Annotated in this window: 54 protein-coding genes and 1 pseudogene (1 of these 55 running past the window's edge); 26 read left to right on the forward strand and 29 right to left on the reverse strand. The window is 54.4% G+C overall.

Going from position 1 to position 57671, the window contains the following annotated elements; all coding sequences use genetic code 11:
- The first annotated feature begins 49 nt into the window (after positions 1–49).
- The 4 genes from I2G69_RS14530 (at position 50) to I2G69_RS07675 (ending at position 2939) form a co-directional block, all read left to right on the forward strand.
- On the forward strand, positions 50–163 hold the full coding sequence (locus tag I2G69_RS14530; protein ID WP_442858889.1) for an LPXTG cell wall anchor domain-containing protein: 114 nt from the start codon (positions 50–52) through the stop codon (positions 161–163).
- A gap of 183 nt (positions 164–346) precedes the next feature.
- On the forward strand, positions 347–1189 hold the full coding sequence (locus I2G69_RS07665; RefSeq protein ID WP_087234675.1) for a class C sortase: 843 nt from the start codon (positions 347–349) through the stop codon (positions 1187–1189).
- A gap of 27 nt (positions 1190–1216) precedes the next feature.
- Positions 1217–2302: a Cna B-type domain-containing protein gene (locus tag I2G69_RS07670; protein WP_195560543.1), complete on the forward strand. Its 1086-nt coding sequence runs from the start codon at positions 1217–1219 to the stop codon at positions 2300–2302.
- Complete coding sequence (locus I2G69_RS07675; RefSeq protein ID WP_087234673.1) at positions 2295–2939, forward strand: sortase; 645 nt, start codon at positions 2295–2297, stop codon at positions 2937–2939. The genes I2G69_RS07670 and I2G69_RS07675 overlap by 8 nt, the downstream gene beginning before the upstream one ends.
- 315 nt (positions 2940–3254) lie before the next feature.
- Here the strand turns inward: I2G69_RS07675 and I2G69_RS07680 are convergent, their stop codons facing one another.
- Positions 3255–4817 (reverse strand): ClC family H(+)/Cl(-) exchange transporter, encoded by a 1563-nt coding sequence (locus tag I2G69_RS07680; RefSeq protein ID WP_237967004.1) that lies wholly within the window; start codon positions 4815–4817, stop codon positions 3255–3257.
- A gap of 902 nt (positions 4818–5719) precedes the next feature.
- Entirely contained in the window at positions 5720–5998 is a 279-nt protein-coding gene (locus tag I2G69_RS07685; protein WP_195560544.1) for a winged helix-turn-helix transcriptional regulator, read from the reverse strand.
- A gap of 116 nt (positions 5999–6114) precedes the next feature.
- Between I2G69_RS07685 and I2G69_RS14535 the strand changes: the two genes are divergently transcribed.
- Complete coding sequence (locus tag I2G69_RS14535; RefSeq protein WP_442858890.1) at positions 6115–8235, forward strand: glycine betaine ABC transporter substrate-binding protein; 2121 nt, start codon at positions 6115–6117, stop codon at positions 8233–8235.
- Between the two features lie 6 nt (positions 8236–8241).
- The gene (locus tag I2G69_RS07695) at positions 8242–9525 is read left to right on the forward strand and encodes a recombinase family protein (protein ID WP_195560546.1); all 1284 of its coding nucleotides are present in this window, start codon (positions 8242–8244) and stop codon (positions 9523–9525) included.
- A gap of 95 nt (positions 9526–9620) precedes the next feature.
- Here the strand turns inward: I2G69_RS07695 and I2G69_RS07700 are convergent, their stop codons facing one another.
- The 9 genes and pseudogenes from I2G69_RS07700 to I2G69_RS07745 all read right to left on the reverse strand — a co-directional run bounded on the left by I2G69_RS07700 (position 9621) and on the right by I2G69_RS07745 (position 18514).
- Entirely contained in the window at positions 9621–10586 is a 966-nt protein-coding gene (locus I2G69_RS07700; RefSeq protein ID WP_195560547.1) for a hypothetical protein, read from the reverse strand.
- 111 nt (positions 10587–10697) lie between these two features.
- Positions 10698–11540 carry a KilA-N domain-containing protein gene (locus I2G69_RS07705; protein ID WP_195560548.1) on the reverse strand — a complete coding sequence of 281 codons (843 nt, stop codon included), beginning with the start codon at positions 11538–11540 and terminating at the stop codon, positions 10698–10700.
- Positions 11521–12006: a low molecular weight protein-tyrosine-phosphatase gene (locus tag I2G69_RS07710; protein WP_195560549.1), complete on the reverse strand. Its 486-nt coding sequence runs from the start codon at positions 12004–12006 to the stop codon at positions 11521–11523. The genes I2G69_RS07705 and I2G69_RS07710 overlap by 20 nt, the downstream gene beginning before the upstream one ends.
- A gap of 88 nt (positions 12007–12094) precedes the next feature.
- Positions 12095–12487: pseudogene (locus I2G69_RS14540) on the reverse strand (DUF1016 N-terminal domain-containing protein); the annotation flags it as partial.
- Positions 12488–12576: 89 nt separating this feature from the next.
- Positions 12577–13323 (reverse strand): metallophosphoesterase family protein, encoded by a 747-nt coding sequence (locus I2G69_RS07720; protein ID WP_195560550.1) that lies wholly within the window; start codon positions 13321–13323, stop codon positions 12577–12579.
- 23 nt (positions 13324–13346) lie between these two features.
- Positions 13347–14972: a recombinase family protein gene (locus I2G69_RS07725; protein ID WP_195560551.1), complete on the reverse strand. Its 1626-nt coding sequence runs from the start codon at positions 14970–14972 to the stop codon at positions 13347–13349.
- A gap of 6 nt (positions 14973–14978) precedes the next feature.
- Positions 14979–15722 carry a recombinase family protein gene (locus I2G69_RS07730; RefSeq protein WP_195560552.1) on the reverse strand — a complete coding sequence of 248 codons (744 nt, stop codon included), beginning with the start codon at positions 15720–15722 and terminating at the stop codon, positions 14979–14981.
- Positions 15722–17326 (reverse strand): recombinase family protein, encoded by a 1605-nt coding sequence (locus I2G69_RS07735; RefSeq protein ID WP_195560553.1) that lies wholly within the window; start codon positions 17324–17326, stop codon positions 15722–15724. Before I2G69_RS07735 ends, I2G69_RS07730 begins: the two co-directional genes overlap by 1 nt.
- A 900-nt stretch (positions 17327–18226) precedes the next feature.
- Positions 18227–18514: a helix-turn-helix domain-containing protein gene (locus I2G69_RS07745; RefSeq protein ID WP_087272585.1), complete on the reverse strand. Its 288-nt coding sequence runs from the start codon at positions 18512–18514 to the stop codon at positions 18227–18229.
- Positions 18515–19136: 622 nt separating this feature from the next.
- On the opposite strand from I2G69_RS07745, the gene I2G69_RS07750 reads away from it, so the two are divergent.
- Entirely contained in the window at positions 19137–19367 is a 231-nt protein-coding gene (locus I2G69_RS07750) for a helix-turn-helix domain-containing protein (RefSeq protein ID WP_087238088.1), read from the forward strand.
- 227 nt (positions 19368–19594) lie between these two features.
- Here the strand turns inward: I2G69_RS07750 and I2G69_RS07755 are convergent, their stop codons facing one another.
- The 10 genes from I2G69_RS07755 to I2G69_RS07800 all read right to left on the reverse strand — a co-directional run bounded on the left by I2G69_RS07755 (position 19595) and on the right by I2G69_RS07800 (position 29035).
- Positions 19595–20266: a peroxiredoxin gene (locus tag I2G69_RS07755; RefSeq protein ID WP_087232809.1), complete on the reverse strand. Its 672-nt coding sequence runs from the start codon at positions 20264–20266 to the stop codon at positions 19595–19597.
- 91 nt (positions 20267–20357) lie between these two features.
- Complete coding sequence (locus I2G69_RS07760) at positions 20358–21377, reverse strand: siderophore ABC transporter substrate-binding protein (RefSeq protein ID WP_195560624.1); 1020 nt, start codon at positions 21375–21377, stop codon at positions 20358–20360.
- 46 nt (positions 21378–21423) lie between these two features.
- Complete coding sequence (locus tag I2G69_RS07765; RefSeq protein WP_007713074.1) at positions 21424–22176, reverse strand: iron ABC transporter ATP-binding protein; 753 nt, start codon at positions 22174–22176, stop codon at positions 21424–21426.
- A 2-nt stretch (positions 22177–22178) separates the two neighbouring features.
- Positions 22179–23156, reverse strand: a complete 978-nt coding sequence (locus I2G69_RS07770; protein ID WP_195560554.1) for an iron chelate uptake ABC transporter family permease subunit — start codon at positions 23154–23156, stop codon at positions 22179–22181.
- The gene (locus tag I2G69_RS07775) at positions 23153–24145 is read right to left on the reverse strand and encodes an ABC transporter permease (RefSeq protein ID WP_442858887.1); all 993 of its coding nucleotides are present in this window, start codon (positions 24143–24145) and stop codon (positions 23153–23155) included. Before I2G69_RS07775 ends, I2G69_RS07770 begins: the two co-directional genes overlap by 4 nt.
- Positions 24146–24376: 231 nt before the next feature.
- Positions 24377–26491 carry a heavy metal translocating P-type ATPase gene (locus I2G69_RS07780; protein WP_195560555.1) on the reverse strand — a complete coding sequence of 705 codons (2115 nt, stop codon included), beginning with the start codon at positions 26489–26491 and terminating at the stop codon, positions 24377–24379.
- Between the two features lie 52 nt (positions 26492–26543).
- Positions 26544–26816: a DUF6110 family protein gene (locus I2G69_RS07785; RefSeq protein WP_006575244.1), complete on the reverse strand. Its 273-nt coding sequence runs from the start codon at positions 26814–26816 to the stop codon at positions 26544–26546.
- Positions 26817–26984: 168 nt separating this feature from the next.
- Positions 26985–27905 (reverse strand): helix-turn-helix domain-containing protein, encoded by a 921-nt coding sequence (locus tag I2G69_RS07790; protein WP_195560556.1) that lies wholly within the window; start codon positions 27903–27905, stop codon positions 26985–26987.
- Between the two features lie 110 nt (positions 27906–28015).
- Positions 28016–28438 carry a flavodoxin gene (locus tag I2G69_RS07795; RefSeq protein WP_006575242.1) on the reverse strand — a complete coding sequence of 141 codons (423 nt, stop codon included), beginning with the start codon at positions 28436–28438 and terminating at the stop codon, positions 28016–28018.
- Between the two features lie 45 nt (positions 28439–28483).
- Positions 28484–29035, reverse strand: coding sequence for a DUF3793 family protein (locus I2G69_RS07800; RefSeq protein WP_195560557.1), 552 nt, complete (start codon positions 29033–29035; stop codon positions 28484–28486).
- Between the two features lie 262 nt (positions 29036–29297).
- Here I2G69_RS07800 and I2G69_RS07805 point away from each other — a divergent pair, with 262 nt between their 5' ends.
- Complete coding sequence (locus I2G69_RS07805; RefSeq protein WP_164475022.1) at positions 29298–29693, forward strand: metal-dependent transcriptional regulator; 396 nt, start codon at positions 29298–29300, stop codon at positions 29691–29693.
- Between the two features lie 197 nt (positions 29694–29890).
- Here I2G69_RS07805 and I2G69_RS14250 read toward each other — a convergent pair whose 3' ends face one another.
- The 6 genes from I2G69_RS14250 to I2G69_RS07835 all read right to left on the reverse strand — a co-directional run bounded on the left by I2G69_RS14250 (position 29891) and on the right by I2G69_RS07835 (position 35372).
- A complete protein-coding gene (locus tag I2G69_RS14250) occupies positions 29891–30034 on the reverse strand; it encodes a hypothetical protein (protein ID WP_243254917.1) in 144 nt (47 codons plus the stop codon).
- Between the two features lie 37 nt (positions 30035–30071).
- Positions 30072–30317 (reverse strand): heavy-metal-associated domain-containing protein, encoded by a 246-nt coding sequence (locus I2G69_RS07815; RefSeq protein WP_087388229.1) that lies wholly within the window; start codon positions 30315–30317, stop codon positions 30072–30074.
- A 6-nt stretch (positions 30318–30323) separates the two neighbouring features.
- Complete coding sequence (locus tag I2G69_RS07820; protein WP_195560559.1) at positions 30324–31010, reverse strand: class I SAM-dependent methyltransferase; 687 nt, start codon at positions 31008–31010, stop codon at positions 30324–30326.
- Positions 31011–31194: 184 nt separating this feature from the next.
- Entirely contained in the window at positions 31195–32934 is a 1740-nt protein-coding gene (locus I2G69_RS07825; protein ID WP_087270337.1) for an ABC transporter ATP-binding protein, read from the reverse strand.
- The gene (locus I2G69_RS07830) at positions 32931–34682 is read right to left on the reverse strand and encodes an ABC transporter ATP-binding protein (protein ID WP_195560560.1); all 1752 of its coding nucleotides are present in this window, start codon (positions 34680–34682) and stop codon (positions 32931–32933) included. Before I2G69_RS07830 ends, I2G69_RS07825 begins: the two co-directional genes overlap by 4 nt.
- A gap of 69 nt (positions 34683–34751) precedes the next feature.
- Positions 34752–35372 (reverse strand): TetR/AcrR family transcriptional regulator, encoded by a 621-nt coding sequence (locus I2G69_RS07835; RefSeq protein ID WP_071432086.1) that lies wholly within the window; start codon positions 35370–35372, stop codon positions 34752–34754.
- Between the two features lie 166 nt (positions 35373–35538).
- Here I2G69_RS07835 and I2G69_RS07840 point away from each other — a divergent pair, with 166 nt between their 5' ends.
- The 14 genes from I2G69_RS07840 (at position 35539) to I2G69_RS07905 (ending at position 51431) form a co-directional block, all read left to right on the forward strand.
- A complete protein-coding gene (locus tag I2G69_RS07840; protein ID WP_006572684.1) occupies positions 35539–36168 on the forward strand; it encodes a TetR/AcrR family transcriptional regulator in 630 nt (209 codons plus the stop codon).
- 74 nt (positions 36169–36242) lie between these two features.
- A complete protein-coding gene (locus I2G69_RS07845; protein WP_195560561.1) occupies positions 36243–37988 on the forward strand; it encodes an ABC transporter ATP-binding protein in 1746 nt (581 codons plus the stop codon).
- Complete coding sequence (locus tag I2G69_RS07850; protein WP_195560562.1) at positions 37985–39715, forward strand: ABC transporter ATP-binding protein; 1731 nt, start codon at positions 37985–37987, stop codon at positions 39713–39715. Before I2G69_RS07845 ends, I2G69_RS07850 begins: the two co-directional genes overlap by 4 nt.
- Before the next feature lie 192 nt (positions 39716–39907).
- Positions 39908–40753, forward strand: coding sequence for a class I SAM-dependent methyltransferase (locus tag I2G69_RS07855; RefSeq protein ID WP_195560563.1), 846 nt, complete (start codon positions 39908–39910; stop codon positions 40751–40753).
- 61 nt (positions 40754–40814) lie between these two features.
- Entirely contained in the window at positions 40815–41330 is a 516-nt protein-coding gene (locus tag I2G69_RS07860; protein ID WP_040646834.1) for a hypothetical protein, read from the forward strand.
- Between the two features lie 288 nt (positions 41331–41618).
- Positions 41619–42311: a class I SAM-dependent methyltransferase gene (locus tag I2G69_RS07865; RefSeq protein ID WP_195560564.1), complete on the forward strand. Its 693-nt coding sequence runs from the start codon at positions 41619–41621 to the stop codon at positions 42309–42311.
- A 41-nt stretch (positions 42312–42352) separates the two neighbouring features.
- Entirely contained in the window at positions 42353–43168 is an 816-nt protein-coding gene (locus I2G69_RS07870) for a class I SAM-dependent methyltransferase (protein WP_195560565.1), read from the forward strand.
- A gap of 24 nt (positions 43169–43192) precedes the next feature.
- Positions 43193–44017, forward strand: a complete 825-nt coding sequence (locus I2G69_RS07875) for a class I SAM-dependent methyltransferase (protein ID WP_195560566.1) — start codon at positions 43193–43195, stop codon at positions 44015–44017.
- Positions 44018–44154: 137 nt separating this feature from the next.
- On the forward strand, positions 44155–44754 hold the full coding sequence (locus I2G69_RS07880; protein WP_006572695.1) for an MptD family putative ECF transporter S component: 600 nt from the start codon (positions 44155–44157) through the stop codon (positions 44752–44754).
- A gap of 1 nt (position 44755) precedes the next feature.
- Entirely contained in the window at positions 44756–45451 is a 696-nt protein-coding gene (locus I2G69_RS07885; protein ID WP_195560567.1) for an energy-coupling factor transporter transmembrane component T, read from the forward strand.
- On the forward strand, positions 45445–46827 hold the full coding sequence (locus I2G69_RS07890) for an ABC transporter ATP-binding protein (protein WP_195560568.1): 1383 nt from the start codon (positions 45445–45447) through the stop codon (positions 46825–46827). The genes I2G69_RS07885 and I2G69_RS07890 overlap by 7 nt, the downstream gene beginning before the upstream one ends.
- Before the next feature lie 18 nt (positions 46828–46845).
- A complete protein-coding gene (locus I2G69_RS07895; RefSeq protein WP_195560569.1) occupies positions 46846–47826 on the forward strand; it encodes a helix-turn-helix domain-containing protein in 981 nt (326 codons plus the stop codon).
- A gap of 60 nt (positions 47827–47886) precedes the next feature.
- Positions 47887–49683, forward strand: a complete 1797-nt coding sequence (locus I2G69_RS07900; RefSeq protein WP_195560570.1) for an ABC transporter ATP-binding protein — start codon at positions 47887–47889, stop codon at positions 49681–49683.
- 2 nt (positions 49684–49685) lie between these two features.
- A complete protein-coding gene (locus I2G69_RS07905; protein WP_195560571.1) occupies positions 49686–51431 on the forward strand; it encodes an ABC transporter ATP-binding protein in 1746 nt (581 codons plus the stop codon).
- A gap of 74 nt (positions 51432–51505) precedes the next feature.
- Here the strand turns inward: I2G69_RS07905 and I2G69_RS07910 are convergent, their stop codons facing one another.
- Positions 51506–52471 carry an AraC family transcriptional regulator gene (locus I2G69_RS07910; protein WP_195560572.1) on the reverse strand — a complete coding sequence of 322 codons (966 nt, stop codon included), beginning with the start codon at positions 52469–52471 and terminating at the stop codon, positions 51506–51508.
- A gap of 189 nt (positions 52472–52660) precedes the next feature.
- On the opposite strand from I2G69_RS07910, the gene I2G69_RS07915 reads away from it, so the two are divergent.
- Genes I2G69_RS07915 through I2G69_RS07925 form a run of 3 tightly spaced genes read left to right on the forward strand, consistent with a single transcriptional unit; the run spans position 52661 to position 55511 of the window.
- Positions 52661–53272: an MptD family putative ECF transporter S component gene (locus I2G69_RS07915; RefSeq protein ID WP_195560573.1), complete on the forward strand. Its 612-nt coding sequence runs from the start codon at positions 52661–52663 to the stop codon at positions 53270–53272.
- Positions 53269–53994, forward strand: coding sequence for an energy-coupling factor transporter transmembrane component T (locus tag I2G69_RS07920; RefSeq protein WP_195560574.1), 726 nt, complete (start codon positions 53269–53271; stop codon positions 53992–53994). The genes I2G69_RS07915 and I2G69_RS07920 overlap by 4 nt, the downstream gene beginning before the upstream one ends.
- Positions 53991–55511: an ABC transporter ATP-binding protein gene (locus I2G69_RS07925; RefSeq protein WP_195560626.1), complete on the forward strand. Its 1521-nt coding sequence runs from the start codon at positions 53991–53993 to the stop codon at positions 55509–55511. Before I2G69_RS07920 ends, I2G69_RS07925 begins: the two co-directional genes overlap by 4 nt.
- A gap of 53 nt (positions 55512–55564) precedes the next feature.
- On the opposite strand, the gene I2G69_RS07930 is transcribed toward I2G69_RS07925, so the two are convergent.
- On the reverse strand, positions 55565–56569 hold the full coding sequence (locus tag I2G69_RS07930) for an AraC family transcriptional regulator (RefSeq protein WP_006572705.1): 1005 nt from the start codon (positions 56567–56569) through the stop codon (positions 55565–55567).
- A gap of 169 nt (positions 56570–56738) precedes the next feature.
- Here I2G69_RS07930 and I2G69_RS07935 point away from each other — a divergent pair, with 169 nt between their 5' ends.
- A protein-coding gene (locus I2G69_RS07935) for an ABC transporter ATP-binding protein (RefSeq protein WP_195560575.1) crosses the window boundary here: on the forward strand, positions 56739–57671 show its 5' portion. 831 nt of this gene lie beyond the right edge of the window; the window shows 933 of its 1764 coding nt (coding positions 1–933); its start codon is at positions 56739–56741; the stop codon falls past the right edge of the window.

The following is a 57671-nucleotide window of genomic DNA, read 5'->3' on the forward strand; positions in this document are numbered from 1 at the left end:
AGCGGGTATCGAACCCAATGTTGTCAACGTCAAGTTTGCGAACAGCAAGATCCCGCACACCGGCGGCATGGGCACCACCCTCTTCACCATTGGCGGCGTTGTGCTCCTCGCGGCGGCGGGCACTCTGTTTGTCGTCTCCCGCAGAAAGCAGCAGCACAGCTAATCGGGATGGCGCTGAAAGTGCAAATTAGATCAAATTAAAACGGTTATATACCGCGGGGAGGGAGGTAGCTCCCTCCCCTGCGGTATCGTTGTTTTGCCGCGGCGGCAGGAGCTTTTCCACAGAATTTGGTCTGCGGGAAAGCTCGTACCTCCGGGAAGGGTGAAAAGGATTTTGCGTAAGAACATGAAAAAAAAACGAAAAATTAGCACGCTTCTAGCGGTTTTGTTGCTGATTGTAGGGCTGGGGGTTTTGCTGTATCCAAGCCTGAGCGACCTTTATTACCGCTGGGAAGCAGAGCAGGAGATTGCTCAATATAATCAAGTTGCAGAAGCAACACAAGAGGATTATTCCGACCTTTGGGCTGCGGCGGAAGAATATAACCGCAAATTGGCACAGGGCAATGCCTTTTCTGTTGCCGCGACAGCGGAGGAAGAGGCTAAAATTGAGCAATTCCTCAATCCGCTGGGCAATGGGATGATGGGGTATATTGATATTCCCAAAATCAATGTCCACCTTCCGATTTACCAGGGGATTGAAGAACAGGCGCTTCAAGCAGGCGTGGGATTCTGGCCGGGCACCAGCCTTCCAACAGGAGGCCCCAGCACACATTGCGTGCTTACAGCCCATAATGGCCTGGTCCGCGCAAAAATGTTTACGGATTTGGACCAGCTAGTAGAAGGCGATACGTTTTCCCTGTCCATTTTGGATCGGGTATTGACCTATGAGGTGGATCAGATCCTTGTTACAGAACCGGATGAGGTGGACGCACTGCAAATTGTAGAGGGACAGGACTACGTTACCCTTTACACATGTACCCCATATGGCGTGAATACCCACCGGCTTTTGGTAAGGGGACACCGCATTGAGACACCGGAAAACGTAAATTTGGGCAATGGAGCCGTGGATATCATACGGACGCAATCCGGTATGACGGTTTTGATTACCCTAGCAGTGGTTGGGCTTCTCATTCTGCTTTTCCGCATTTGGCGCATCTTCCGCGCCCGCAAGAAAAAGCAGCAAACATAAGAGATTTTACGAGGCGGTGATCGTTCCATGAATATACAACGGTTTTGGAAAAAGTTTGCAGTTGCCTTTATGGCCCTGGTATTGCTGTTGCCTTGCCTGGCAATACCAGCATTTGCATACAATCCAATCGATACCAGCCGCGAAACGTCCCTGACCGTGCATTTTGGCGAAGGGAGCACGGATTTTTCCGGCGTGGAATTCCGGATTTACCGGGTGGCCGATGTATCTGAATCGGGTGAATTTACCCTGGCTGGCGATTTTGTGGATTATCCCATTTCCCTGGAGAATTTGGATAATGCGGGGTGGCGTGCTCTGGCCCAGACCTTGGCAGGCTATGTTGCCCGCGACCATCTGGGCCCTTATAAAACGGCAAAGACCGATGAAAATGGGCGGGCATTCTTTGACCATCTGCCTACGGGCTTGTACCTTGTGATGGGGGATTCCTATGAGAAGGGCCGCACAACCTATACGCCTGACCCATTTGCCCTTTGCCTACCGAACCCGGATGGGGAAACAGGGGAATGGATTTATGATGTGGAAGCCTCCTGTAAATATGACAGCGAGTATGATCCTCCTCACGGAGGGGGCGGCGATGATGACCCATCAAGTGGCGGTGGAGGTGGTACTCCTGTGACCGTCACCCGCAGGGTGCAGAAGATTTGGGACGACAGCGGCCATACAGAAAACCGCCCGCAAGAAGTAGTTGTTCAACTCTTGAAGGATGGCGTGGTTTCCAGCACGGTGACGCTAAGCGCAAGCAACAATTGGTCCTATACTTGGTCGGGGTTGGATGCAAATTCCAATTGGCAAATAGTGGAACGCGATGTAGCAAACGGATATACCGTTTTGGTAGAACGGGAAGGCGACCTCTTCCGTGTAACCAACACCTACCAAGAGGATGTACCAGTCACCCCGCCTTCCACAGGGGAGTCCGAGGCCCCGCCCTCGGCGGAAAGCATCGAGCCAGCGCCTGAACCTGAGCCTGAGCCCGAAGAGAAGCTGCCCCAGACGGGCATGCTTTGGTGGCCTGTTCCGGTGTTAGCCTGCGGTGGAATATCGCTGTTTTTTGCCGGATGGGCCCGGCGCCGGAGACAGGAGGATTCGGATGTATAGAAAACATGATAACAATCGGAAACGTCGTTCCGGTACCGTGTTCATGTTAGGAGGGCTGCTGCTATTCGCAGCAGCCCTTTTTTTGACAGGATATAATCTGTGGGATGAACAACGGGCCGGGGACGCGGTGGCCGCTATCTTGGAACAAATGTCAGCGCTCCAGGGACGTGCGCAGGAAGGGCTGGGGGCCACGGGGGGCCAGGATCAAGAGGTACCGGATTATGTGCGAAACCCGGATATGGAGATGCCAACCGTGCAGATTGATGGAGAGGCATATATCGGGGTTTTAGAATTTCCAAGCCTCAGCGTGTCCCTCCCAGTCATAAGCGATTGGAGTGCGGCAAAATTGAGGACAGCACCCTGCCGCTATACAGGGTCTGCTTATCGGGACAACCTCGTCATAGCGGGGCATAATTATCGGACGCATTTTGGAAAGCTGCAAAACCTTTCCCTTGGGGATACCGTGCTATTTTTTGATGCGGATGGAAATCGATTTGCATACGAAGTAGCAGGGGTTGAGGAATTGGACTCCACCGCCATCGAGGAGATGGTCACCGGGGATTGGGATCTGACGCTTTTCACCTGCACGCTCAGCGGGCAGACCCGGTTCACCGTGCGTTGCATAAGATCTGAATAGCTGCTTCCCGCATTTAAGGGGAGAGAAGGCCATAGAAAAAGTCTGTTGCACCGCACCGAAAGGCGTCAAAGGAAATGGTATGGGAAGATACACTGTACAGCTCAGCCAGGCGCTTCTGTAAGGTTTGCCAGCAGATCGCCCACACTTATAGCAAACGCTGGGAAAGAAAATGATACCATCCATGCGGGAATCAAAAAGGGGAGGCCGGCGTGCAGATGGGATCGGCCGCAGATACGGGTTTCCCCAGCTTCCACAAGGATATTGTAAAAATGGCTCCGGAAAGCATTCGCTTTCCGGAGCCATTTTCAACTACATTTATTGGGGGGCAGACATGCTTTTACATTGTTTCTCCAATGCCGTATGGACGGGCTGGCTTTCGGATTCGTTACACAGCAATACAAGAATATCGCCAGCTTCCAAAATGGTATCCCCATGGGGGACGAGCTCCTGGTCGTGCCGTTTGACCGAAACCACCAGTGCCCCGCTGGGCCAAGGAATTTCCTGGATGGTTTTGCCGCACACTGGCGCCCCAAAACAGACGGGCGACTCGATCAAAAGCTTTTCGCCACTGGGTGGAGGAGTGGCGCCCTGCTTTTTCATGAGCCTTTCCAGGAGCATGTCATAGACAGGCTTCGCGTGCAACAGATCTGCAACGGCGTAGGCGGTCAGGGAGACCAGTGAGAGGGTCAACAGATGGGAGAAATTCCCGGTCATTTCACTGATCAAAATGATGCCAGTAATGGGGGCCCGGACGATTGCCGCAAACAGGCCGGCCATACCAAGAATGACAAAATTTTGCAAAGGATTTTCAATGCCACAGAGACCTAATACTTCGCTAAACGTACTGCCAGAGATCGCCCCCAATACCAGCAGCGGGAGGAAAATGCCACCAGGGACACCCGATCCAAAGCTGATCATGGAAAAGAGGAATTTCAGGCAAAATAGCAACAGCAGGGACTGGATTGCCATATCTTGCGAGACAAGCTCAATGAGGTTGTGGCCGCCGCCTAATACCAGCGGATATACAAGCAGACATGCGCCCGCCAAAAGGAATGGAATGGCGGTCCGGATGAACTGCGAACCAATTTTGCTGTATAGGTCCTGAGATTTCGCCACGCAGAAATTATATAGGGTCCCCACCAGCCCCAAAAGGATGCCGAGAATCAAGACCATCCAATAATTTTGCAACGGCATCATCTGTGCAGCAGAAAAGTCAAAGACCGGTTTTAAGCCGAAAACATAGCGGGAAATAAAATCGGCTGTAATAGAAGCCGACATTGCAGACAAAAGGACATCCGTTGAGAAATTCTTATGTAGCTCTTCCAAGGAAAAGAGCACGCCCGCAAAGGGGGCGTTAAAGGCGGCGGCAAGCCCCGCGCTTGCACCGCATGTCATCAGCATTTTTTCTTCAGTCTTGTCGCGATGGGATAACCGGGACACGCCTTTTCCCGCCATAGCGCCCATCTGGATGGAGGGCCCTTCGCGGCCCAGGGAGAGCCCTGCGCCGATGGTCAGGATCCCTCCGATAAATTTTGCCAGCAACACCCGCCACCAAGTCTGCGAGAGCCCGCCTTGCATTTCCCCTTCCACCTGCGGGATGCCAGAGCCACTGATGAACGGTTCTACGCGGAGAAGCAGCGTTACCAAGGCGGCAATGCCTAAGAGAGCAAGCATCCAGAGGGAAACAGCCCAGGGATGGGCGGAAAGAAATATCCCAATGGATTGCCGGAAGGCATCCGCCTGTTCCAATGAAACCCGAAAGAGCACCGCGACCATGCCCGCGGCGAATCCAACGGCGATTCCCTGCAATACCAAAGAATAACGGAAGCTGCGGAATCGTTTGATCAGCTTGGCCGTGGTAGTTTGATCCTGTTGCAAAGAGTTGCACCCCGTTTCTCATTCTCATCTTTCCCTTTGAGGGACAAGTATGCTTTTTTATATTATAGCACGGAAGGCAAAAGCTGTCGATTGAACGTGGCCACGGCAGGAAACGGCAATTGCCGTTGGTGCGGATGTTTATATCGGTTTTAATGCTTTATAAAAGGATCTCTAAGGGAAAGGAATATAACACAAAAGATGAAATGCCGCTATGCTCCTGGAAAATAGGGGAATGGGATACCCTGATATCCGCGGCCGAGCCATTGAGGCCACAAAGAGGGAACTGCTTTTTTACGGGGCATGGAAATCGTACCGTTCCCTTTTGGGGGTGAGCGGAAATTTTCCGGAAACCTTGTCCGGTTTCAGAACGCGCGATATCGGGGAGAAGCCGGCATAGCGGCGTTGTAGCCCCTTCACCCCAAGGGTTCAAACGGAAGATGGGGAAATCAAAGTGAAATAGAACGAACCGGGGTAAGCGTCCAAAGTACCAGGAACCGTTGCTCCATAACATCAAGTCCATCTTGTCCAAGTAGCGGAAGGGCTTGCTGCCTGCGAAGGACAGGCGGCAAGCCCTTCCGCTTTGCCTTGATACAGCGGCTATTGTAATGACCCGGATCACCCACCAGCTCGTATGGAAAATTCCATCCGGCCAATCCTTTCAGATAGAGCAGATCCCTTTTGAAGGACCCGGAGAAGCTTGTTATCCCTGTATGGTCCAGGCAGTTGCCTTTGCGGCCCATGCTCTGCTGGATGCCGTTTCTTTTGCACATACGCCGGCACAGTTTATGTTGCTATTGCCGGCCCTGGCTTGGAGTGGGAACCAGCCCTGTCCCATCTGGGATCGTTTTAACAGACTTATCCAGCATAACCGTTCCAACAAAAGGGGCATGTTGTGCTTCCGGTTATGAACCATTTTGCGCTTTGTAATCGATTCCCCATTGTTCCATGGCCTTAATGATAGGGCGCATCGATTCGCATAATTCGCTCAAAGAATATTCCACCCTTGGAGGGACTTCCGGATAGACCGTCCGTGTGATGATGCCGTCTTCTTCCATTGAGCGCAGGCTGTCCGTCAGAACTTTTTGGCTGATCCCCTCTAAATTTTTGCGCAGCTCGTTAAAACGCCACGGGCGCGCAAGAAGGTTGCGCAAAATCAAAAGTTTCCATTTACTTCCCACCATTTGTACGGTAATCCAGTATGCAAGAGGCGTACAAAGGGAAATGGAACAAGGCCGTATCCATCGCTTGACTTTTGAGAAAGCCCCAATATAAGGAGGGGATGAACGTGTTAAAAGATATGTTGTCTATTTTTACGGATAGAGCAGATTTTTTCTGGGAGTTATTGCTAGAGCATTTGGAAATAGCATTGGTTTCTATTTTGATTGCCATACTGTTCGGAGGGCTTGTAGGGATTCTGATCAGTGAATTCCCAAAAGCCGCAAGGCCGGCGCTAGGCGTGATCAATTTTTTGTATACGATACCGTCCATTTCTATGCTCGGTTTTTTGATCCCCTTTTCAGGTGTGGGCAATGCAACGGCCATTATAGCGCTGGCTATGTATGCATTGCTGCCGATGGTACGCAATACGCACACGGGTATTACGAATGTAGACCCCTCTATTTTGGAAGCGGCGAAAGGTATGGGAAGCACAAAAGCGCAGATTTTGTTTAAGATCAAACTCCCGCTTGCTATGCCAGTGATTATGTCGGGGGTTCGCAATATGGTGACGATGACAATTGCCCTTGCAGGTATTGCCTCTTTTATTGGTGCAGGGGGGGTTGGGGTCGCGATTTACCGGGGCATTACGACCAATAATGCGGCAATGACAATGGCCGGCAGCTTGCTGATTGCTTTGCTTGCCCTTGCAATGGATTTTATCCTTGGTTTCATTGAGAAACGTATCCGGAGACACAGCGCAAAAGCAAAGAGAACCAACAAAATGATGGCTGCCGTTGCGGCTGTCCTCTGTTTGGGCATTGTAGGGGGCGCCATAATCCATATACCGCAGAAAGACACCATACATATAGCCACAAAACCGATGACGGAACAATATATCCTCGGTGAAATGCTGGACATCCTGATCGAACAGGACACAGATTTGAATGTTGAGCTGATGCAGGGGGTCGGCGGCGGGACATCGAATATCCAGCCCGCAATGGAGAGCGGGGAATTCGACCTGTATCCTGAGTACACAGGCACGGGTTGGAATGCGGTCCTCAAACACGACGGTTTATATACCGAAGATTTATTCGGTGAATTGAAAAATGAATATAGCGAACAATTCCATATGGATTGGATTGGGATGTACGGCTTTGACAATACGTATGGTTTGGTTGTCCGCCGTGAAATTGCAGAAAAATATAACCTTAAAACCTATTCCGATCTCAAATCTGTAGCAGGCGATCTCACATTTGGTGCAGAATATGATTTCTTCGAACGCGAGGACGGCTATGACGCCCTTTGTGAAACCTATGGGCTGGATTTTGACAAAACAATGGATTTAGACATTGGGCTCAAATATCAGGCGATCCGCCAGGGAAAGATCGATGTGATGGTGATTTTTACAACAGACGGGCAACTGTCGGCTTCAGATGTGGTTGTTTTAGAAGATGACAAGCATTTGCAACAGCGCAGAGAATGCAACATCCGAGCTGGCTCCAACCAGAGTATTCTTCGATACAGCGGACTTCTCCGGTGCCAGGATTGCGGCCGTAGTTTCGTGGGAAAACGCGTACGTCTGAAAAGCGGAGAACGGGTAGAATATCGCTGCGACACTTACCATCGCTACGGAAAAGAATACTGCACCTCCCACACGGTGGAAGAAGCTGCTCTCGACGAACTAATCTGCAAGGAGCTGCTGGCAACGAAGCGGATGTATCAGGCAAACTGGGACGCCATGGACAAACTGATCGAACGGTGGCGTCCCAAAGCAGCCAGCGCTGTGGCGCAGATCAAAAAGCTGAAAGAACGAATCGATGTTTTGGAGGAAGAACTGGAGGTGATCCTGATGGAACGAATTCGGGACAAGTCGAATGCGGAGCGATACGAACGGATGATCCACAAGCGGGAAAAAGAAATCGCGTCGGCAAAAAAGCAGATCGAGGATCTGCAAAACATGGAGGCTGCCCTGCGGGATCGACAGACAAGGCTGAAACGAGATATCAGCCTAATCGATGATATCCTGAAAGAAGGGCGGATGTCCGAGGCGCATTTGCGGATGCTAGTGGATAAGATCTATGTTCGCGAGGAGAATGGAAAGCTGTCGCTGGAAATTTGTTTAAAAGCCCCCTTCCGGGATCATGTGGATATTTACGAGAACGGACAACAGGTCGACTCTCTCGTCTCTCTTAATTATGACTTTGATCGGCTAGCGAATATTCTCATGGAGGACGAGATAGAAGACGAGATGGAGGCGTAAGGAAACATGATGCGGGCCTGGATCTATGCAAGATTGTCCAACGACGATGACCAGGAAATGAATTCGCTCCTGAACCAGCAGGAGATTTGCCGGACATTTGCCAAACAGAACAGCTATCTGGTAATTGGGGAATCCTTCGATGATAACGTCAGCGGCATGACCTTCAGCCGCCGTGGCCTGGATAAGCTCACGGCAGCTGTAAACGATGATAAAATTGACGCCGTTCTTGTCAAGGATCTGTCCCGCCTTGGTCGTCATAGGACCCAGACCGCGTTATTGATTGACTTTCTGCGGGAACATGGGGTTCGGGTGGTATCCATAACAGAAGGGCTGGATACCTCCTCGGAAGAAGACGATCTGGTCATCGGTGTCCGTAGCCTGATGAACGATTATTATGCCAGAGATATTGGCAATAAGATCCGGGCTGGGTACCGTCAGAAACAGCGGGAAGGTATCGTGATTACTCCTCCCTTTGGCTATCAAAAAGATCGAAATACCAATACAATCGAACTTCACCCGGAAGCATCGGAAACCGTGCGGGCCGTCTATTCCCTATACTTACAAGGTTATGGGCAAAAAGAAATCGCCCGCAAGCTCAATGCGCTGGGGCGAAAGACACCGGCGCAGCTCCGGGCGGAACAATGCGGCAGAGAAGTTTGTGCGTCAAGTAAAACCAGGGATGGGCGCTATGTATGGACATATGCCAGCGTAAAAAATATCCTGGTCGAGGAGGCTTATACCGGGGTGCTGATCAATCACCGATCGGAAACCAACGGCGGCAAGGCGAAGCGATTGGATCAGACGGAGTGGTACCGGCACGAAAACTTCTTTCCTGTCATTATCGAGCATGGCATCTGGGAGAAGGTTCAGCAAAAACTGAAAGCGCAGGCCCGCCCGTCCAATGGCAACAAAGCGAAACACCGCTATGTCGGACTGATTCTCTGCAAAGAGTGCGGAAGCCCCTTTGTGCCGATGATCCGGTACTGGAACGGCAAGCGGCGCGTGGAGTATGTGTGCAAGGGATACCATCGGAATGGGAAAAGCTATTGCAGTTCCCACCGCATCCATGAGGAAGCACTGGATGCAGCAGTGCAGGAGTTTGTCCAGACCATGCGAGACAGGATGGCCGAGGCGCAAAAGGAACTGAAACGGAAGCAAAAAATGTGGGCGTTGAGGAAACCGGTCCTCGACGCCCACATTTTTGCGTTACAGGAGAGAATTCAGGAGTTGGAGCAGGATGTGGAGGGGATTGTGATGGAAAAATTGAAGGATAGCATTTGTGCCCCATAACTATTTGCTGTAAAAGGGTTTTCCTGAAAATAGAATGTTTTTATTTAACTAAATCTCAGAAGGAGCTCATCCATATTAAAAACCTTTGTTTTTTATTAAACCTCTATTTTAAATATCTCTTTGGAGATGAGAAAATTTTGGAAATTTTTTGACCACTTTGGTTTCAAAAACCCTGCTTTAGTGGAATATTTCGCAATTTGCATTTTCGCTTTTGTAGGATTATTGCTGAGAATCTGCGTCTCTCGATTATCCGGGGCATTACTTAGAAATTCATCTTCAGCTGCTGACGTCTGAATCAAGTTTATATCTGTAATAATTAAAATACGACGAACAAATTGCGAAAAACCGATAACTCCTCGTAAGCTTAGCTTCAAGGGTTGTCCTAACACAGGAGGTACAATGATGGGGACCTCTTTTGTATCCAAGTCGGATAATGTCGCAATGGGCAAGTAATGGTTATATGCACCTACAACATTTTGGGATGCGATAATATTGCGATGCATATAGCAGTTACGTGCTTCTTTGTAATACCGGTAGAGCAGCATATAGTTTTCCAGTTTGGAAAAATCCAACTGAACAGCATCTTTATAAACATCAAAGTATGCAGCTTTTAACACATCAGAGCGTTTTCCTCTAATTGCATAATACGATGTAAAATTCGCTTCCAGTCCCTCATACTGCAAACGTTTGATAAAACTGCCTTCTTTGTATCCTTTATCTCCAAATCGTTCAAAGTACAATCTTTGTGCCCAACCTTCATGAATTGCAAAGAGGTTATTCAGAAGCAACCATGCGAGCTGTTCCTCTTGATTTTCCCAAGCTGTATTTATAAATGACTCTCTATATCCAACTCCGTGAACAAGGTGTTCAGGATCGACTACGGCTTGGAAAGCTATATCGTCTGCATTTTCAACAGAAGCATTTATTTCGGAAAGCTTTCGCCTAGTATATAGCATACTTGCGCGCAGAGGATGTACAAAATCAAACGCAGCAGTAATATTATCCAATGCGTCTCTGGTCGCTTGAAAAAAGACACTTTCCACATCCATTTCTCCCTTCATGTTGTAAAAAGCGCCCATAACAAAATACATTACAGACGCTTGAGTGGAACATCGCAACACTATAGATGCCACGGCCTTCACCCATTCGCAAGCGTCCAGTATATTATTTTTTTACTCCATGGGAGATGGTTCTCCGCTATGAGCCTCCAGAGCTTCGATGCGGTGATCCTGCGTCAAGATTTCCATCTGACTGATGGCGATGGCGTTGAGCTTTGCCAGCCGCTCGGCCTGAGACATTCCTTCGCTGATGAACACCGCATTCAGGTTCTCCAGATTGGAAAGGCAGACCAGTTGAGAGACATTGGCGTAGTCACGGATATTCCCTTTCAGTTCGGGATGGCTGTCCCGCCACTGCTTTGCGGTCATACCGAACAGGGCCATGTTCAACACATCGGCTTCACTGGCATACACCATGGAAACCTGCTTTGCGGAAAGCTCCGGCGGGATCAGGTTCTCCTTGATGGCATCTGTATGGATGCGGTAATTGATCTTGACCAGGTTTCGCTTGATGTCCCAGCCAAGCTGTTTCATTTCCTCGGTCTTGAGCCGCTCAAACTCCTTGACCAGATACAATTTGAATTCGACAGAGATCCAAGAGGCAAACTCAAAGGCAATCTCCTTGTGGGCGTAAGTACCGCCATAGCGACCAGCCTTAGAGATGATGCCGATAGCCCCGGTCGATTCCACCCATTTCTGAGGGGTCATCACAAAGCTGTTCAAGCCGGCCTGACTCCTAAACGCATCGAATTCGACACGGTTAAAAGACGGGTTGTATAGAGATTCCCAAACACCCAGGAACTCAATCGTGTTCCGATTCCGCAGCCAGTTTTGGATAATGTAGCGAGGATTGTCGCTATCCTTCAGCTTGGCGATGTCAGTCAAGCTGATAAAGTCATCTCGCTCGGGATTCCATTGTACACTAATTTCCGCTCCCTTAACAACCAGTTTGTCCACTCGTCTGCACCTCCTTGCTGATTATTTTTTGGAGCAACCCCCGGCAGCCTTCCTCCACATCCCGCCAGGTCGTGTCGAAATCGTCGGTGTACCACGGATCGGCCACCTCTCCGGGACGGTGGGTAAAGTCCATCAGCAGGTGCATCTTGTCGGCAAAATCGCCGCCGCAGATTCGGTACATACTCCGCAGATTGGCTCGATCCATGCCAATCAGAAGGTCGTACTTCTCGTAATCGCTGTTCAGAAGCTGCCGGGCTCGTTTGCCGGAACAGTCGATACCATGCTCGGACAGCTTGCGGCGAGCCGGCGGATAGACCGGATTTCCGATCTCCTCGGTGCTGGTAGCCGCTGACTCGATTTGAATGTTCTGCTCCAGACCGGCTTTCTTCACCAGATCCTTCATGATAAACTCGGCCATCGGGCTTCTGCAAATATTGCCGTAGCAGAGAAAAAGTATCCTGATCATGCTCCGTACACTCCAACTCATTACTATCACGCTCAGTATAGCACTGAATCTCAGATTCGTCGAGTTGGATTTCCAGATGGGCGTCAGAATCGATTTTTCTCTGGAGTTCTGCCTTTGACCAGCCGAAACGGTCAGCGGCACGAAGATACCAGCGCCGCTCATCCGGCTCCATGTCTGCTTCCAAAATGACTACATTCTGCGTCCAACTGATTTCCATGGCCAGGGTCAGCAACTCGGGGGTGTCCTCATACATCCGATAGAACTCCCGCATCCGGCGAAGGTTGCGCGGGGAGAAGCCGGAAGCATCAGGGAAACGGCTGTGTAGATATTCGGCTGCGGCCACTGCCGCGCCTTTCTCCGACCGGGAACAGACGATGCGGCCCAGTTCGCAGCAGAGTTGCATCTGGGGCATCTCGGCGCTCAGCGCAGCCTCCAGAGCCGCAAACATGGTGGAATAATCGATGTTTTTGCGGATGTTCATAGCTTCTCCTTTCCGGCAGAACCTGCCTTATTTTGAAACAGGCCAAAGAGAAGCACAGGAGGCGCCTCCTGCGTTTCTCTTTGGCCTGTTCACACCACTTGTACCATCTGCTCCCAGAGCAGGACGAAGCGGTCGTCGATGATTTTGTTGTCGTGGTAATGTCCGAACAGCCAGTAGTGGAACTTAGCCCGTTCTTTGACTTCCTCCAGGAAGCCGGTCAGGTGGTCGTGAACGTATCCACCGTTTCCCAATATGTCCACGATGCTGTTTGGGGCGCAGTGTGTGATCACATAATCCACCTCATAGTGAATGCGTTCCAGATTGTGCCGAGCTTCCTCATACTCGGATTTATCGGGAAGCTCTTGTTTCCACCAGGAGCGGTGGTTGACCCGGAATCGGGCGCCCATTCTGCGAAGGACCCAGTATTGTTCTTCGAAATCGGGTGCTTTGGGGTTCAGAATACCGTCCTCGATATCATGGCTCCTGGCACCGCCCATGGCGAAGAAGGAGTACCCTTGCAGGTCAAAGACCTGCCCGCGCATCAGATGGATCACATGAGGCCGGATTCGCTGGATCTTTCCGCCGTTCCATTCCTCTGTCGGGTATTTTCTCAGCAGGTCGAAGTTTTCATGGTTGCCGCTGATAAACAGTGTGGTAAAGGGCCGATCCTCCAGCCAGTCCAGATTGCGCTCCTCCTTCTTGCCCCCGTCCCATACGCCGCCAAAATCTCCGCAGATGATCATATAGTCTTCCTTGGTCATTCCGGCCTGCTCGGGGAAGTGTTCGGGTGCGAACCGCTGGAAGTTGCCATGGGTATCGCCGGTTGCGTAGATCATTTCGGTTCACCTTCTTTTGCTTATTATATCATATCCTGCTCCACCTGAACGCCGCCGCGGAGGAAGACCGTGATTTTCTCCGCTGAGTTGACCTTGACCGTATCCACCAGCTGCCGGATGAGAGCTTCATCCCATTCGCTGATGTGGGTGGACGCCTGAGCCATCGCGGCAGCCGCATCTTCAATGCGCCGTACAGCCTGAGCGTTGCTCTGACGCTGTTCTTCGATCAGGGCCCGCTTTTCTTTCAGTACGGCAGCCTCATTCATGACAGCTCTCAGCTGGGCGGTGCAGGCGGTGGCATCCTCAGCTCGGGCGGATTCTGCCACCAGCTCACGGGTCTGGTCGTTCAGCTCGCCCAGCCGCCTTTCAATATCGGCAAGACTCATGCTCTCGCCGGGAACCGGAGCCAGCTCCATTTCCATGGCGGAGGTGATTTGCCGGATCAGCGTACCCTTTTGACTCATGACGGAGTTGATTGCGGCGAGGATTGCCTTCTGGAGCGGTTCCTCGTCCAGCGTTGGTGAATTGTGGCAGTACTTGGTGCCGTAGTCCAACCGGCTGACACAGCGCCACACGATGCGCTTCCTGCCTTGCTTGGACCAGGTGCAGCGGCGGTACAGGGTGCCGCATTCGCCGCAGACAAGGCGCTCCGACAAGGCGTATTTGCTGGCATAGGATGTCATCCCCGTGGGGGCATTCTTTTTGGAAGGGCTTTTCCCGGCACTGCGCCGCGCCATCTCTGCCTGTACCGCATCGAAGGTTTTGCGTTCCACGATGCCCTCATGATGATTCTGGACCAGATACATGGGGAGCTGCCCCGTGTTGCGGATGACCTTGCGGCTGATGCAGTCGCTGATGTAGGTCTTCTGGAGAAGGACATCTCCGCAATACTTCTCATTGGTCAGGATGCTTCGGATCGCCGTGATCGTCCATTGGGAGCCGCCGGTCACATTGGGGATCTGCCCCATTTCCAGCCTGTCTTTGATCATCCGAAGGCTGGCTCCGCTCAAATACTGGTCATAGATCGAGCGAACCACTTCTGCTTGCTCCTGGATGATTTTCGGTTTGCCATCCTCGCCTTTTTCATAGGCGTACAGCCGGTTATACTGTATGATTGTCTTTCCCTCGCGCATGGCCTGCCGCTTGCCCCAGCGGACATTGGCGCTGATGCTCTCGCTTTCTGCCTGAGCGAAGGCTCCAAGCATGGTGATGAGGATCTCGCTGTCGGCTTCCAGCGTGTTGATGTTCTCCTTTTCGAAGATGACCGCAATGCCCAATTCCCGCAGGGCACGGATGTAATTCAGGCAGTCCACCGTATTTCTGGCGAAGCGGGAGATGGATTTGGTCAGGACGATGTCGATCTTCTTCTGCTTGCACAGCCGGATCATCTTCAGGAATTCGGGCCGCTTCCGAGCCGATGTCCCTGTGATGCCCTCATCTGCGAAGATCCCGGCCATGGTCCACTCCCGGTTGGTCATGATTTTGTCGGTGTAGTAGTTCTGCTGGGCCTCATAGCTGGTGAGCTGCTCCTCGTCATCGGTGGATACCCGGCAGTAGGCAGCCACGCGAAGCTGGCGCTGGACCGCCTGCCGGCTTGCGACCTCCGGCTTTGCGGGTATGGTGATGACTTTGGGCGGGCTTTCTCTCATGCTGTTTCACTCCTTCCCAATTACTTGACCGTTTTTCAGCTTGATATTCAGACTTCCATCGTTATGACAATGGATGGCGGACACGGAACTTTGAAGCAGTTCTGCGTCCAACGCAGTCATGGGCTGACGCCCGGAAAACACTCTGCGCAGACGAACCGTTTCGTATTCGCGGGAGTCGACGGCACTATACTGAGCCGCAGCGATGGACAGGATCAACGCCTTTGCGGCATCCTCGTCGATTGGCTGACATCCCATCACCCTGTCCAGCTCACGCTGCAGGTTCAGTTCAGTGGATTGATCAGGCGGCGCTGTTGCCGGAAGCCGGAGCTGTTCCGGCGATACGATCAGGCTGTTGAGCAGATCCAGCACCTGCCGCTCCATGCGCGCTGTCGATGGCCGCCCGCTGAAGCGGCGGAGGAGCTTCTGCGTATCCGTTTTGGGAGCTGCCGTCTGTTTTGCGCTTCGCTTTTCCAATGCTTTCTCCAGGGCTTCTCGATCAATGACCGGCGGATAGCCGCGCTCTCCCGTATAACGGCTGTCTTCCAGAATTCGGGCAACCATGTTTTTGTTCCATAGCTTTCCCTCGTCATAGGGAATTGACTGTTCCCGAAGCTCCTCTACCAAGGTGTTGTAGGTAGCACCCGCAAGGTATTGTTGGAAGATGTACTCTACCAGCTTTGATTCCTGCGGATGGAGGGCAATTTCGCCCATAACCACCCTGTAGCCAAACGGCTGCTTCCGATTGCCCATCAGCGCACCGTCCTTTCTATGGTTTCGGACAGCTCCAGCCCGTTTTTCAGGCGGAAGCGGATTCGCTCATTGCTTTCCACGATGATTGTTTCAACGAGCTCACCGAACAGCTCTGCGTCAAAGCTGTCAAGGAAGTCCGAGCCATCATCCAAGATTTCCATCAGCTCTCTTGTTTGGGAGATGGTGTTGTCGCCATCGACGGCCAGAAGACGCTCCTTTTTCAGCTTTACAGCGCGGAGCTGCTCGGTCAACTCATTGCTCTGGGCTATAAAAATGTCAGGATCAATGAGGCCCTGTTGTTTCAGTGTGGCCAACATTTGATTCTGACTGGTAAGATCGGATATTTGTTTGTTAAGTTCAATGACATCCAGGCTCCAGAGCATCCGGCGGTTGCGGATGGCCTGGAGGGATAAAAGCATTTGCGAGAGAATATCCTCATTGTTTTGCTTTAGTTTGAAATAAAATCTCACGAATGTCTCTCGAATTTCGGAATCCAGCACCTGTGTTACAGGGCAACTTTGTGTATTCTGGCTATGCTTTCTACAGCTCCAGAACATTTTTTCGTGGCTGACTTTTTTCCGAAATGAAGTTCCGCATTGCCCACAAAATATTTTTTGATCAAATGGCGAATCATGGCTCTTGGAGATTTCCCGTTTGGCGCGACGATGGAGAAGCACTTGTACTGAATCGAATTCCTCCTTGGAAATAATAGCTGGATGCGTGGATTCCGCATAATACATTTCTTTTTCTCCATGGTTGCGTACCATTATTGGTGGAAATGCATCCGTCATATATGTTTTTTGCCACAGGGAATCTCCGATATATCGCTCGTTGGTTAGAATGTATCGAATAGAAGTTTTGTGCCATTTGATAGCTGAATTTCCTTTGCGTTTAGGGATACCTGCGAGATTAAGTGAATCTGCAATTGTAGCCATATTCTGTCCTGCGAGGTACGCTTGGAAGATATTGCGAACAATTTGGGCTTCTGCCTCATCAATCTCTATTTGCCGATTACAAACTTTATAACCGTAAGGAATTGACGATGGGAGGAATGTCCCGCTCTGCATTCTCCGCTGATAGCTCCACCGCATATTGCCGGAAATGGATTCGCTCTCGGCTTGGGCGAAGGATGCGAAGAGCGCAGTCATCATTTCGCCAGACATGGTTGCGGTGTCAATGTTCTCTTTTTCGAAGTAGACGCCGACGCCGAGCGATTTCAGCTCTCTGATGGTTTCCAGGCATTCCTTGGTATTGCGGGCAAAGCGGGAGATGGATTTCACCAGCACCCTGTCAATCAGCCCTCTGCGGCAATCTGCCAAGAGCCGCTGGAAATCCTCGCGTTTTTCAGCCGATGTCCCAGTAATACCCTCGTCCGCATATATGTCTACCATTCTCCAGTTTTCCTTGCTGGAGATCAGGTCACTGTAGTGACGGTTCTGGGCGGCGAAGGAGTTGAGCTGGTCATCAGAGGCGGAGCTGACACGGGCGTATGCCGCAACCCGCAATTTGGCGTTTTGGGGCTTTTCGGTTGCCTCGATGGTAATGACCCGGTATTGCTTTTCCCGAAGCGCCATGCTGCCGTCAATCATCAGCTTTTCCGCCATGTCAGTTCACCTCCTTTTTTGCAACACAAACAATACCACAACACCTTTGAAATAGCTATTGAAAAGAATGCGATTTCAGAAAGAAAGGATAATGTCCGCACCGGTCTGTGCGGCAATTCTGGCCAAAATTTTGCGGGCCTCTCTTTCTGTAGTTTTCTTCTGCTCTATCAGCGTGCGGAGCAGTTGGGCAATGCCACACAAATCGATATTTGTCATCTCGGTTCCTCGCTTTCGTGGATTTGTTTTGATAACAGAAATATGGGACCCAATCAGGGAGTTTGAGGAGAAAAGGAAGAGGAGTGTAGAGGGGGAAAGATGAAGAACTCAGAGGAACGGAGGTTGAGGAGAAGAAGAGGATGTACTGTGATCAGATCCCATATTTCTGCTATCAAAAGAAAAACAGAGGGCCGCTCCCAAAGGTCAGGTGAGCGAGTGTAGGCTCCGAGTCTGGAGCGGCCCTTTGTTTCTTGATGCTGCTTAGTCGCCTGTATTCGACACTACTTCCCCAGGCAGGGCGGCAACTTGAACTGTGCTGGCGCACATCATGGGACTCTCACCCCTCCGAGGATCTCTCCGAGCTGCGTAAACAGAAGTATCATTGTAGGCTGATGGGGTCATGGCGGGGACAGCTTGCCAAGGCTGTCTTGGCCTGAGTGGGTATCGCTCTGCACCTTATTTGGCCGTCCTTTGATGCGGATCTGCTCCGCACAGGTGGTCTTCGCGCACTCGGCCTGACGCTCTCCCGATCAGCTAAGGTATTCAAGTTGCCGGATATGACCGCCTGGGGCGGTGTTTTTCAAGGTTCGCTGAGATGTTTTGATCTCACGAAGATTGTAACTCTGCGCGTATTCTTCCAACAGAAACAGAATGGAAAGTTTACCAACCCAAAATGGAAAGTTTTTAGAGGGATGCCTCCAATTCGGACAGCAGAGCGATGGCCATCCGCAGTCCGCGCTTCTGTTCCTCTGCAAAATCTCCTTTTCCCACCAGGAGATAATCCAGAGAAACATCAAAGAATGCTGCAAACTCTACGGCCAGCTCGACTGGGCCAGTCTGCTTTCCAGTTTCGATTTTTGCGATGTATGGAGTGCTGACATTCATCTTCTCTGCCAACTGCTCCTGTGTGAGCCCACGCTTTTTTCGCAAGCTCCTGATCCTTGAACCATAGTCCTCTCTATTAAAGTACATGGTGATTTACTCCGTCTTCTGAAATTTGGATGCGAACCAAATTTCGGAGCGGTGGGTCGCGGCAATGGAGCGACCGGACATACCGAACGCTGAGCAGAGGCCGCCATTTTTCGACAAACAAAAAATGCACCCACCGTGCGGTGAGTGCATACGAAGAGAAATATTTGCCGAGCTTTAGCGGTATATAGTGAGTAAGGACAAATGGTGTCGAATAAAAAAGAACCGCAACCCCTTGGAGGATTGCGGTATGTAATGTTGTTCTTTTTTCCCTGACCCCCGGCGGGTGTTCATTGCTCCCTATACGATTTCCTGCCATATTCTCCCCTTGCGGGGATAACAGACAAAAAGTGCGTTTCCCCTCACCGTTTCGATGGGGGTATTATAATAGGGAATTTTTAGGGGTTTCTTAGAAATCGCTTAGGTTTTAGGCAGTTTTGCTGAAATTTGAAGATTATCCGCTTTTTGTATTGTTATATATTCATACTGGCTAAAAAGCACAAGCCAAAACTATGCATTATATATGTGCAATTAGTCTGACAAGACTTTCTATATCTTATTATTCTATTCTACCAAGGGTACACTAAACTTGTCAACATATTTCTTGTGGTCGGAGGGTTGGCAAGTGGAATATGGAACGATTCGGATTAAGCTGGACGAGCTGTTGAAGGCATCTGGTCTTAGCAAGAACATGCTGAGCCATCGAGCTGAGATGCAGCGGACGCAGATCAATAATTATTGTAAAAACCAAATTACTCGTTTAGATATAGATGTCCTCGCAAGGCTTTGTACGGTGTTGAATTGTGGGATCGGTGATCTATTAGAATTTATACCACCAGAAAAGATAGAAAAATGAGGCTCGCAGGAGGCATAGCAATACTTTTCCAGTATATTGGACGGTCGGCATTTCAAATGGGAACGGCAAATTAATTATAAACGCAGTTGCAAATTCTGAAGCTCATTTTCTATTGGTTATCACCGAGAGTCTTTGCAAAATCACCGAAATACAACAAAAAAGAACCGGTCGAGATCTCGTGCATGAAATCTCGACCGGTTTTCTGTTATTGGGGAATTAACTTAGTATTACTTCGCCTCTTTGCGGAAGCACATGAACCAGTCCAGGCAATACTGATTCTCGCTCTGGTTGTCCATCCGCTCCTTGGCTACGCCGCAGCTGCCAGCGGTGGGTACGATGACATCATCGCCGGGTCGCCAGTCGGCCGGGGTGGCGCAGGCGTCGGCGTCCGCTTTCTGGAGCGCCAGGATGATACGCTTGATCTCGTCAAAGTTGCGGCCCGTGGACAGCGGATAGTACAGGATGGTTCGCACCACGCCGTTGGGGTCGATGACAAACACGGCCCGCACCGCCTGGGTGTTGGACTGTCCCGGCTGAATCATGCCGTACTTGTTGGCCACCTCCATGCGGATATCCTCGATGAGGGGGAAGGTCACGTTGATGTGTTTCTTGCCGTTCCACTCCAGCTCCTGGATCTTCCGCAGCCAGGCGATGTGGGAGTAGATGGAGTCCACTGAAAGGCCCACCAGCTCAGTATTGAGAGCCTTGAACTCGTCGATCATGGAGCCGAAGGTCATAAACTCCGTGGTGCAGACCGGGGTGAAATCCGCAGGATGGGAGAAGAGGATCACCCATTTGCCGGCGTAATCCTCCGGGAATTTGATAGGGCCCTGGGTGGTGACAGCCTCGAAGGACGGGGCCTTGTCGCCAATAAGAGGCATTCTGTTTTCCTGATCCATGGTAAGCGCTCCTTTCGTTAGCAGTCAAGTTCGATGAATATGATATATGGGTTCTTTGGAGAAAGGCCGTAATACTCTATCTGAAACAGAGTTAACCCAGCAGCTCGCTCTCCAAATCCTGCAGCATGATGTCCAGTGCGGAGATACCACCCTCGGCGGTGTACCACACGGCGGGGTGAGCCAGATAGACGATGTTGCCGTTCTTGTAGGCGTCGGTTCCCATCACCAACTCGTTTTCCATGATCTCCTGGGCCAGCTTTGCCCCGTCGGTGCCGATGGCGGCGTCGCGGTCCAGAACGAAGATATAGTCGGGTGCCTTCTCCACGATGAACTCAAAGGATGCTTCGTTGCCATGGGTGGAGGTGTCGATGTTAGCGTCCACGCCAATATTTTCGAAACCGATTTCGCGTCCAATCATAGAGCAGCGGCCGTCATTGCCCAGCACATTGTAGCTGCCGCTGGTGACCAGTCCCACGATGGCGGTCTTACCGGCGGCAAATTCGGACAGGGCGGTAATGCGGGCATCGAAGTCAGCCATCAGCTCGTCTACCTTGTCCTCCAGACCAAACATGGAGGCGATGGTAGTGGCATTCTGCCGCACGCTCTCCACGACCCCAAGCTCGGTATCCGTGGCCAGATAGACTACAGGAGCGATTTCGCTGAGGGCGTCATAACTGGAAGCCAGACGGCCGCCGATAAAGATGACATCCGGCTCACAGGCCATGACTGCTTCCAAATCGGCCTCCTTGATGGTGCCCAGGTTGGCAATATCGTCATTGATGTAGTCCTGGAGATACTCCAGACTGGTGGAGGCAGTACCCACTACCCGGTCGCCCACGCCCAGGGCATCCAGAATGTCCAACGAGGCCATATCCAGAATGGCGATACGCTGGGGATCGTAAGGCACCTCCAGCTCCGCCGCCTCCTTGTTGGCATTGAGGCTGGTAATAGTCACGGACTCAGGGGCTCCACCATTTTGGGTTTCTCCGCCGGACTGACTGCTGCTGGGCGAGGAGGTATTCTCGGAAGAATCGCCGCCGTTCTGAGCGGAGCAGGCCATGAGGCTCAGGGCCATCACACCGGCCAGGGCAAGAGAAAGCATCTTTTTCATGTTCATTTTTGGTTACTCCTTTTCTAAAAAGTACTGAAAATAAGGGTCAATAGTAGATGGACAGGGGTTTGCCCGCAATGGTCAGGATCTCGAAGTCCACCTGATAGATCTGCGACAGGTTCTCTTTCGTCATCACCTCCTCCACAGTGCCAAACTTGGCGATTTTTCCGTCCTTGAAGGCACAGATATAGTCGGAATAGAATGCCGCATAGTTAATCTCATGCAGCACCAAAATCACCGTCTTCCCCAGCTCGTCGCAGAGACGGCGGACGATTTTCATCATGTTGGTGGCGTGATAGATATCCAGGTTGTTGGTGGGCTCATCCAGCAGCACATACTCGGTGTCCTGGGCGATGACCATGGCGATCAGCGCCCGCTGCCGCTGGCCGCCGGAGAGTTCGTCGATGAAGCGATCCTGGAACTCCTCCAGTTCCATGTAGTGAATAGCCCGGTCGATGATCTTCTGATCCTCTGGGGTGACCCGGTTGCCTGAATAGGGGAAGCGCCCGAAGGTCACCAGCTCCCGCACAGTCAGCTTCATCTGGATGTTATTGGACTGGGTCAGGATGGCAAGGCGCTTGGAGAGCTCCTTGCTTTTCCATTTGCCAATGTCCTTGCCCTCAAAGTCTACCAGTCCGCTGTCGTGGGCAATCAGCCGGGAGATCATGCCCATGACGGTGGATTTGCCCGCGCCGTTGGGGCCGATCAGAGAAATCACCTTACCCTTGGGGATGGCGAAACTCACGCCATCCACTACGGTTTTTCCATCATACTGTTTTGTCAGTTCTTGTACGCGCATGGTCACACCTTCTTTCTTGTCAGGAGGAGATAGAGGAAGTAAAGGCCGCCGCCCACAGTGATGAATACGCTCACCGGCACGGAGTAGGAATACACATGCTCCACAATGAGCTGTCCGCCCACCAGCACGATCATGCCGAACAGGGCCGAGCCCAGCACCAGCTGGGTGTGCCGGAAGGTTTTCAGCAGCTGACGGGACAGGTTTGCGATGATGAGCCCCAAAAAGGAGATGGGTCCTACCATGGCGGTGGCCACGGCGATGCAGAGAGTCACGCCCAGCAGCAGGCGGCGGATGCAGCGGTCGTAGTCCACGCCGAGGTTGATGGCCTGCTCCTTGCCCAATGTCAGCACATCCAGCAGGGCCAGTTCCCTGCGCAGAGCGAAGATGACGCCTGCCAGAAGAATCAGGGAAAAGACGATAATCTCGGAATTGATATTACTGAAGCTTGCCACCAGGGTATTCAGCAGACTGTCGTACTCATTGGGGTCCATGACCCGTGTAAGAGTAGTCTGAATGCTGCTGAAAAACGAAGTTAGTACTGTGCCCACCAGCAACACATACAGCACATTATGCTTTGTCTTTTTGAAAATCCAGCTGTAGATTACTGTGGCGGCGATACCCATGAGCACAACATCCACTGCAAAGGACAGATTGGCGTTGGAGGCCACCACGCTGGCAGATCCAAGAAAGAACACCACCGCCGTGTGGATGAGGGTATAGAGGGAATTCATCCCCAGCAGGCAGGGGGTCACGATGGTGTTGTTGATGATGGACTGAAATACCAGAGAGGCACCGCCAATGGAAAAGGCGGTAATGAGCATGACAATGAGCTTGGGAGTTCGGATCTTCATGGCGTAGGCCAGCAGCTTGGGATTAGAGAAATTCACTTCAACCAGCATATATCCCGCTGCGCAGAGCAGAACGAGGACCACTAAAATCAGAAGTTTGCGCTGGTTGGCGCGTGCTGCAGAGATGTTCACTGGTCCGCACCTCCCTTCAGGTTGGGCATGGTGGAGCAGCAGCCTGTCCCGGCACCGCCCAGACGGATGGCCTTGCGGCCATGCTTGAGCCGGTAAAACAGCAGGGCGATGAAAATGAGGCTTCCCAGGATGCCCACGATCAGCTCGATGGGCAACTCGTAGGGGGCAATCACCACCCGGCCGATCATGTCGCATACCAGCACAAAAATGGCGCCGAACAGAGCGGTATCCACCAGCGTGCCCCGGATCTTGTCTCCCTTGTACATGGCCACCACATTGGGCACGATCAGGCCGATGTAGGAGATGGAGCCGACCACCACCACGATGGAGGCAGTGATCATGGCGGCAATGGTGAGGCCGGAGAAGAGCACCAGATTGTACGGGACCCCCAGGTTCTTGGAAAAATCCTTGCCCAGCCCAACGATGTTGAAGTGGTTGGCAAAGAGAAAGGCCAGCACCACCAGCGGGACCGTCAGCCAGACGATCTCATACCGGCCTTTCAGCACCAGCGAGAAGTGGCCCACCAGCCAGGAGGACAGAGCTTGGGTCATCTCATATTTGTAAGCCAGATAGTTGGTAATGCCGCCGATGACATTGCCGAACATAATGCCCACCAGAGGGACCATCACCACATCCTTGAACTGGATGCGCTGAATGAACCAGACGAAGATCCAGGTGCCCAGAATCGCCGTGGCAAAGGCGAAGATAGCCCTGCTCCATAGGGTGGAGGCCGGCATAAACAGCAGAGCCAGCAGGATGCCGAACTGGGCCGAGGAGATGGTGGCGCCGGTGGTTGGGGACACAAATTTGTTGCTGCACAGCTGCTGCATGATGAGTCCCGCCACACTCATACCAATGCCGGTGCATAGGATGGCCAGCAGGCGCGGCAGCCGGGAGATCAGGAAAATCTCCAGCTGCTCAAAATTGCCTGCGAGTAGCTCACCGGGTGTCAGGTCAATCACGCCCACAAACAGTGAACAGCAAGACAATATAAGCAGCAGAGCAGAAAGAACGATGGTAGATCGATACGGTCTGATAAAATCCTCTCCCTTCTTTTTGGCGGTTAGCGATAGCTAACCGCATCCCATAAGCAATGCGCAGCGGCGATTGGACTTGCCATGCATCACGCACTGCGCATCGTAAGTGTATTATAGTACATGGAGTTAGTCATGTGCAACCGCGCAAAAAGCACAAGCTACCAAGCGGAAAGGATTCTTTTTTTATCCATTATGCGAATTGTTGCCCCGAGCGGACTGCGTCTGAGCAGTCAGCCGGCCCATGCTCCGCAGGCTGACGCCCAGGGTGGAGAGATTGTGCAGCGTGGCAGAGGTGGCGGGCGGCAGAACACCGGCCACACCAAGGGCAATCAGGGTGCCGTTGAAGCCGATAACGAAGCGGTAGTTGGAGTGGATGCGCGCCATCAGCGCCATGGCGATCCGGCGCAGCTCTACCAGTTCCCAGAGACTGTCGGCAGCGATGGTGATGTCCGCGATTTCCCGGGCGATGGCGGCCCCGTCGCTGATGGCGATGCCCGCATCCGCCTCGGACAGGGCCGGCGAGTCGTTGATGCCGTCGCCTACCATCAACACGGTGTGTCCCTCCCGGCGGAGCCGTGCCACATACTCCGCCTTGTCCGCCGGAAGGACTCCGGCGCGGAAGTCATCCACTCCCACCTGGGCGGCAATGGCTGCGGCGGTGCGGTAACTGTCTCCGGTGAGCATAACGGTGCTGGTAATCCCCAAAGTGCGGAGGGCAGAGAGGACTTCCTCCGCCTCCTCCCGCAGCGGGTCGGCGATGCAGATCACAGCGGCAAGCTGTCCCCCCACCGCCAGGTACAGGTGAGAATACTCCGGCGGCAGGGCGTCAAAGCGATCCTGTTCGCCCTCCGGAATGACGCAGCCCTCATCCTCAAAGACGAAGTGGGCGCTGCCGATGAGGACCCGCTCCCCATCTACGGTGCTGGCGATGCCGTGGGCCACCAAATATTCCACCTTGGAGTGGTACTCATCGTGACGCAGGCCCCGGCGCTTCGCCTCCTCCACCACGGCGTTGGCCATGGAATGTGGGAAGTGTTCCTCCAGGCAGGCGGCCAGCCGCAGCATTTCGGCTTCCTCCTTGGTGCCGAAAGATACCACCTGAGCCACCCGGGGGCAGGCGTGGGTCAGGGTGCCGGTCTTGTCAAAGACGATGGTATCGGCAGCCGCCACAGCCTCCAGGAATTTGCCGCCCTTGACGGTGATGTGGGCGCGTCCCGCCTCCCGCATGGCGGAGAGGACGGCCAGAGGCATGGCCAGCTTCAGCGCACAGGAGAAGTCCACCATCAGCACCGACAGGGCTCGTGTCACATTCCGGGTGAGGGCAAAACTCAGCAGGCTCCCGGCAAAGGTATAGGGCACCAGCTTGTCCGCCAGATTGGCGGCCTTGCTCTCAGCCTCCGACTTCATCTGCTCCGACTGCTCGATCATGTGGACGATCTGGTCATAGCGGCTCTGGCCGGAGGCTTGCTTCACTTCCAGCACACATTCGCCCTCCTCTACCACAGTGCCGGCATAGACCGCGCCGCCGGGGCGCTTGGGTACCGGGATGGACTCTCCGGTGAGGGACGCCTGATTGACGGTGACCTCCCCCTCCAGAACCAGACCATCCACGGGGATGATACCGCCGGCACGAACCACCACGGCGTCCCCCGGCTGGATCTGGGACACGGGGACCAGTACCTCGCCCTGGGCCGTGCGCAGCCAGACCCGATCCACATTTAAGGACATACACCGGGCCAGATCCGCCACGGATTTCTTTCGGGTCCACTCCTCCAGCAGCTCACCCACCTCCAGCAGAAACATGACCATTCCGGCGGTTCCGAAGTCCCTTCTGCAGGCAGAAATGGAAATAGACAGGGCATCCAGCAGTTCCACCTTGATACGGCGGCGCAGCAGGCAGCGCAGTCCTCTCCGCACAAAGGGGATCATGTGCCAGAGAATGCGGGCAATCCGCAATGGAGACGGGAGAAACAGGGTGCAGGCGGCCTTGCACACCACCTTTGCCACCAGCTTTTCCTCAAATTCCCGGTTCAGCGCCCGGCTGCTGTGGGCGGGCAGCGCGGTGGTCCGCTCCGCCTCCTGCCAGGAAAAATGCCGAATTTCGTTCAGCATGGCTTGGCGAGTCCCATCGTAGTACAGGATGACGCAGCAGGTTCGCTCATGGACGGTGACCTGCCGGCACCATGATTTTCCCTGAATCCATGCCTCCAGCAGATCCGCCTGAGCGAGTGTCATCTGTTTTTGCCGCAGCCGGAACCGGATGCGCCCCCGGCTTTCGTGCAATATGGTTGCGTTCATAGGTTCCTCCTTCACGAAAAGAGGGAGCCGCTGGCGGCTCCCTCTGGGTCAATCAGGCTTCTTCGCTCTCCAGATTGGCAGCGGCGGCTTCCTCCGCTTCCTTCGCAGCCCGGTCCTCATTCAGCTCCTTGGCGGAGGCCAGAATGTCCGCGGCGTTTTCCTGCACCGTGGTCACAGTCCCCATGACCGAATCCTTCATCCGCAGGCCGGCGGCCGTGACATGGACATAGGCTTTCTTGGCGTCCTTGCTGGACAGCAGCTTGATGCCAAAAGAACCAAACAACGCACCACCCGCAAAGCAGGCAAGTTTCGTATAAACGCTCATTGTGATCCTTCCTTTCCCTTATTTCCGTTTGTAGCCGGTGACCATGACCATAATCATGCAGATCACAGCGCCCCACGCCCAAAAACGATGCTGTTTCATCGCTGTCACTCCTTTGAATGCTTTGGAATGTCTGATTATTGTAGCAGAAAAGGTGGGTGTTTGTCGCTGTCAAAACGGACGCAGAGTTGCGGTTTCCGACATTTTTCTGTACTGGCCGGGAGTCATGCCATACTCCCGCTTGAACGCTGCGTTGAACTGGCTCATACCCTCATACCCCACAGCCTGCGCAATTTGCTGAATGGGCATCCGGGTGGTGCAGATCAGCTCCTGTGCCCGACGGAGGCGCTGTTGAACCAAAAAGCTGTGAATCGGCATGCCATAGGCGCGGCGGAAACCTTCTTTCAAGAAGGTCGGGGAAAGGGAAAACTGTTTGCAGAGGAACGCAATGGTGAGCTTATCAGACAGATGCGTCTGGATGTATACCTTGACTTCCAACAGACTGTGGGATACTGGGCAGCCTGAGCTGGAGAAAGATTCGTCCGATTCAGATACCTCGGTGCAGAGCAGATACAGCAGTTCCACCGACTTGAAAACAGAGTAGCGTTCCTGCTCCAGCTCGGACAGATAGCGAACCGTTTCAAAAAATGACTGCGTCCAAGGTGTGCCGCACAGGGCCATGCAGCCGTTCCTCGCCGTCATCTTCTCCTTGACGATCCTGGTGTCCAACCTCATCCCCAGGGTGGAGCAGACCGTCACAAGGCTTTCTTTTGCGGCTTTGGCGTCTACGGCGATCAAAACGCCGCCCAGGTTTCCGCTACACTGACACGAGCGGAGAGCGGAGCTGTCGGAGAGGAGGAAGATCCCCGGCGCCTCCACCATGCAGGAAGTACCCTGTAACGCTCGGACAGTAAGGCGGCCAGTCATGCAGAACAGCGCCTCAAACTGGAGCGGTGCGCCGCACACCGGAATGGGCCGCAAGGGTTCCTGCTCCGGCTCCGGCAGGGAAAATCGGCAGATCTCCACCCCCGGCATACCGTGGCTCCAACGGCCTGTGCCGGAGTCCTGGCTCAATAAATATTCTTTCAGCATGATTTCTCACGACCTGTTTCTCTGGGTTCGGAATTGGTTTTACCTATGCTGACCGGGGAACCAGAGAGAAGGCAGGAGACAAGCGCCTCCTGCCTTCTGCGGTGCTTTTGTCAGGCCAGCGATGCGCCCAGCTCGCGGCAGGCCGCCAGAGCGTCATCGTCCGGAGCTTCGTTGCAGATTACGCTTTCGCAGGCCAGATTGGCGCCGTCGTCGTTGCAGCGGGACTCCCAGCTGCGCATCCATTCGCCGTCGCCCCAGCCGTAGGAGCCAAACAGAGCGATGTTCTTCCCGCTCAGCCTGCCCTCACAGGCGGTGAACATGGGCTCGAACTCGCTCTCCTCCAGCTGCTCCGACCCCATGGAGGGGCAGCCAAAGGCGATGGCGGAATACTCGCCGACCTGCTCCGGCGAGAACTCTGCGGCGGTAATCACAGACACCTCGGCGCCCTTGCCCTTGGCGCCTTCGGCCACCGCCATGGCCATGGCCTCGGTGTTTCCCGTGCCGCTCCAATACACAACTGCAACTTTACTCATAAGACTTTAGCGACCTTTCTTTCTGGATTTGTTATGGTAGAAACATCAACCAGCCACGGTGAACTGCTCGATGGATTTCCCTTGCTGCCACTGCCGGGAGTAGATTTTGCTGCACATCTCGTATTTTTCAAAGATGCTTCTGGCGGCCTGTTCGTCGCCGTAGACCTTCCAACAGCCCACGCACTTGTGATTGCACGCCCGATTGCAGATAAAGCCCAGCACATCCTCCGGCGGATAGCTCAAAAACAGACCGATTTCATGGGGGAATTCCCCCTCGCTCCGGAGCCGGTGGATCAGGTGAACCACACAGCCATTGGGGTTTTCCGGCACATAGCCGTATTTCAGAAGCAAGGCTCTGGCGCGGTGATCGGTCAGATCGCTCTCCAGCGCATTGGGCCGGTAGGCGTAAATCAAAGCGCGGCCTTTGCAAACCCGGAGCGGCAGAACGCGGATGCCCTTGGGCACCAGTTTCTTGTTCAGCCGGCACAAGTCTCGCGTCAGATCCTTCCGGCTGGGGCAGGCGCAGGAAAAGAGGTTTCCCGTCTTGATCCCGGCCAGGGTGGGAGAACAATGGCGAATCAGCAGATCCTCTGACATAGGCGTTTCCCTCACAAAATCATGTCCATGCGAAGACTGTACGGCAAAATGAAAAAACGGACAGTAAATGTGGTTAGCAATAGCCAACCAAAGTGCCAAATATATAGCTGCCGCCTCTTGGTTAGCGATAGCTAACTAACGCAATTATATACAGGGCAAATTCGCTTGTCAAGAGGACGGATGGATTTTGTTGACAGAAAAAATGGCGCTTGTCGGACGCCTGTGTTATAATAAGCAAAACGCCCGTTTTTTGGAGGTTCCTATGGCGATTCACGAGTCTGGCCAGATGTATCTGGAAACCATCTATATTCTTTCACAGAACAGCACCTTCGTTCGAGCTATCGATGTGGGAGCGCAGTTGGGCTTTACCAAGCCCAGCGTCAGCAGAGCCATGTCCATTCTGAAAAAGGACGGATATGTGAATGTGGATGCTGACGGTGCGATCACCCTGACGGAGACCGGGCTTGCCATTGCTAAGACGATGTACACCCGCCACACGGTGTTGAGCCAGATGCTGATGGAATTAGGCGTGGACGAAGAGACTGCGACCGAAGATGCCTGCCGGATCGAGCATGTGATCAGCGAAAAATCCTTCGCGGCGGTGCAGGCGCACTTGGAGCAGGTAACGAAAATGCGGGAAGATGCGCACGGGCAATGAGCCTATGCAAATTTGGCGGACTTTGCTATCGAGCGGCAACGCGATAAGTGAATACCTGCCATTTGGCACGGAATATCAAATGCGGTGGAGCCTGGATATGGCCTCCAACGCATTTTATGTGATCTGCGCTTTTGAATCAGGAGCGACCTGCTGTGTAAGTTCACCGCCAAGCGTACCTGCTCCATAGCTCCAAACGCTTACGGCAGCTCATCCTTATGTGTCTGCTGGCTTTTCAAAACCTTTCGGGCGGCTTTTTTGATGTTATGGCACACGCCAAGAATAGCGATGCAAAATAGCAGAGCCGCTAATCCATATCCAAACGACTGCGTTGCCGTGTTCATGTTCATGCCTCTTTTCTGGCCGCTGCTGCCAATGAACTCAACCGAACAATCCTCTTTTTTTGTACGGCTCCTTTTGGATTGTGCCGACCTCATACCCCGTGCTGCGAATGGCGTTCATAACAGCCTCTGTGTCCAGCTCTGTTTCAGAGAGGATCACGGTCTGGTTTTTGCTTCGGGAAGAAATCACCTTTTTGACCGGGCAGGCTTTGCGAACAGCGTCATTGACATGAGCCTCGCACATCCCGCACATCATTCCATTGACTTCCACTGTGTACTTCCACATGTTCTCTCACTCCTTCTTGACTTTTGGATCATCGAGCTGCGCGGACTGGAAGGTGGTCTGCCGTGCCGCGCTCCGTTCATCGGGGATCTTCCTGGCCATCAGACAGCACAGCGGCGCCAACGAACTTCCGAGAAGTGGATGGCGAACGATGGAATAGCCGCGCTCGGACAGGTATGCCATCAGCTCCCCGGCAGTCCAGACATGATACACCCGAAAGCCTGAAAGCCCCATGAACCAGAGCCGGAGTCTGGCGCTTCGGCTTTTGCCCCAGACAAAGGTGGGGGCGAACAGCCATCCCCCCGGCTTCAAAACCCGCCAGGCTTCCGCCAGAGCTTTTTCCGGGTGAGGCATGACATGGAGGGCGTTGGAGATCACGACCGCATCAAAGCTCTCCGGGCCGTAGGGCAGCTTGGTGGCGTCCTGGACGGAGAAATGGAGCCGAGACGAATATACCTGCTTTTTGGCCTGACGGATCATTTCAGATGAAAAGTCGGTTGCCTCCCAACTCCGGACACATGGTGACAGCGGGATGGACAGCTGACCTGTTCCGCAGGCCAACTCCAGCACATCCATATCCCGTTTCAGAAAAGGGCGCATTGCTTTGCAGATCTGCTGATAGGTCGCTTGAGAGCGGCGCATGAAGCCGGCGTAATGCCGTGAAAACCGCTCCCAAAACTGCTTGTTGTCATCCATACAGTATGGTCACCTCAATGATGATTAGTTCATGCTAACTACATCATACTCTTTGTCGCATGAAATTGCAAGATGCCACTATATTGGATTTGTATGCCCCCCGGGATCAATCAAGGGAAGAAGCTGGAACGAAGAATGACCGGGACACGCATCCCGGTCATTCTTTTCTTTTGCGCCTCTGCCTTTACCGGCACCAACTGGTGGGATTGGAGCGGGCGGTGATGAAGCGGCGATAAATGCCCTCCTCCTCCATAAGTGTGTCGTGGGCGCCGGCCTGAACGATGCGCCCCTGGTCGATAACCAGGATCTCATCGGCGTGACGAATGGTATTGAGCCGGTGGGCAATGACCAGCAGGGTCTTGCCCCGGCACAGTTGGGTGATGGCCTCCTGGATGTAGCTCTCATTGTCGGCGTCCACGCTGGCAGTGGCCTCATCCAGAATGACGATGGGAGCATCCTTCAGAATGCAGCGAGCAATGGAGATCCGCTGCCGCTCTCCGCCGGATAGGCTGGCTCCACCTTCGCCGATGACCGTGTCAAAGCCGTCGGGCAGCTCCATGATGAAGTCATAGCATCGGGCTTTTCTGGCCGCCTCATAGACCTCCTCCCGTGTGGCGTCCGTCCGCCCCATGGCGATGTTGTTATAGACGGTATCCTGGAATAAGTAGACCCGCTGGAACACCATAGAGATCTGATCCATCAGATCAGAAAGAGGAATATCGCGGATATCCCTGCCCCGCACTAAGATTTGGCCCTGTTTGACATCCCAAAACCGGGAGAGCAGGTTGGCTACCGTACTTTTACCGCCGCCAGAAGGCCCCACCAGGGCCAGCATCCGGTTTTTCTCCAGCGTGAAGGAGACATCATGCAGTACCTCTTTCTCCCCGTAGGCGAAGGTGACATTTCGGAACTCCACCTCCGGGGCACCGCCGGCTTTGGGTAAGGTCTCCCGGCCCCGGTCAGGCAGCTCCGGCTGGGCCAGTACCGCCTCGATCCGGTCCATGCAGGCGTTCATCACCGTCAGGCGGGTGGCTTGGCTGTAGAGTGCCTTAATGGGGCCGAAGAGGTCAAAGACGAAGAGCAAGACACCCAGCAGGAAGGTGATGGAGAGCTGCCCACGGCCATAGAGCCAGAGTGACAGGGGGATTATCAGCACCGAGCCCAGACCGCACACCAGATAGAGGGCCCGCATCCAGGGAGCCTGGCTCTCCTCGAACTCGATGCTGACCTTGCGGCTCCGGGCGAAATTTTCGGTGAGTTGCTCGGAACGCTCTCCCAGCAGGTTGAAGGTCTTGGCAATACCAATGCCCTCCACATAGTCCAGCACTGCCCGTGTGAGAGCCTCGCTCTGCTCCTGTCGGACATCAGAGTGAGCCAGGGTGCTCCCCAGGGAAGCGCGGCCCAGCTGCCAAATGATCCCTACCACCACCAAGGCGGCCAGTCCCAGCCAGGGATTCAGGAAGGCCAGCCACAGCACAAGAATGGCTTGGGCAAAGGTATAGCTCATCATGTTGGCAATGTCGTGCATACAGTTCTCCTCAATGAACACCATGTCGGTGGACAGAACGGAACTGATTTTGCCGATGTTGCCCTCTGTGAAATAGCCCATGGGCAGGCGGCGCAGATGCCGTCCCAGCTCCATGCGCAGATCGGCGAATACCATATAGCCCGCCGCGGCCTGGAGCCGGTCGGCGATGTTCTGGCACAGGCACTCCAGCAGCACGCAGCCCACCGTGCCCACCGCCAGCCACAGGCACAGCCGTGCCGTCATGGTTCCCTGGAGAAAAGCGCTCAGGGCCAGGAAGGACAGACCGATGGGGGCCTTGGACAGCATGGCCTTCAGGAACGCAAAGACAAAGGCCAGCTTGATCCGCCCCTGATAGGGGCCGGATACGGACAGGATTCGTTTCATCAGCGCGATCATGCCTCGTCGCCTCCTTTCTCCGCAGAGACACGCCAGGCAGCGGCTCCCTCGGCAGCCCGCCACAGTTTTTCATAGGTGGGGCAAGTCTTTCGCAATGTATCGTGGCGGCCAATCCCTGCCACATTGCCCTGATCCAGCACCACGATCTGATCGGCACCTGCAATGGACTGAAGCCGGTGGGCGATGACGATGACCGTCTTGCCCCGGATCACCTCGGCAATGGCGGCGTTCATTTTCTCCTCATTCTCCGGGTCCAAAAAAGCGGTGGCCTCATCCAGCACCACGATGGGAGCGTCCTTCAAAATCGCCCGAGCCAGGGCGATCCGCTGCCGCTCCCCGCCGGAAAGCCCTTTGCCGCCATCGCCGGCCATGGTATAGATTCCTTTTTCCAGCCGTTTCAGAAACTCTCCGCATTGAGCCCGTTCCGCCGCCGCCAGCACCTCCTCGTCGGTGGCGCCGGGTCTTCCCAGCCGGATGTTCTCCAACAGGCTGGTGTTGAACAGGAACTGCTCCTGCGCGACGAAGGAGATCTGCTCATTCAGAGAGGCGAGGGACATCTCTCGCAGGTCTTGCCCCCCCAGCGTGATGCGTCCGTCCGTCACATCGTAAAAGTGGACCAGCAGCTTGGCAAGGGTCGACTTCCCGCTGCCGGATTCTCCCACCAAAGCAGTGAGGCTCCCCTGTGGGACAGAGAAGGAGATGCCGTGGAGGACTTCGTCCTTTTCATAAGAAAACCGCACATTCTCAAAGCGGATCTGCAAATCGTTTCCGTTGAAATCCGTTTTTCCTTCTTTCAGGGGCGGAATATTGAACAGAGATTCCATTTGGTCAATCTTGTAGCTCAGCTGGGGCAGCACCGACATAAAGTTCATGGCCCGGACCAAAGGCGGCCCCACGGAAAAAGACATGCACAGTACCAGCGCGTAATCCGGCAGGGTGGAGGCGCCGGTGAGTACCAGATAGCCGCCGGCTGGCAGCAGCACCAGCGCCACGCAGGGCAAAATGCTGGTGTAGAGGGCCATCCACAGCCAGCAGGCCCGGAACCAATCCAGCGTAAAATCCCGGTAGTTTTTCACATCGGTCTCAAAGCGGTGATATGACTCTCCGTCCCGGTTGAAGACTTTCACGACTTCCATGCCGTTGATGTACTCCACGATGGTGTTGTTCATTTTCTGCCCGGCGGCGTAGTAGTCTCCCATCTTGCTCATGCCGGAGCGGTACATCATGCCCATGGCCAGTACGCCCAGCGGAAGGGAGCAGAGGGAAAGCAGACCCAGCTTCCAGTCCGTGAGGAACATGGCCGCAAATACCACCACCGGCACCGCCAGATTGGACAACCCTTCCGGCAGGGCGTGGGCCAGCAGAAGTTCCATGCTCTCAATGTCGTCAATGAACATCTTCTTCCAGACTCCAACGCCCTTCTCCTGGATCGCGCCCAGGGGCTGCTTTTCCAGCTTGCTCTGGAGATGGAGCCGGAGGTTTTCCAAAGTATGATAGGCGGAGCGATGAGACAGAGCCAGCCCCTCCACATAGAGAAGGCCGTAGAGGACCATGCACAGAGCCATGGCCCCGGCGTTGAACAGGGTTTCCTCCAATGTGAGACTGCCCCCAGTCAGCAGGGGTCTCAGCAGGCGGTAGAGGAAGAAATAGGGCAGCACGCTCATGGCCACGCCGGCCACCAGTACCAGAATGGAGGCATAAGTCGTCTTCCGGTGGCGTCCAGTGTAGCGCAGGACTTTTTGAAACACAGTATCACTCCTTTTTGGTTAGTTATTGCTAACTTATTAGCGAGAAAAAAGCCTCCGCAGAGGCGTTTTTCATCCCTTGGGGAATCCCAGGGCAGCGTACCAGTCAAAGAGACGGCAGACCAAAGTGCAGTGGCGCTGGATCTCCGGCCAGGCGAAGGCGTGGATAAAGGGCTCGTAAATGGTGGTCCAGAAGGCGGACAGGACTACATGGAGCTCCTCCTGCGTCATATCCACAGTACACAAGCCCCGGCGTCTGGCCTCGGCGTAGTAGGTCCAGGTGCCTTCCGTCATTTTCTCCACCCAGTCGTGCTGGAAGTTGGCGTAAGCGGTGCCCTCCGCTCCGGTGAGCAGCAGCACAAAGCCATCCCGCCGCTCATTGAGAAAGCGGAACCACCACAGCATGTATTCCTCATCCATATACCACGCCCGGATCAGGTCTTCGTCGGAGAGGGCGGATGCCGGCACCGCCGTCCGCTCCTCATAAACAGCATCCAAATCCGCCACCGTATCCGCCACCACAGCACGAAACAGTTCCTCTTTTCCGGCGTAACGCTTATAAAGAGCCCCGGTTGTCACACCCGCTCGCTGGCAGATGGATTTCAGGGAAGCCTGCTCAAAGCCCAGCGTCCGAAACTCCTCTCTGGCACTGTCCATGATCCGAGGGTCGATGGAAGTATCCGGTCTTGCCATAACACCCCTCCCGACAAATGATAATTTGATTACCGATAATCTGATTATCAATATAGCATCCCTTTCTATCCCTGTCAAGGAGAAATCCTCTCTTGACAAACTCGCTTTTTGGTTGTATATTCAAAACATCGTTATGAAACACTGTTTTGAATTGTGAGGTGATACCATGGCAAAGCAGATCGAAGGGGTCTATGAAAATGTACTCCGCTGTGCCCGTCAGGAATTTTTGGAAAAAGGCTTTGCTCTGGCCTCCCTGCGGGACATCGCCAAAGCGGCGGGAACCAGCACCGGCTCCATTTATACCCGCTTTACCGACAAGGCGGGATTGTTCCGGGCCCTGGTGGAGCCTGCCGCTGGAGAGCTGAAGCGCCGTTTTTTGGAGATTCAGGAGTCTTTTCACCAGTTTGACGGCCCAACCCAGCAGGAGGAGATGGGGCGTTACACGGCCCATGCCCAGGAGGGACTGTTTGACTACATCTATGAGCACCTGCCGGAGTTTGAACTGCTGCTCCGCCGGGCCGCCGGGACGGAATATGCCCACTATATTGACGAGTTGGTGGAGATCGAAGTCAGTTACACCTACAAATACATGGAGGTCATCGGCTGTGAGAGCGTCCGCTCCGGTCAGGTCACCGAGGACTTGATCCATATCGTTACCACCGCCTACTTCAACGGAATGTTTGAGCCGGTGCGGCACCGCATGGATAAGGCCCGGGCGCTCCACTATGTCCGCCAGCTCAACCGCTATCACATGGCAGGATTTGAAACGATTTTTCATCCTGAAAACTTCCGGTAGTGCAAAAGGCCGCTTTTCCGGCGGCCTTTTCATAGAACCAAAGGTTAGCAATAACTAACTAAGGAGGCTTATTTATGCAGCAAACACAAAGCCCACTGCTGCGGTTGTGGCAGCTGGGCAAGGATCATCACGGTGGCCTGATTGCCGCCATCTTCTGCGCGGTGGCGGGTGTCCTGCTGGGTCTGCTGCCGTATCTCTCGGCAGGGCGTATCCTGGTAGCGCTTCTCACCGGGCAGCGGGACTGGAACTTCTATCTTCTGTGGTGCATGGTGGCCCTTGGTGGCTATCTGGCCAAAACTCTGCTTTACAATCTGGCGCTCTCCCTCTCCCACAAGGCCACCTTCCAGATCCTGCGGGACATCCGGAAGATGGTTCTGTCCAAAATGCCCCGCTTACCCTTGGGAGACATTCTGGACACCTCCAGCGGACGGCTCAAACAGATCGTGGTAGATCAGGTGGAGAGTATGGAGACGACACTGGCCCACCTGCTGCCGGAGATGACCTCCAATCTGCTGGCGCCGGTATGCGTTCTCGTGTATCTGTTTACGCTGGACTGGCGCATGGCATTGCTGAGTCTGGTGTCCATTCCTGTGGGCATGGCTTTTATGATGGCCATCATGGGCAGCTATGGCAAGGACTATCAGGGTGCGGTGGAGACGACCCAGGCCATGAACGAGACCATTGTGGAGTACATCGGCGGCATTGAGGTCATCAAGGCTTTCAATCAGGGAAAGAACTCCTATGAGAAGTTCTCCTCCCGGGTACGAGCCAATGCTGCCTACTACTACAACTGGATGAAGAAATGCCAGTTTGGAATGGCGCTGGCCTATGCCATCGCTCCCACCACGCTTATTACGGTGCTGCCTGTGGGCTGGATCTTCTACACGGACGGCAGCTTGTCCGCGGAGGTGTTTCTCACCACCATCATCCTGTCCATGAGCATTGTGGGACCTCTCATTGCCGCCATGGGCTTTGTAGATAATCTGGCCAAGGTAGGGACCATCGTGGGTTCGGTGGACGAGATTCTCCTGAAGCCGGAGCAGGATCACGGAACACAGCCGGCACAGCTGGGAAAACCGGACATCGCCTTGGATCATGTCTCCTTTGGGTATGCCCAGGACAAGGAGATCCTCCACAACATCTCCCTCACCATTCCGGCCGGCAGCCTCACCGCTTTGGTTGGCCCCTCCGGTTCGGGCAAGTCCACCATCGCCAAGCTCATCGCCGGTTTCTGGGATGTGACCGAGGGCCGCATTACCCTGGGCGGCGTGGAGGAAAGCCGTATCCCGCTGGAACAACTCTATGACCAGGTGGCCTTTGTTTCTCAGGACAATTACCTCTTTGACGATACCATCCGGGAAAATATCCGTATGGGCCGGGTAAATGCCACGGATCAAGAAGTGGAACAAGTCGCCAAAGCCGCCGGAGGCGACGGTTTCATCCGCCAGTTGGAGCATGGCTATGACACCCGGGTGGGCGGCGGAGGCGCCCATCTCTCCGGAGGAGAGCGGCAGCGTATCGCCATCGCCCGGGCTATGCTGAAAAACGCCCCCGTGGTGATTCTGGACGAGGCCACCGCCTACATTGATCCGGAGAATGAAGCAGTGGTCCAGCGGGCAGTGGCAAAACTGGTGGAGGGTAAGACGGTCATCGTCATTGCCCACCGCCTGTCCACCATCACCGGCGCTGATCAGATCGTGGTGGTGAAGGATGGAAGCATCGAGGCGCAGGGCAGGCATGAAGACCTGCTGCGCCATTGTCCGTTGTACGCCGATCTGTGGCAGGCTCACATGGGCGCAAAGGAGGGAGAAACGGTATGATCGAGACATTCAGAGGTATCTGGCGGTTTGCCGGTAAGGAACAGCGCAACATCCGGCGCTCGGTGATCGCCTGCTTTTTCAACGCGGTGTTCCATATGTTTGAGATCGCCGCCATCTACTACACCATCCTGGCTCTGCTGGATGGAAAAACCGGCCCTGCCACGGCGTGGCAGGCGCTGGGTCTGTTGGCAGTCAGTATTCTGGGCAGCGCCGTGACCAAGTATTTCTCCCAACTCCAGCAGACCCACGCCGGGTACTTCATGGCGGCCAATAAGCGCGTGGCCATCGGGCAGCGGATGAAATCCGTCCCCATGGGCTACTTCAACGACAACAGCCTGGGAGAGCTCACCGGGGTCTGCACCACTATACTGGACAATGTGGAGACTGTGGCCCCCATGGTGTTGGTGACCATGCTGGGCGGGATGCTCAACGCTCTGGTCTTTACGGTGATGATCCTGACTTTTGACTGGCGGATCGGTCTCATTGTGGTGGCGGCCACAGCAGTTTATTTGTTCATCACCTCGGCCATGGAGCAAAAATCCGCCGCCCTCGCCCCGCACCGTCAGAAGTCCGAGGCCAAGTTGGTGGAGGCGGTACTGGAGTATGTGCAGGGCATGAGCGTGGTGAAGTCCTTCAACCTCACCGGACGGGGTGACCGCACCTTGCAGGAAGCACTGGAATACAACTGCCGCAGCAACCTGAACATCGAAAAGATGTTCACCCCTTATATTATGGCGCAGGGGATTGCGCTCCAGCTGGGAAGCGTGGCCATGATGCTTGCGGCGGTATGGTTCTATCTCTCCGGAACGATGATTCTGGCCAACGCTCTGATGGTGGTCATCATGTCCTTCCTGGTCTTTGCTCAGATCTCCTCGGCGGGCAGCGGCATGTCCCTGCTGCGTATCGTCAGTAGCTGCATGGCCCATGCCGATGAGACGGACGCCATGCCCCAGCTGGCAGAGACCGGTCGGGCCGGCACGCCCAGGGAGCACAGCATTACCTTCGACCATGTTTCGTTCTCTTATGACCAGCGGCCTATCCTGCGGGATGTATCCTTCGCCATCCCGGACAGAACCACCACCGCCATCGTGGGCCCCAGCGGTTCCGGGAAAACCACACTGTGTAATCTCATCGCCCGGTTCTGGGATGTGGAGAGCGGCACCGTCCTTGTGGGCGGTCAGAATGTGAAGGACTATACTCTGGAGGACCTGATGGATCAGATCTCCATGGTATTTCAGAAGGTCTATCTCTTTGCCGACACGGTGGAAAACAACATCAAGTTTGGATGCCCCAATGCCACCCACGAGGAAGTGGTGGCTGCGGCGAAGAAAGCCTGTTGCCACGACTTCATTCTCACCCTGCCCCAAGGCTATGACACCGTCATCGGCGAGGGTGGTTCCAGTCTTTCCGGCGGCGAGAAGCAGCGCATCTCCATTGCCCGGGCTATCCTGAAGGATGCTCCCATCGTGATTCTGGATGAAGCCACCGCCAATGTAGACCCGGAGAATGAGGACCGGTTGCAAAAGGCCATTGAAGCCCTGACTCGGAACAAGACCATTCTGATGATCGCTCACCGGCTGAAGACGGTCCGCAACGCCGACCAGATCCTGGTGCTGGACGGCGGACATATCGTTCAGCGGGGCACCCACAGCCAGCTCATGGCCCAGGAGGGCCTGTATCAAGCGTTCGTATCCGGCCGTAAAGAGTCCGGCCAGTGGAAGCTCTAAGAGGAGGAACGCCCAAACCATCATGAAAAGAGGAGTGCCGCCACCGGGTATATTCCGGCGGCGGTACTCTTGTTGTGTCCGGGAGATTGCGCTTGAAGGGGCAATTGATACTGAAAATGGAAAATCACTTGACTGGTTAGCGTTTACTAACTATAATCAAGCGTAGAGTACCGTGTCTTTTGAGGAGGGCCTATGGAGAAGTACAAAATCGAGAAGGACTCCGTGCAGGAGACGCTCATCATCCCGCTGTATGGCCGGTGGATCTGCTCGCGGCGGTTCCCCGGACTGTATCAGGATGCCGCGGCGGCCATACTGATGGAGAAGGTGGACTACGACTTCTCCCCTTTGGAGCGGCGGGCAAACGGTCTGATGCAGACCTTCGGCGCGCTGGAGGTCGCCATGCGCCAGAATGACCTCGCCTGGGAGGTGCGGGACTATCTGAATGCCCATCCCAGAGCGGCCGTCATCAATCTGGGCTGCGGTCTGGACAACACCGGGCGGGCCTATGGCAACGGCCGGTGCAGCATCTGGAATATCGACCTGCCGGATGTGATCGAGCTGCGGGATCGCCTGCTTCCTCCCGGAGAGCGGGAGAAAAATCTGGCTTTTGATCTGAAAGACCCGCGCTGGATGGATGCCGTCCGCACAGATCCTGATGATGGGGCGGTACTGTTTGCCGCCGGGGTCTTCTATTACTTCACGACAGAAGAGGTGAAAGCTCTGGTCACAGGCATCGCAAAACGCTTCCCCGGAGGGCGGCTGGTCTTTGACGCAGCCGGGCAAACGGCCGTCCGGCTGATGCTGAAAACCTGGGTAAAGCAGGCGGGCATCCGGGATGTGGGCGCCTATTTTTCCGTCAAGGACGCCAAGCGGGAGCTGGAGCCCTGGTCGCCGCTTTTTTCTGTTTCCAGCCGGGGCTATATGTTGGGCTATCAATCGCTTCATGATCCGGCGGTTCGCCCCGTCCACCGGCTGCTGGCGAAGCTGGCCGACGGACCGATGCGCCTCCAGATCGTCCGGATTGACTTTGCAGAATGATGATACCTAACCGATTTTTTCCACCCAGAATACGAGCAGATGATCGTGATAGGGGATGTGTATGAACTGGACGCGCACCGTTTTGGACGGGTTCGCTATGGCGGCCTACTTTAACCTGTTTGCCGGACTGGTGGCGCTGTATAAGCCTCGGCTGATGTTCCCCGGTTATCCGCCCGCCATCATCAAGGCGGCAAAAGATCCGCCCACCAGTGCGGAAAACCGCTTTTACTGGATTTGGATCTGTTTTGGGGAGCTGCTGCCCCTTCTGCTTTATGGCGCGGTCAGTACCATGGAGGGTGGGACAACAGGGTTCTGGCCTCTGGCTCTGACCGGGTATATCCAGTGGATGATGGTCAATTTCTGCGACCTGTTCTTTCTGGATTTTTGGCTGGTTCAGAGGAAGGCGAAAAGACGGTTTATCATTCCGGGGACCGAAGGGCACCCCGGCTACAGGTTCAACGCCTGGATGAAGGACTACGCTCTGCCGGAGCACCTGCTCCAGTGGCCGTTTTTGATGTGTCCCATCCTGGCGGCAGCCCAGGCAGGGCTGGGGCTGCTCATCGATATATTTTGGTGAACGGCAAGAAAACAAGATGTGCCGCATGACTGCTCCTTTTCAAATCATCAGTCCGGCAGTCAAGATGATGGGGTACAAAAATTGTTTCCCATACCCCCAGAGGGGCCGCTGGAGGAAGGGAAAAAAGATGAATGAAGAGTGTGGCTTTCAGCGGCATTCGATGACATGATTCCGAAGATATCAGTGAAAAAGCGCTCCAATGTGGGGCCCGCACTGTTTGGTACCAGCTCTGCCCTCATGATGACGCTGGATGTGGCGCTGGGTGCTTGAGTGAGTGAAGGTGAAAAAATGGGACAAGAAGAGCGGATTCAAAAAGCCTACCGGGGATTGGGAGGCAAACGGACATTTTATGATGGCATGATCACCTGTTCCACCCTGTCAGGCCGGGCGGTGTGCAGTCTGGTATGGGAAATGGGCCGTGCGGAAACCCAGGACTACCTTTGCGCCGCCCTTTCCGGAATACCGGAGGGGTTTTCCGGAAGACTGCTGGAAGTCCCCGTGGGTACCGGCATACTGACCATGCCCCTCTATCGGGAAATGCCGGAGGCGGAGATCACCTGCCTGGATTACTCGCCGGAGATGCTGGAGCGGGCAAAATCCCGGGGCGAGGGACTTGCCCATGTGCGCTTTCAGCAGGGGGATGTGGGGGCGCTGCCCTTTGGGAACAGCAGCTTCGACATCGTGCTCTCGCTCAACGGCTTTCATGCGTTTCCGGACAAGGAGGCCGCCTGGCGGGAGATCTTTCGTGTACTGCGGCCCGGCGGGACCTTCTGCGGCTGTTTCTATGTGCGGGGACAAAACCGCCGCACGGACTGGCTAATCCGCAGGCTGTATGTGCCAAAGGGCTGGTTCACCCCGCCCTTTGAGACGGCGGAGAGCCTGCGGCATCGTCTGGAGGAAACATTCGGGCCTGCAAAGGTCCGCACCGTTCAGAGCATAGCCTCTTTTGTCTGCCGGAAGGCGAAGGAGAAACACCCGTAAACGAATTGTACACAAATATTGAACAACAGGAGGAAAATCAAATGCAGCAAAAGCGTAATCAACAAGCAGAAATTCGTCTCGGCAGTCACGGCGAAGACTACGGGAGCTGGATGTCCAATCCCGTGTTCTATATTATCGGCGGCATTACGGCTCTGGCCGTGGTTTTGGCCGTACTCTCCTTTTCGGTGTTCCACATCACGGTTCTCGGTGTTCTGTTCTCTGTTGTTGCGGCGGCGCTGGTGGCCCTGCTGGTCTGGATCACATGGATCAGGCGTCAGTATGCCTTTGGCGGCGGCGGGATCATGGAACAGGTTCACCGGGTCGTTCTCTCTCATCTGGACTATGACGGCCAGGGCAGTCTCTTGGAAGTCGGCTGCGGCTCCGGAGCCCTGTCGATTCGTGCGGCCCTGACCTGGCCGGAGTCAAAGGTCACTGGCATGGACTACTGGGGAGCTGTTTACAATTACAGCAAGGCCCTCTGTGAGAAAAACGCCGCAAGTGAAGGCGTGGCCTCCCGGTGTGTATTCCAGCATGGCGACGCCAATCATCTGGATTTCCCCGATGAGAGTTTTGATGCGGTCATCAGCAACTATGTCTACCACAATGTCATGGGAGCCGATATGCACAAGCTGCTGCTGGAGAGCCTGCGGGTGCTGAAAAAAGGAGGCGTCTTTGCTCTGAACGATGATATGAAGCCCAAGCTGTACGGCGATATGGATGCCTTTGCGCAAAAGCTGCGGGAGATGGGCTATCAGGATGTCCGGCTCATTGATACCGCAGAAGAAGCCTTCGGCTCCCACCGCCGGGCTGCCATGATGATGCTGGGATCTTCCCAGCTGCTTGTCGGCAGAAAGTAATTCGTCCAAATAGGAGGGTTGACCATGTCCAAGTTGGGTGTTGTAGAGGACACGCTTTTTGTCCCCATGCTGGGCAGGATCTATGCCAGCGAGTACTGCCCGCAGATCCTGTACGATCCAAAGGCGCTGGAACTGAAAAAGAAACTGCCTTCCAGCCTGCCGGAGCAGGACGGACAGAGCCAGTATACTCTGCTGGCCTCCGCCGCCCGGTCCGCCAATATGGATCGGTACATCCGGGCGTTTCTGGAGCGCAGGCCGGACGGTGTGATCGTCCAGCTGGGCTGCGGCCTGGAGACGGCCTATTCCCGCTGCGACAACGGGCATACCCGCTGGTATGCGGTGGATCTGCCCCATGTGGTGGAGTACCGGCGGGAGTTGCTGCCGGAGCCGGAGCGGGAGACCTATCTGGCCGGAGACGCCTTTGCCGGGGACTGGATCAAGCAGATCCGCGCCGATGTGCCGGATGCTCCTATTCTGGTCACCGCCGGCGGCCTGTTCCACTATTTTGAGGAAAATAAGGTTGTGGAACTTTTGCGGATGCTCACGGGGGTTGGAGAGATCGAAATCGTCTTTGACACCGTGAGCAAAAGCGGCATGGCCATGATGCGGAAAAAGTACATGAAGCAGGTGGGCCACGGGGATGCGCAGATGTTTTTCTATGTGGATTCGGCGTCGGAGTTGGCCGGAAAAATCGGCAGCGGGGTCAGGGTGCTGGCTGAGGAGCCTTATTACCGCCGTATCCCCCGAACCGGATTGAAGCTGTCCACCAAGGTCAGCATGGCGGTTTCGGACCGGTTTGGTATGGTGAAGATGGTACATCTCTGTCACAGCGCTAAATTCCATGACTAAACGGGATAAAGCCGTCCAATCGGAGCGGAAAGAACAGCGATGTGCCGCTATACTCAGTAAGAAGGGGCGCGCTGAGCGCCTTTTCTCAGAAATAACGGTTAGCATAATCTAACTATGTTGAAGGAGAGCGGTACATCATGAACACGCAGAAAAAAGGGATGACGGGAAAGGACATCATTACGGTGGGAATTTTCTCCGCCATCTACTTTGTCATCAACTTTGCTTTTATGCTTCTCAGCGGTCTGCATCCCCTGCTTTGGATCTTGATGCCTGGCCTGATCGCCGTATTTGCGGGTATCCCATTCCTGATGATGTGTACTAAGGTGCCAAAGACCGGCGCAGTGGTCCTGATGGGCTTTATTACGGCCTTGATCTACTTTGTTACTGGCCAATTTACGGTGGTGATTCTCATTGCTTTTGCGGTGAGCTGCATCTTGGCGGAGCTTTGCCGGATCTGTAGCCATTACCGGTCTTTCCGTGGTAATGCTCTGGCCTACGTGTTTTTCTCGCTGGGGATGATCGGCTCCCCGCTGCCTGTCTGGATCATGCGGGACAGTTTTCTGGCGCAGATCAGCCAGCAGGGAATGCCGGAAGCCTATGTCTCCACCTTGGCGGCATTGACTTCCCCGGGTATGATCGTGGTTCTGGTGGGGGCGCCTATCGTGGGAGCTATTCTGGGTATCCTGCTGGCCAAAGGAATGTTCCGCAAGCACTTTGAGAAGGCGGGGATTCTGTAACATGGAGGAGGCACGGCGCTGTTTGGTGTTCGACCCCAGGGTGGGTCTTGCTCTGCTGGTTTTCGCCAATCTGGCAGCCTTTAGTGAGCAACCTTTTTGGATGGAAATGATATGGATCGGTTTTCTCCTGCTCCTGATGCTGCTCCATCGCTGCTTTGCCATGGTGGGGAAAAGCATCTTGATCTTCGGAGGAATCCTGTGCCTGCAATACTGGATTCTGCCGGCTGCGCCGGGATGGGTTGCTACCAGCTTCTCTATTTTTGCCAACTATGCCCGCCGAATGATGCCTTGCCTGATGCTCGGCTTTCTGATGCTTCGCCGGACGCCTATGCCTTATCTGGTGGCTGGAATGCGGAAGATCCATTTCCCTCAGCGGCTGATCGTAGCCGTCTCGGTGACGCTGCGGTACTTCCCAGCCATTCGGGAAGAGACAGGCTATATCCGCGATGCAATGCGATTGCGGGGCATCCGGGGATTGGCAAAGCTGGAGGGAATCATGGTTCCCCTGATGGTCTCCGCTACCGGCACTGCGGAGGAGCTGTCCGCAGCGGCAGTAACCCGGGGAATCGAGGACCCGGCGCCTAAGACCAGTCTGGTGGAGCTGCGGGCCTCGCCGGTGGACAGCGCCGCATTTGTCGTGGGCGTGGGGTTGACTGCTGCCCTTCTGGCGGCCAAATTGGGGGTGTTTCCATGGTAGAGCTGCAAGATGTGTCCTTTTCCTATACAAAAGAAGTGGGCACCCTCACCCATGTGGATCTGACCATCCGACCGGGCGAGTGTGTCTTGCTCTGCGGCGCTTCCGGCTGCGGAAAGACCACCATCACGAAGTTGGTCAACGGCCTGATCCCGGCATTTACGGAGGACTGCACGCTGACCGGACAGGTCCTGCTCCACGGCGCGCCGGTGCGGGAACAACCTCTTTACCAGCTGGCCCGGCAGGTGGGGTCTGTTTTCCAGAACCCCAAAAGTCAGTTTTTCAACATGGATTCCGACAGTGAGCTGGCCTTTGGCCTGGAAAATCAGGGTATGACCCGGGGTGAGATCCTCCATCGGCTGGATGATACCACCGACCGCCTGCATCTGAAGCGGTTGAGGGGGCGGAACATCTTCGCCATGTCGGGCGGAGAAAAGCAGCTGCTGGCCTTTGCCTCGGTCTATGCCATGGGGCCGAAGCTCTACATTCTGGATGAGCCTACGGCCAATTTGGATCGGGAAACCATCGAAAGACTCCATGATCAAATCGCATACCTGAAAAGTCGGGGACACACCATTCTCATTGCGGAGCATCGGTTGTACTTTCTGGCGGATCTCATAGATCGGGCTGTCTATCTGCGGGACGGGATCGTGGAGCGGATCTGGAGCGGAGCAGAATTCCGGCGGCTGGCTGAGACAGAACGGATCGCTCTGGGCCTTCGCACGCTCACGCCTACTCAGGTGACTCTGCCGCCCGCCCGCGCCGCGGGGGAACAGGATGGACTGTCTGTGGAGGGCCTGTACTGCCGGTACAAGCGGGAGCCGCCGGTATTTCAAAACCTTTCCTTCTCCGCCCGCCCGGGGGAGGTGCTTGCCATCACAGGCGACAACGGCGTTGGAAAGAGTACTCTTTCCCGCTGCCTGTGCGGCCTGATGCCGGAGAGTGCCGGAACGATCCGACTCAATGGCCGCGTCCTTGGTCCGAAGCAGCGGCAGCGGATCGCCTACTGCGTCATGCAGGATGTGAACCATCAGCTCTTTTCCGACAGTGTGTGGGGAGAGTGTCGGCTGGCTGCGGAAGGGCTCTCCGACCAGCGCATTCAGGAGGTATTGGACCGACTCCATTTGCTTGCGTTCCGGGAAAAGCACCCTATGGCCCTCTCCGGCGGGCAGAAGCAGCGTTTGGCGGTGGCTACCGCCATGCTGTCCCAAAAGCCGCTGCTGGTATTCGACGAGCCCACCAGTGGTCTGGACTATGCAAGAATGCAGGAAGTGGCCTGTTGCGCACGGGAACTGGCGGACGAGGGCCGGGTGGTTCTGGTGGTGACACATGACCGCGAATTTCTCCAGTGCGCCTGTGATCGAGTCCTGGAACTTTGAGAAAGGAGCTGAGCCGCAGTGGCATTTTTACAGGACAGCCAACCGGATCTGTGCCTCTTGGCCAAGAGTGGTGGGTGCAGCGTTTATCAGCTGCGAAATGAGAGCGGCGAGGGAACCATGACCGTCTATGAGGTGTTCCCCGGCGCTACCATCCTGTATAACGATTTCCACATGGCCTATTGCGACTCCTCTTTTGAAACCCGACAGGATCTCCTCTGCATCGACTATTGCCGGGAGGGCCGGATGGAATACGCTGTGGGCAACGATGCGTTCTCCTATGTGGAGGCAGGTGACCTGAAAGTGGATCGCCGCCTGAAGCACAAAGGATACTTTTCTCTCCCGTTGTCCCACTATCATGGCATCTCCATGTGCTTTGACCTGTCCATGGCACCCGTGGAACTGGCTCGTCTGGCGGGAGACTATCCTTTGGATCTGGCCGCCATTCAGCGGAAATTCTGCCCGGATGCCCGGCCGCAGGTCATTCACGGAGCACCCTCGGTGGATCACATTTTTCAGGAGTTGTGTGCCGTACCGGAGCGGATCAAAATGCCCTACTTCCGGGTAAAGATTCTGGAGCTGCTGCTGTATCTCGACGCCCTGGAATTGGGAAGCGGAACGGAAAAACCATATTTTTACCGTTCCCAGGTGGAAACGGTAAAGGCCATCCGCTCCTATCTGGTGGAGCATCTGGATCAGCATATCACGTTGGAGGCTCTGTCCAGACAGTACCAGATCCCTTTGACCACCATGAAGGCCTGCTTCAAAAGTGTATATGGCAGTCCGGTGAACACCTATATGCGGGCACTGCGGATGGATCGGGCGGCTCTGCTGCTTCGGAAAGAACCGGAGGCCAGCGTTACAGAGATCGCCGGAGCGGTGGGCTATGACAGCTCCAGCAAATTTGCCGCGGCTTTTCGGGCGGTGAAGGGACAAACTCCGCTTGAATACCGGCGAGGCGGCGGGAATCCCGTTCTCTCTTTTCCTGACGAAACGGAGTGACGCTGGCTGTGCGGAGCGGCAAGCACGGGTAAGAACCGATACAATAGGGCATGGTGAGAGATGTCTCACCATGCCCTATTTTTTGAAAGGAGTGGTTTTGTGAAACAACGCAGCTGGCTGGCCATCCTGCTCTCCTTTGCCGGTCCCTGCCGGGGAAAGCTGGTCTTGTCTGTTATATGCGCAATTATCAGCGTGGTGGGGGGCTTTGTGCCGTATCTGGGGGTCTATGAGATCCTTCGCCTGTTTATCCATCAGTCGGCCTCCGGAACGGAGCTTCTCCGATGGGCTGGAGTGTGTCTGGCGGGATATACGGTCAAGGTGGCTTTTTACGCCTTTTCTACTATGCTGGCTCATGTGTCTGCCTACACCATTTTGGAGGGCCTGCGCCGTCAAGTGGCCCATAAGCTGATGCACGCCCCCTTGGGGAGTGTGCTGTCGAAGCCCGTCGGTTCCCTCAAAAGCACCATCGTGGATCGGATCGAGGACATTGAGCCGCCGCTGGCCCACATGATACCGGAATTGAGTTCCAATGTGCTGCTGCCTATCGTGGTGGTGATCGCCCTCTTTGCCATGGATTGGCGGATGGGCCTTGCCTCCCTTGCTACGATCCCGGCCGCGCTGATCCCCATGGCGGCGAGCCTGCGGACCTACAACGAAAAGTATGCCGCCTATATGGCAGCCAATGCTCAGGTCAACAGTATCATCGTGGAGTATGTAGAGGGCATCGAGGTGGTAAAGGCTTTCAACCAGAGCGGTGCCTCCTATGAGAAATTCGTCCGGGCAGTGACCAGTTTTCGTGACTTCACGCTGGATTGGTTCCGCTGCACCTGGAAGTCCATGAACCTGTGCCTGTCTATCCTGCCTACCACGCTGCTGGCCACCCTGCCAGTTGGGATCGCCCTGTATCAGACCGGCGTCCTGGACCCGGCCCGGCTGGCTCTGTGCTTGATGCTGGTGCTGGGTATCGTGTCCCCGCTGGTGCAGGCTGCAGCCTTTCTCAATTCCATGAAGAGCATGGAATTTGCCGTCCGGGACACTCGGCATCTGCTGGATCTGGAGGAGCTGCCCGAGGCGTCCGAGCCCGCCCGCCTCTCCGGCAGCGGTATCACTTTGCGGGATGTGTCCTTCTCGTATAGCGGGAAAGAAGAGGACACTGTGCTGCGTCACATTGATCTGGAACTTCCCGCTGGCACCTTCACCGCTCTGGTGGGTCCCTCCGGTGGCGGCAAATCTACGGCAGCCCGGCTTATCGCTCGGTTCTGGGATGTGACGGATGGCTGCATTGCCATAGGCGGTGTGGATATTCGGAATCTCACACTGAAGCAGCTGGCGGATCAGGTCAGTTTCGTGACACAGGACAATTTCCTCTTTGACTGCTCTCTGAAAGAAAACATTCGATTGGGGAAGCCGGACGCCACGGAGGAGGAAGTTTGGGCGGCTGCCAGGGCTGCTCAGTGTGAGGAGTTTTTAGGGCGGCTGGAGCATGGATGGGATACCCCAGCGGGTGAAGCGGGCAAGCAGCTCTCCGGTGGGGAGCGGCAGCGGATCGCCATCGCCCGCGCGATTCTGAAGGATGCCCCCATTGTAATTTTGGACGAGGCCACCGCCTTTACCGATCCGGAGAACGAAGACAAAATCCAGCGTTCTCTGATGGCGCTCTCCCGGGGGAAAACGCTGCTGGTTATTGCCCACCGGCTGAGCACGATTCAGAACGCCGACCAGATCGTGGTGCTGGAGAAGGGCCGTATTGTGGACAAAGGCACACAGCCGGAGCTGCTCAGCCGATGCCCGCTATATCAAAAGCTATGGCAGGCCCATGTGGGTGCCCAGAACTGGGCGGTTGGAAAGGAGGCTTGACGATGTTTCAGAGTATGAATCGGATTCTGCGTTGGACAAAGGGGTACCACAGACGGCTGTATCTCGGAAGCCTCTGTTCGTTTCTTGCCACCTGGGCCGCCGCCGGGCCGGTGATGCTGACGGCCTGGGCCCTTGGGCTGGTCATCGAGAGTGCCCAGGAGGGGACGGCGCTGGACGCCAGGCTCCCCTGGCTGTGCCTGGGCGGGATCATCCTGCTGATCGTTCTGCGCTTCGTGTGTGCTTACTGGAAAAACCGGCTCCAGGAGAGTATCGGAACAGAGCGGGCGGCGCAGCAGAGACTGGAACTTGGTGACCTGCTCAAACGGGTTTCCCTGGGGTATTTCTCTAAGAATAACCTGGGCGACATTCTGGCTGCTCTGACCACGGAGCTCAGTACCCTGGAGCTGCAAAGCATGAAGATGGTGGATGCGGTCATCAACGGCTATCTGCAGGTACTGGTCATCGTTTTGTGCATGGCGTTCTTCTGCCCCGAGGCGGCGCTGGTGGCAGTGGTGGGTGTGCTGCTGTCCGCCTTTGCCCTCCGCGGCATCGGGCGGCAGAGTGCCCGCACCGCTCCGGTGGGACACCGGGCCCAAGAGGCATTGTCCGGGGCAGCCATTGAGTACATCCACGGCCTTTCGGTGGTCAAATCCTTCGGACAGGAGGGGGCGTCCTCCCAGCGGTTTTTTGAGGCGTGCCGGGCCAATAAGGACATCCGTATCAAAAACGAGTTTGGATTTGTGCCCTGGAACTGCCTGCACCTGTTTTCTCTGAAGGCCGCAGCTGTTGGCCTGGTGTTCACCGCCGGCTGGCAGACTATGAACGGAACCTTGGAGCTGCCGGTGCTCCTGATGGCTGCCATGTTTTCCTTCACGATCTTCGGCAGTGTGGAGTCCATCAACGACGCCGCCCATATCCTTTCTGTCACGGACTCGGTGCTGGACCGTCTGGAAGAACTGGAGGGAACGGAACTGCCGGATCAGGATGGGAAAGACATCTCTTTGGAGCATTACGACATCTGCTTCGACCATGTCTCCTTCGGTTACGGAACACGGGAGGTGATCCACAATGTTTCCTTCCAGCTGCCGCAAAACAGCGCCACCGCCATTGTAGGGCCGTCCGGCAGCGGGAAGAGCACCCTCTGCGCGCTGCTGGCCCGGTTTTATGATGTGGATCAGGGACGCATCACCGTGGGCGGCTATGACATCCGGAAGATGACCTGCGACAGCCTTTTACGCAACATTGCTATGGTATTTCAGAATGTGTATCTGTTCCACGACACCATCCGCAATAACATCCGTTTTGGCCGTCCGGATGCTGCCGAGGAGGATGTAATCGCCGCAGCCAAAGCGGCCCGCTGCCATGACTTCATCATGGCGCTGCCCCAAGGGTACGACACCATGGTGGGAGAAGGCGGCTCCAACCTTTCCGGCGGAGAAAAACAGCGCATTTCCATTGCCCGGTGCCTGCTGAAGGACGCCCCCATCATCATTCTCGATGAGGCCACCGCCAGCGTGGACCCGGAGAATGAGCATGAGATCCAGGCGGCGCTCTCTGCTCTGGTGCGGGGGAAGACCATCATCACCATCGCCCACCGTCTGGCTACAATCCAAAACGCAGACCGGATTTTAGTGGTGGAGGATGGTCGCATTGCTCAGCAGGGCACCCATCAGGAGCTGATGAGCCAAGAGGGAACTTACCGGAACTTTATCGAGATCCGACAGCGGGCTGAGGGCTGGCGGATATAAAATAAGTATGTGGGGAGGCAGATCTGCCTCCCCACATACTGTTTTGGGATGATTCTTTGGATTTTGGCTTTGTATCACTTTCGCTTTGCCATTTTCCTGTACTCCAGCGGGAGCAAGCCGGTGCTTCTTCGAAACAGTTCCGCAAACCGGCTGGATGTAGAATATCCTATCGTTTGAGCAATCTGACCAATTTGCAGATCGGTATGAGCCAGCAGATATTCTGCCTGACTCATGCGGCGCTGCTGTATATACTCTGTGATCGTGCAGCCATAGACCTTCTTGAAGCTGCTTTTGAGTTTTGTCGTACCCATGCAGGCGATTTGTGCCAGACGTTCTATGGGTACTTCACCAGCGTAATGATCACTCAGATAGGCCGCTACGGTTTGAATCCGTTCCAAATCCTGAGAAGCCAGTTTGTGATCTGAAACTGAACGCTTTTTTTGATATTCAACCACCAGAGAGAGCGCCTCGGCTACCTTGCTCTCATAATAGAGTTTAGCTGCAATTCCGGTTCCACGGTAACTCTGTAGTTCTGATAGAAGCCGGTACATTTCCGGGAAATCTGTTGTTTGGTCGATTTCCCGAAAAGCCTCGACAGGATTCCGATATACTTCTGGATATTGTTTTTTCAGATAATCCTCATAATATGCAGGGGTGATCTCGATGCCTATGGATCGAACCGGTATATTTTTGTGGACGATTACTTGATATGGCTTGTATCCGCCCACATAGGTCTTGATACATCCGGCTGACAACCGGCGATACGGAGACAACTCTTCACCGGAGATAGAATCGTAACGGGTAATACTGAGACATTCCGGGAGATCAAATTCCAGCATAAAATCCTTATTGAAAGAGAAGTTGTGTATCTTGATGTCGAACAGATCCCTTTGCCCGTAGGTCCAATAGGAACCTTCGCCAACTTCCGGAGATAGCTTCCAGCAAAGCCCCAGAGGACCATACTGATCATTATCTGGTTCCGGTACAAAACCGTGCTTTTTCAGTAATGGCGCATAGTATTGCTCGATGATACCGGTCATTACAATAGATACGCCTCCCTTGTTTTGCAATGATTAGACGAATTTTTGAAATGATAGGACGAACCTCGCTCCAAACGATTGAAAGCAGGTTGTGCATGGTGTAATTATATATAACGGTTAGCCATATCTAACCAAAGGATAGCATACCTATCCCATAAAGTCAACGCATTGCAAAATAGGAGGATCAACATGAGCAACCAAATCAATCCCGCAAAAAAGAGTCTCACGATCAAAGATCTTGTGACAACCGGCATTTTCAGCGCAATTTTCTTGGTGTTTACCATGATTGGCGGTATTTTCTTTGCACCAAACCCGGTTTTGACATTCTATATGCCGATGGGTGCAGCATTGCTGTGCGGCCCTGTATATCTTCTGATGATCGCCAAGGTTCAGAAGCGGTGGAGCGTCACCATTCTTGGCATCGTTATGGGGATCATCTGGTTCGTTACCGGAATGCACTGGGCTTTTTCTTTAGGCTATATCGGAATGGGAATTATCGCCGATCTGGTAGCTGGTGCGGGACATTACCGCAACAAGGCGGTCAATCTGCTGTCCTATATGCTGATGTCGTTGGGCGGCGTTTACACCTATGTGGTGTTTTTTACTGATCCGCAAGGCTGGGCCAGTACAATGCTGGAAAACGGCACGGAACAGTCCTATATTGACACAATGAGCGCATCTGCGCCTTCCTGGCTGTTGGCTGTCATCATTATCGGAACGCTGGCGATTGCTGCGTTCAGTGGTTGGATCGGTGGAAAGCTGCTGAAAAAGCAGTTTGAAAAGGCTGGGATCACCGCATGATTGGCGGAGCGTTATTCAGGCGCAGACTGTGGCTGGACCCCAGAACGAAGATATTACTGCTCGTGCTGTGTATCCTCTCTGCCATGATGGCTCCATCTTTATTCTACGAACTGGGCCTTGTGGTGCTGATTGGACTGCTCGGCATTTGTTTTGGAAAGTGGAAGTATGCCTGGAAGGGAGTGCTGTTCTATGCGCTGATCGTTCTGCTCACCATCTGGATTATGGATACCATGACCGGAACTTGGCGCACCATGTTTATCGCTTTTTTAGGGTTGTTCCATAAGGTCTACCCCTGCGGGATGCTGTCCGGCATTGTCATCTCCACTACAAAGGTCAGCGAATTCCTCTCGGCGATGAATCGCATCCATGCACCCCAAAAGCTGGTAATCCCCTTGGCGGTCATGCTGCGTTATATCCCTACCATTCAGGAGGATTGGCGGTTTATCAAGGATGCGATGCGGATGCGGGACGTCTCACCTTCGCTTAAGGGGCTCCTGACACATCCCGGAATAACGGTGGAGTGTATCTATGTTCCGTTGATGATGGCGGCATCCAAAGCGGCGGATGAACTGTCCATCGCTTCTATCACCCGCGGCATTGAAAACCCAAAGCCTCGAACTTGTCTGGTGCAGATCCATATTGGTTTGATGGACATTGCGGCAGTCTTTTGCTTTGCAGGCGCGTTGGTTGTCGGGCTTTATGGAAAGGGGGTGCTGGGATGATTGAGTTAAAGCATGTGTCATTTACTTATCAAGGACAAACAGGAGACGGGCTGCAAGACATCAACCTGACCATAGAGGACGGAGAATGTGTGCTGTTCTGTGGCCGGAGCGGCTGCGGAAAGACCACCATCACGAGGCTTGTAAACGGTTTGATCCCGCAATTCTACGCAGGAGAACTGGCGGGCAGCGTACTGGTGGATGGTCAGGAAGTCCGTGATCTTCCCATGCACCAGATTGCCGCAAAGGTTGGATCGGTGTTTCAAAACCCAAGGACACAGTTTTTCAATGTGGATACAGACAGCGAGATCGCTTTTGGTATTGAGAATCAAGCACTTCCAGTTTGCCAGCTGAGAGAACGCGTGGATCGTACATCGGCAGAACTGCACATTGAAAACCTCCGTAATCGCAACATCTTCGAGTTATCCGGTGGAGAAAAGCAAAAGATAGCGTTTGCTTCGGTCTATGCGATGAATCCTCAAATATATCTTTTGGATGAACCGTCCTCCAATTTGGATATGCGTTCCATTCAAGAATTGGGAGAACATCTCAGGCTGATCAAATCGCAGGGAAAAACCATATTGATTGCAGAACATAGGTTGTACTATTTGATGGATCTGGTGGACCGGATTGTGTATTTGGAACACGGGAAAATCATGCAGGTCTTTACGCCGGAAGCATTTCGGCAGCTGTCGGAGGATACTCGAGAACATATGGGCCTTCGAGCGATCGATTTGCATTATGTTCTCCCGCCGCGGGACCATTCCCTTGCGCCTGTTCCAGATCCTATCCTGGAACTTAAAAATGTAGCCCTTCGCTATAAGAAGAGAACCGTTTTGCACAACATCAGCCTTACAGCTGCAAAGGGAGAGGTAATTGGTGTCGTTGGCCACAATGGGGCCGGAAAAACGACCTTTTCCCGTGCTTTGTGCGGGCTTCACAAGGCCTGTGATGGTCAATTCTTTTGGAACGGTCTGTCCATGGATCACAAAGATCGCCTGCGGCATTCCTATATGGTCATGCAGGATGTGAACTACGAGCTTTTTGCGGATAGTGTGGAGTCAGAATGTACATTCGGTATCCGCAATCCGAAACAGACGCTCGTTGACGCAACACTGGAAGAGTTGGCCCTGGCCCCATTCAGAGACCGCCACCCCAATACCCTGTCCGGAGGTCAAAAGCAGCGGGTGGCGGTAGCGGTCAGCATGATTTGTGGGAAAGACCTGCTGGTGTTTGACGAGCCGACCAGCGGGCTGGATTTTGATAGCATGACACAGGTTGCGGGTCTGATCCGGCGGCTGTCTGATATGGGAAAAGTCATCTTTATTGTCACACATGATTTTGAATTTGTCAGTCGTACCTGTTCCCGCATCCTCCACTTTGATGAAGGAGAAATGCCCGACGATGTGCCTGTTACCATGGACGCTCTCCCTACATTGAGAGAATTGTTCTCCATTTCAGAAAGCAGGCCGGGACGGACAGAACACAGGAAAAGCCGATTCTGTGCTGCCGATTGCTGACGATTGCAAAAGCCGCATGGCGGAATGTTCCCCATGCGGCCTCTTGGTTTCTATTAAGGATCTTTCCTTTCCATGTCGGTTTTTTCCGTGAAGTAGTTGCAGTATGCTCTGCGGTATTCCGCAGGGGAGCGTCCGGTGTTTCGCCGGAAGATCTCCGCGAAACGGCTGGGATTCTGATACCCAACAATGGCCGCCACCTGGCTCACCGGCAGGTCGGTTTCCCGCAGCAGCCGCCCAGCCTGCTCCGTGCGCTGCCCCTGAATGTACTGGGTAATCGTGCAGCCATACCGGACATGGAAGGCATCCTTCAGCTTGGAAATACTCATGCAGCCAATACGGCTGAGACGTTCCAGCGGCAGTTCATCCGCACAGTGGGCCGTGATGAAGGCTGCCACATCGGCCAGCCGTACCATATCCTCCGCACTGACAGAACGGCGGTTCTTGCGCTTCAGGTGCCGCTCTGCCACCAGCGCCACCGCCTCCGCCACCTTCCCATCATAAAACAAACGGGCGGGAAGCCCCTCCCCCCGGTAGTCGCGCACCTGTTTCAAGAGCTGCACCATTTCCGGGAAGTGTTCTGTCTGATCCAGCGTTTGAAAAGACTCCAGCAGGCTTTGATACTCCTGGGGAAACTGGCGGCGCAGATAATCCCGGTAGTAAGCCGGGGTGATCTCCACGCCAATGGAAACGATGGGGATCTGCCTGTGGATGAGCGCCCGGTATGGTTCCCGACCTCCGATAAAACTTTTGACACAGCCTGGAACAAGACGGCGGCAGGGGGAGAACTCCTCACCGGAAATGGATTCATACCAGGTGACACTGAGACTCTCCGGCCAATGGAACTCCAGCAGCTGATCCTCATGGAAAAAGAAATCATGGATCTTGATGGTATAGAGATCCTGCTGCCCGTAGGTCCAGAAAAAACCGCCGCCCTGCTGGGAGGTGTGCCGCCAGCACAGCCCCATGGAGCCGTAACGCCGGTTCTCCGGATCTGGAAGAAACCCGTGTTCCTCCATCGCCCGGCCATATTGCTGCTCCAAGTCTTTATTTGCCGCCATAATCTGTCACCACCTCGATCAGCCACATCTCCACCCCAATCAGCCGGAACCGCGCCCAAAGCCTTGCGATACCGCTGTTTTGCCGGTAGGATGGATGTTGGTTAGTATCTGCTAACTAAAATATCACTTCCCGGCGCTCTCGTCAAGCCGGGGGAAGGAGGAACAGACGATGAAAGAAAAACGGCCATCACCGGTGATGCGGCTGCTGCAGTGGGCCGGGCCGGAACGGAAATGGCTGATCCTGTCCGTTTTGTGTGCCTTTGGCAGCGGTATTCTGGTCATCACATCGTATATTGGCATTTACCGGCTGATGGATGCGGTGCTCTCCGGCGCCTGTACCAAAGCAGTTATCGCCGACTGCGCTTTGCTGGTCACGGCGGGCACCGTGGGAAGGCTGGTGCTGCTGGGTACTTCGGGTGTGCTGTCTCACAAGGGAGCCTATGGGGCGCTGTTTCGAGTGCGGTGCATGGTAACGGAGCATCTTGCCAAAGTGTCTCTTGGAGCCTTGGACGAGCGGAGCACAGGCGCGGTCAAGACCGTTCTCAATGAGGACATCGAGAAGTTGGAACTGTTTCTGGCCCACAACCTGCCGGAATTTGTGGCCTATCTCACAGGACCGGTTGTGATTTTCCTGTATCTGCTCTCCGTCAATGCCCCTCTGGCCCTGGTCTCCCTACTCCCGCTGCCCCTGGCCGGCATTGTGATGGCGGTCATCTTCCGAAGAATGAAGGGGGTCTTGTCCGATGTCAACCGCTCCCTGGTAGGCTTTAATTCCGTGATGATTGAGTACATCTCCGGTATGCGGCTGATCAAAGCGTATAACATGGGCAGCCGCTCCTTCCAGAAATTTTCCCATGCCATTGAGGAGGAGAACCGGATCTGGAACCTGGTCACACACAAGACGGCTCCGCCCTATGCCGCCTTTCTGCTGCTGGTGGAGTGCGGAATGGTGCTGATGGTTCCAGTAGGCGGCCTGCTTTTCCTCCGGGGAAGCGTTACCGGCAGCGTATTTCTGCTCTTTGCCTATGTGGGCGGGATGTATCTCACCGAGATCCTGCCCCTGCAAAAACTGGCCACCACCTTTGCTCAGGCGCTTTCCGGC

The sequence above is a fragment of the Anaeromassilibacillus sp. D41t1_190614_C2 genome, from assembly GCF_015558525.1.
Classification (GTDB): Bacteria; Bacillota; Clostridia; order Oscillospirales; family Acutalibacteraceae; genus Anaeromassilibacillus; species Anaeromassilibacillus stercoravium.

What these genes read in the sequence shown, in the direction of transcription:
- I2G69_RS07845 (WP_195560561.1), top strand. Translation starts at nt 36,243, where the DNA reads ATGCAGCAAACACAAAGCCCACTGCTGCGGTTGTGGCAGCTGGGCAAG.
- I2G69_RS07755 (WP_087232809.1), bottom strand. Translation starts at nt 20,266, where the DNA reads ATGGATCAGGAAAACAGAATGCCTCTTATTGGCGACAAGGCCCCGTCC.
- I2G69_RS14535 (WP_442858890.1), top strand. Translation starts at nt 6,115, where the DNA reads ATGTTGTCTATTTTTACGGATAGAGCAGATTTTTTCTGGGAGTTATTG.
- I2G69_RS07850 (WP_195560562.1), top strand. Translation starts at nt 37,985, where the DNA reads ATGATCGAGACATTCAGAGGTATCTGGCGGTTTGCCGGTAAGGAACAG.
- I2G69_RS07880 (WP_006572695.1), top strand. Translation starts at nt 44,155, where the DNA reads ATGAACACGCAGAAAAAAGGGATGACGGGAAAGGACATCATTACGGTG.
- I2G69_RS07900 (WP_195560570.1), top strand. Translation starts at nt 47,887, where the DNA reads ATGTCTCACCATGCCCTATTTTTTGAAAGGAGTGGTTTTGTGAAACAA.
- I2G69_RS07855 (WP_195560563.1), top strand. Translation starts at nt 39,908, where the DNA reads ATGGAGAAGTACAAAATCGAGAAGGACTCCGTGCAGGAGACGCTCATC.
- I2G69_RS07735 (WP_195560553.1), bottom strand. Translation starts at nt 17,326, where the DNA reads ATGGCGGAAAAGCTGATGATTGACGGCAGCATGGCGCTTCGGGAAAAG.
- I2G69_RS07860 (WP_040646834.1), top strand. Translation starts at nt 40,815, where the DNA reads ATGAACTGGACGCGCACCGTTTTGGACGGGTTCGCTATGGCGGCCTAC.
- I2G69_RS07780 (WP_195560555.1), bottom strand. Translation starts at nt 26,491, where the DNA reads ATGAACGCAACCATATTGCACGAAAGCCGGGGGCGCATCCGGTTCCGG.
- I2G69_RS14250 (WP_243254917.1), bottom strand. Translation starts at nt 30,034, where the DNA reads ATGAACACGGCAACGCAGTCGTTTGGATATGGATTAGCGGCTCTGCTA.
- I2G69_RS07825 (WP_087270337.1), bottom strand. Translation starts at nt 32,934, where the DNA reads ATGATCGCGCTGATGAAACGAATCCTGTCCGTATCCGGCCCCTATCAG.
- I2G69_RS07905 (WP_195560571.1), top strand. Translation starts at nt 49,686, where the DNA reads ATGTTTCAGAGTATGAATCGGATTCTGCGTTGGACAAAGGGGTACCAC.
- I2G69_RS07805 (WP_164475022.1), top strand. Translation starts at nt 29,298, where the DNA reads ATGGCGATTCACGAGTCTGGCCAGATGTATCTGGAAACCATCTATATT.
- I2G69_RS07700 (WP_195560547.1), bottom strand. Translation starts at nt 10,586, where the DNA reads ATGAAGGGAGAAATGGATGTGGAAAGTGTCTTTTTTCAAGCGACCAGA.
- I2G69_RS07840 (WP_006572684.1), top strand. Translation starts at nt 35,539, where the DNA reads ATGGCAAAGCAGATCGAAGGGGTCTATGAAAATGTACTCCGCTGTGCC.
- I2G69_RS07920 (WP_195560574.1), top strand. Translation starts at nt 53,269, where the DNA reads ATGATTGGCGGAGCGTTATTCAGGCGCAGACTGTGGCTGGACCCCAGA.
- I2G69_RS07930 (WP_006572705.1), bottom strand. Translation starts at nt 56,569, where the DNA reads ATGGCGGCAAATAAAGACTTGGAGCAGCAATATGGCCGGGCGATGGAG.
- I2G69_RS07720 (WP_195560550.1), bottom strand. Translation starts at nt 13,323, where the DNA reads ATGATCTACGCAACCGGCGATACCCATGGCAACTTCCAGCGGTTCGCA.
- I2G69_RS07695 (WP_195560546.1), top strand. Translation starts at nt 8,242, where the DNA reads ATGATGCGGGCCTGGATCTATGCAAGATTGTCCAACGACGATGACCAG.
- I2G69_RS07675 (WP_087234673.1), top strand. Translation starts at nt 2,295, where the DNA reads ATGTATAGAAAACATGATAACAATCGGAAACGTCGTTCCGGTACCGTG.
- I2G69_RS07710 (WP_195560549.1), bottom strand. Translation starts at nt 12,006, where the DNA reads ATGATCAGGATACTTTTTCTCTGCTACGGCAATATTTGCAGAAGCCCG.
- I2G69_RS07870 (WP_195560565.1), top strand. Translation starts at nt 42,353, where the DNA reads ATGCAGCAAAAGCGTAATCAACAAGCAGAAATTCGTCTCGGCAGTCAC.
- I2G69_RS07890 (WP_195560568.1), top strand. Translation starts at nt 45,445, where the DNA reads ATGGTAGAGCTGCAAGATGTGTCCTTTTCCTATACAAAAGAAGTGGGC.
- I2G69_RS07815 (WP_087388229.1), bottom strand. Translation starts at nt 30,317, where the DNA reads ATGTGGAAGTACACAGTGGAAGTCAATGGAATGATGTGCGGGATGTGC.
- I2G69_RS07835 (WP_071432086.1), bottom strand. Translation starts at nt 35,372, where the DNA reads ATGGCAAGACCGGATACTTCCATCGACCCTCGGATCATGGACAGTGCC.
- I2G69_RS07910 (WP_195560572.1), bottom strand. Translation starts at nt 52,471, where the DNA reads ATGACCGGTATCATCGAGCAATACTATGCGCCATTACTGAAAAAGCAC.
- I2G69_RS07925 (WP_195560626.1), top strand. Translation starts at nt 53,991, where the DNA reads ATGATTGAGTTAAAGCATGTGTCATTTACTTATCAAGGACAAACAGGA.
- I2G69_RS07820 (WP_195560559.1), bottom strand. Translation starts at nt 31,010, where the DNA reads ATGGATGACAACAAGCAGTTTTGGGAGCGGTTTTCACGGCATTACGCC.
- I2G69_RS07800 (WP_195560557.1), bottom strand. Translation starts at nt 29,035, where the DNA reads ATGTCAGAGGATCTGCTGATTCGCCATTGTTCTCCCACCCTGGCCGGG.
- I2G69_RS07765 (WP_007713074.1), bottom strand. Translation starts at nt 22,176, where the DNA reads ATGCGCGTACAAGAACTGACAAAACAGTATGATGGAAAAACCGTAGTG.
- I2G69_RS07725 (WP_195560551.1), bottom strand. Translation starts at nt 14,972, where the DNA reads ATGAGAGAAAGCCCGCCCAAAGTCATCACCATACCCGCAAAGCCGGAG.
- I2G69_RS07665 (WP_087234675.1), top strand. Translation starts at nt 347, where the DNA reads ATGAAAAAAAAACGAAAAATTAGCACGCTTCTAGCGGTTTTGTTGCTG.
- I2G69_RS07785 (WP_006575244.1), bottom strand. Translation starts at nt 26,816, where the DNA reads ATGAGCGTTTATACGAAACTTGCCTGCTTTGCGGGTGGTGCGTTGTTT.
- I2G69_RS07745 (WP_087272585.1), bottom strand. Translation starts at nt 18,514, where the DNA reads ATGTACTTTAATAGAGAGGACTATGGTTCAAGGATCAGGAGCTTGCGA.
- I2G69_RS07865 (WP_195560564.1), top strand. Translation starts at nt 41,619, where the DNA reads ATGGGACAAGAAGAGCGGATTCAAAAAGCCTACCGGGGATTGGGAGGC.
- I2G69_RS07915 (WP_195560573.1), top strand. Translation starts at nt 52,661, where the DNA reads ATGAGCAACCAAATCAATCCCGCAAAAAAGAGTCTCACGATCAAAGAT.
- I2G69_RS07670 (WP_195560543.1), top strand. Translation starts at nt 1,217, where the DNA reads ATGAATATACAACGGTTTTGGAAAAAGTTTGCAGTTGCCTTTATGGCC.
- I2G69_RS07760 (WP_195560624.1), bottom strand. Translation starts at nt 21,377, where the DNA reads ATGAAAAAGATGCTTTCTCTTGCCCTGGCCGGTGTGATGGCCCTGAGC.
- I2G69_RS07790 (WP_195560556.1), bottom strand. Translation starts at nt 27,905, where the DNA reads ATGCTGAAAGAATATTTATTGAGCCAGGACTCCGGCACAGGCCGTTGG.
- I2G69_RS07885 (WP_195560567.1), top strand. Translation starts at nt 44,756, where the DNA reads ATGGAGGAGGCACGGCGCTGTTTGGTGTTCGACCCCAGGGTGGGTCTT.
- I2G69_RS07795 (WP_006575242.1), bottom strand. Translation starts at nt 28,438, where the DNA reads ATGAGTAAAGTTGCAGTTGTGTATTGGAGCGGCACGGGAAACACCGAG.
- I2G69_RS07875 (WP_195560566.1), top strand. Translation starts at nt 43,193, where the DNA reads ATGTCCAAGTTGGGTGTTGTAGAGGACACGCTTTTTGTCCCCATGCTG.
- I2G69_RS07685 (WP_195560544.1), bottom strand. Translation starts at nt 5,998, where the DNA reads ATGGTGGGAAGTAAATGGAAACTTTTGATTTTGCGCAACCTTCTTGCG.
- I2G69_RS07730 (WP_195560552.1), bottom strand. Translation starts at nt 15,722, where the DNA reads ATGGGCAATCGGAAGCAGCCGTTTGGCTACAGGGTGGTTATGGGCGAA.